This is a genomic window from Tautonia sp. JC769, assembly GCF_040717455.1.
Classification (GTDB): domain Bacteria; phylum Planctomycetota; class Planctomycetia; order Isosphaerales; family Isosphaeraceae; genus Tautonia.
Genome location: NZ_JBFEFH010000006.1, coordinates 230687 through 288357, shown reverse-complemented (window position 1 = coordinate 288357; position 57671 = coordinate 230687). Strand labels below are relative to the sequence as shown.

Below are 57671 nucleotides of genomic sequence, written 5' to 3'. Positions count from 1 at the left end.
AGATTACGACCCCTCGCTGAAAAAATGGTCGCTGGAAACCCTGCCGATCGTCCCAGACCGCTTCGAGCTGAAGGCGATCGCCGATCGGGGCGCGAGCAGCCAATTGGCCACGGTTCGCAAGCTGCTGAGAGGCGCCGACGAGATCATCGCCGCGACCGACGCCGGCCGGGAAGGAGAATTGATTGTCCGGTACATCCTCGAACTGACCGGCTGCACCCGGAAGCCGGCCCGTCGCCTCTGGCTCAGCTCGCTCACCCGGGAGGCGATTCGGGACGCGTTCGACCGGCTCCGTCCGCTCGCCGAGTACGACCAGTTGTACGCGGCCGCCCGATGCCGGAGTGAGGCCGACTGGCTCGTCGGGCTGAATGCCACGCGATCGCAGACGGTGCGCCAGCGACCGACCGGCGTCCTCTGGAGCGTCGGTCGCGTCCAGACCCCCGTGTTGGCGCTCATCGTTCGCAGAGATGAGGAGATTCGGACCTTTCGGCCCGAGCCGTTCTGGGAGCTCCTGACCCGCTATCGGGGCGTGGTGTTTTCCTGCACGCGCGGCCGCTTCAAGGCCGAGGAGGACGCTCAGGAAGTGCTCGATCGCGTCCGGGATCATCCGCTTCGCATCCTGGGGGTGGACCGGAAGCGAGAGCGCGTCCTGCCGCCGCAACTCTACGACTTGACCGACCTGCAACGCGACATGAACCGCCGCTTCGGGCTCTCCGCCGACGAAACCCTGAAGGCGGCCCAATCCCTCTATGAAGCGAAACTCATCAGCTATCCCCGGACCGACTCGCGACACCTCGGCAACGACATGAAAGGGAAGCTGCCCGGCATCCTGGAGAAGCTCCGGGCGATCAAGCCGGAGGCGGTCGGGGCGCTCGACCTGTCTTCCCTCTCCTTCAGCAATCGGATGATCGACGACTCGAAGGTCAGCGATCACCACGCGATCCTCCCGACGGGCAAAACCCCCGGATCCCTGCACCCCGGGGCCGCGAAGGTGTTCGACGCGGTCGTCACCCGGCTGATCGCGGCCTTCTTCCCGCCGTGCATCAAGGAGGTGACGACCGTCAACGCGACAGCAGCCGAGGTGCCCTTCCGGGCGCGGGGCATCCGGGTGGTCGATCCCGGATGGACCGTCCTCTATCCCCGCAAGGCCGACGACGCGAAGGAGGAGGAACAGGAACTTCCGGAATTTCTCCCGGGGGAGTCGGGTCCCCACGAACCCTCCGTGCGACGCGGTGAGACCAGCCCGCCGAAGCCCTATACCGAGGCGACCTTGCTCGCCGCCATGGAAACCGCCGGCCGCTTCGTCGAGGACGAACAGCTCCGCGACGCATTGAAGGAGCGTGGGCTCGGGACACCCGCCACCCGAGCCTCGATCATCGAAACCCTGCTGACGCGCGGCTATATCGTCCGAGAGAAGAAGAGCCTGGCCGCGACCGACCTGGGACGCTTCCTGATCGCGTCCATCCGATCGCGGCCGCTGACCTCCCCCGAGCTGACCGGCGACTGGGAGGCCAAGCTTCGCGAGATCGAGCGTGGTCGGCTCGATCCGAGAAGCTTCATGGGAGAAATCGCCCGGTTCACCCGATCGATCGTGGGGGAGGGTCCGGAGGAGCCGATCGACCCGACGCGGCTGGGAGATTGCCCCCGGTGCGGCCGTCCGGTCATCGCGGGCAAGCGCGGGTTCGGGTGTTCAGGCTGGAAAGACGGCTGCTCCTTCGTCCTCTGGAGGGAGTTCCAGGGGGTGCCTCTGGGCGAGGAACAGATCCGCGAACTCCTCCAGAGGCGGGTGCTCACGCGAGCCATCACCGTTCCTGAGGCCGGTCCCGTGATCCTGAGGCTGGCGGACTCGGGGGACCTCCTCCCCATTCCGGTCCCCCAAAAGCTCCCGAGGCGATTCGGGGCTGCTGCCACCGCCTCTCAGACCCGATCGGCGGGGTCGCCCCGCTCGAAGACGTCGAGGCGAAGGAGCGCGTCGAAGCCAGCCCCGACGGAGGAGTCGAACGCCGCGTTTGCGGCGATCGCATTGGGGAATTGCCCTCGCTGCGGGGCCGATGTGGTCGAGCAACCCAGGTCGTTCAGCTGCAAGGCGTGGCAATCCGGATGTTCGTTTGCGATCTGGAAGTCGATCTCAGGGAAACGGATCTCCGCCCGCACGGCTCGGACGCTGCTGACCCAGGGGAAGACGGCCCTCCTCAAGGGGTTCACGTCGAAAGCCGGGAAGCCGTTCTCCGCGCGATTGAAAGTCGAGGATGGGGAGGTCCGCCTCGACTTCGAGTCGTAATCACTCCAGCCCGGGGAGGTCAATCGCGTCGGGTCGTGCCCCTTCGGCCGGTTCGATTCCGAGCATCCGGGCCACGGTGGCATGGAGCTGGAGGGAGTGAACGGGGCCGAGGTCGAGGCCGCCGATCGGCTCGGGGAAGCGCCAAATGATGGCAGATCCGAGCATTTCGGGATTGGTGACAGGGTCGTAACCGTGCATTCCCAACGGTCCTCCCACGACTTCCACCGGGGCGGTGACGTGGGCGTCGGCGGACTCGAACCCCCTCCCGGAGAAGGCGAAGCCCTTGTCCAGGACCACGACCACGTCGCCCACCCGGGTCGGGTGCCGATACTGCCAGGCTTGCGGCAGTCGGCCGCGACGGAAGGCACGGGCGAAGTCATACCCATTCACCCGCTCGATCACGTCATCGATTTTCGACTCGCGTTCCGGATCGTTGCGCTCGGTGAAGAAGATATGCCCGAGGTTGCCGCTCGACATCCGAACGACCCCCGGAGCCCGCTCGACCCCGGCCAAGCGATCGAGATCGACCATGGTTGAGACCGCCGACATGCCGTGATCGGTGGTGATGAGCAGGATCAGCCGGTCGTCCGGCGACATCCTCGCTCGCCAGAATTCGAGGAGATTCGCGTGAAACCGGCTGAGAAGCGCATCGGTTTCCCGGATCGCCTCGTCCACCTCGGGGGCATCGGGGCCGAAGGAATGGCCGGCCTTGTCGAGGCCGCTCCCGTAGCCCATCAGCAGTTGGAGGGGTTGGTCGCTCTCATCGGCCCGCAAGAGCGCAATCAGGCGATTGAGGCGCTCGGCGTCGGACAGCTTGCCATCGAAGGCCGGGTCGAAATACGCCGTCCGAATCGGTCCGAGCTGGTTGTGCGAGAGGGTCCAGTCGAGTGAGGCCACCCGCAAGCCTTGCCGGGCGGCCGTCAGCCAGATCGGCTCGGCCTCGAGCAAGGCCGCATCCCCCGGATAGCGGTGGAACAGCCCGGTTTCGTCATCATAGAAGCTGTTGCTGGGAATTCCGTGGCGTTCGACCCCCACCCCGGTCGCCTGGGAGACGTGGCTCGGGAACGTCAGGGAGGGGAAGGCTGGGATCAAGGCTCGGCTGCTCGCCCCCTGCTCCGCAAGCTCGTTGAGGAAGGGTGACGCCCCGCGGTCGAGGTAATCCGACCGCCAGCCGTCGAGGCTGATCCAGACGACCACCGTCTTCGAGTCGGCCGAGCCGTCCCTGGCCTCCGCCTCGACCTCGGATGGTCCCCCGGCAGGGCCCATCATGAGGGCGATTGCCAGCAATTGGAAAGACAGGTGCATGAACGCTCCCCTTCTCAAACGTCGATCGGAGCCGGGCACGGCCCGGGCGGGCTTGCCATCCACACAAGTGTATCGGGACGGAATGAGGATTTGATGAAGGGTGCGACCGATTCCGTTCTGCATGAACCGCGATGAGGGGGCAGGACGGGACAGCGGTTGCAACGCTGTCCCGCTGGCCCGGGCCGGTTGGGTGGCGGGAAGGAGGGAGACGGACGGGCTCAGGCGTTGTAGGAGGTCGAGGCGGTCGTTCCGCCGCGTCCGGTCCAGTTGGTGTGGAAGAACTCGCCCCGGGAGCGGTCGATGCGCTCGTAGGTGTGAGCGCCGAAGTAGTCGCGCTGAGCCTGGAGCAGGTTCGTCGGAAGCCGATCCGAGCGGTAGCCGTCGTAATAGGCGAGGGCCGAGCTCATGGCCGGGATCGGGATCCCGTGGCTCACCGCGACCGAGACGACCCGCCGCCACCCGTTCTGGGCACGCTCGATCTCGCGGTGGAAGTAGGGATCGAGCATGAGGTTATCGAGGTCGGGGCTGCGGTCGAACGCCTCCTTGATCTTGCCCAGGAAGGCGCTCCGGATGATGCAGCCGCCCCGCCACATCAGGGCGACCTTGCCGTTGTCGATCGTCCAGCCCGACTCCTTCGCCATGGCGTTCATCAGGGCGAAGCCCTGGGCATAGGACATGATCTTGCTGGCGTAGAGGGCCATCTCGACGTCATCGACGAACTGCTGGATGTTCCCCGAGAAGCCCTCGTCGGCCGGCCCCTTGAGGACCTTCGAGGCCCGGACGCGCTCGTCCTTCAGGGCCGAGAGGCATCGGGCGTAGACGGCCTCGGCGATCAGGGTCAGGGGCACGCCGAGGTCGGCCGACGAGACGACGGTCCACTTCCCGGTCCCCTTCTGGCCGGCGGTGTCGAGGATCAGGTCGACCATCGGCGTTCCGGTCTCGGGGTCGCGGAAGCCGAAGATGTCGCGGGTGATCTCGATCAGGTAGCTGTCGAGCGGCCCCGAGTTCCAGCGGTCGAAGACCTCGTGCAGCGCATCGGCGTTGAAGCCGAGGAGCGAATGCAGCAGGTGATAGGCCTCGCAAATGAGTTGCATATCGCCGTATTCGATCCCGTTGTGGACCATCTTCACGTAATGGCCCGCCCCTTCGGGGCCGACCCAGTCGCAGCACGGGGTGCCGTCGTCCACCTTCGCGGCGATCGCCTGGAAGATCGGCTTCACGTGCGGCCAGGCTTCGGGGTCGCCCCCGGGCATGATCGAGGGGCCCTTGAGGGCCCCCTCCTCGCCGCCCGAGACCCCCGTGCCGATGAACTGGAGCCCTTTTTCCTTCAGGGCTCGGGTCCTCCGGGTCGTGTCCGGGTAATGGGTGTTGCCGCCGTCGATGAGGATGTCCCCTTTGTCCAGGTGGGGGACGAGCTGGTCGATCACGGCGTCGACCGCCGCGCCCGCCTTGACCATGATCATGATCTTGCGCGGGGACTTGAGCGAGGCGACCAGCTCCTCGATGCTGTGGCAACCGACGATCTTCTTCCCTTTCGCCCGATCCGCGAGGAACTCGTCCACCCGGCTGGTCGTCCGGTTGTAGACGGCCACGGTGAACCCGTGGTTTTCCATGTTCAGAACGAGGTTCTCGCCCATGACGGCGAGACCAATCAGGCCGATGTCGGCGGTGGGAGTGGCCATCGGAAGAGTCTCTGTCTGTCGGGTCGATCGGGGTCTTTTGAGCGCACGCGTGCGACGATCGGTCTCAGCCGCGGTAGGTCTGGGGGACGTAGGTCGCGAGTTTCTTCGGGGCGAGCACCTGGGAAATCCTGGCGAACCGGGCGAGCCCGTCGACCTGGGGCACGCTCACCCAGTCGCTGCCGATCAAGGGGCGGGCGTACTCCACGAACTCGTCGGTCACGTCGATCCGGTTCGGGGCGATCCAGTGGTCGGGGAACGACCGGTCCTTGGCGGCGACCTGCTCGAGCGGGACCTTGTCGTAGGTGACGCTGTAGCCGCCCCGCGTCCGGTCGCGGAGGATCGTCGCCATGTAGCCGTTGCCGTCGTCCCGGGCGACGGCCACCGCGTGGCAGCCGACGCGGTAGGCCTCGTCGAGGTCGACCACGCTGGCATAGGCGATGGCGTTGCGCTGGTCGGTCCCCGGGATCTGGAAGCGGGCCTTGCCGGGGACGGGCAGGTCGAGCGAATTGATGTAATTGGTCACGACCTGGGCCACGGTCGTCTGGCTGGCGCTGAATTGGACGTGGCCGAAGGTGTCGCGCGAGGCGCCCAGCTCCCCCACGTCGAACCCCTCGGAGACGACCACGATGCAGCGGCCGAATTCGCGGAGGGTCTCAATCACGTTCTGGCCGAGTTGTTCGAGGCTGACCTTCGATTCGGCCATGTAAATCTGGAGCGGCATCTCGCGATTCGGGTCGGCCAGCCGGGCGGCGGCGGGGATGTAGCCGATCTTCCGGCCCATCGCCTGAATGACCATGACCGGGTCGGCCGGGCAGCTCCCGGCGTTCTCCTCGTTCACCTGCCGGACGTACTGCGCCATGTACCGGGCGACCGAGCCGTAGCCGGGCGAGTGGTCGAGCAGGGTGAACTCGCTGTCTCCCAGGTCGTTGTCGATCGTCTTCGGCACGCCGGTCGCGATCAGGTCGAGCCCCTTCTCGTGGGCGAGCTGCGCGACCTTGTGGGCCGTGTCCTGCGAGTCGTTCCCGCCGATGTAGAAGAAGTAGCCGACGTTGTGGGCCTTGAGCACCTCCACGACGCGGGCGAAGTCCTCGTCTTGCCCCGGCTTGAGCTTGTACCGGCAGGTGCCGATGCCTCCGGCGGCCGGCGAGGTGCGCAGGAGGGCGATCTCCTCGGCCGGGGAGGCCGAGAGGTCGATCAATTCTTCCTTGAGGACCCCTTCGATCCCGAACCGCCCCGCGAAGACCTTTCCGAAGTGATCGGGGAGGCGGAAGCAGGTCTCGACGATCCCGCGGAGGCTGTTATTGATGACACAGGTCGGGCCGCCGGACTGGGCCACGACGACGTTGGACGCGGGCATTGGGGCACCTCAGGGTGTGGCGATCCCCGGGATTGTTCCGGGAATCTCATCGCGGTCCCGACAAGGGAGCCGCGGATTCAGGCGGGGCGGTTGGCTCGGGACGGTTCGCGGAATCCTGGCGAAGGGCAACGCCGTTTTTCGACCGAGAGCTGCCCTGCGATGACTCGATCACTCGATTCGAGGCGAAGCGAGAGTGCAATAAGGCCTGGCTCGGCTCAGGACGCCGATTCCCAGGGCGGCCGCTCCGGCAACAGGGCCTCGAACTCTGCGATCCGGTCGGCCATGTACTCGCCGGCATACGTGCCGTTGAAGAACCGGGGGAGCGCCTCGTCGTGGAACCGCTGCCACGATTGGTCCTCGAAGCCCGGGTTGATCGGGTAGAAGAGCACGCCGTTCGCCTCGGCGGCCTTGCGGTCGCCGGGGGCATCGCCCACCATCAGGATGTGGTCGGGGGCGTACCGGCCTCCCGCGGCCAGTCCCAGGTGCTCCTTCTTCGACCCGAGCTCCTGCCCGGCGATCAGGCCGACGTACTGGGCCAGGTCGTGCTCTTCCCATTCTCGGGTCAGCGCCTCGACCGGGGTGGCCGAGACGACCATCACGTCGGCCTTGCCCTTGAGGGCCTCCATCGACTCGCGGACCATCGGGAACGGCGGGACGTTGTGGACGATCTCCCCGACGGTCCGATTCACCGCCTCGCTCCACTCCAGGCAGAGCGTCAGGTCGGGGTCGCCGGTCCGTTCGACCTCGGCCTTCAGGACCGGGTTGCCCAGCTTCGATTCCCGGGCGATCCAATCGCGCAGGCCGCGCAACTCGGGGAGCTTGACCCCTCGCCGCGTGACTTCGGGGCGTCGTTCGAGCAAGTCGAGCGCCTCGGTCAGGGCCGGGAACCGGTTGATGCCGCGATGCTTCGAGTAGAGGTTGACGAATTCGGCGGCTTCCCGCGCGTATTTCGAGACGGCGGCCAGCCCGAAGTACTTGATAATATTGGGGATGAAGCACTCCTTGTGTTTGACCTCCATCGTGTCAAACACGCAACCATCCGAGTCGATCCCCACGAAGAAGTCGTTCTGCTGCTTGAAGTTACGTAACGCGGCCTGCGGATCGGTCATCGCGGATTCCCTGACAAACGAGCTGCTTCATCCCCTGGCTAGTTGCCGGGCTAAAATCGGGCGTCTCAATGCCGCACAGGATACCGGAGGTGCAGCACTTCTGGCTAGAGTCGAGCGGGTTTGGAGAGTGCGGGAGCTTCCATGCAATCGGCCAAGCTCTCGGGTGCCGCCCTTCCCCAATATCCCACCGCGCAGGTAGAATACCCCCTGTCACTCACGGGGGAGCCAAGTCCCCAGGAGGACGCCTCACTATTGCCAGCGAGGAGACAAGCATGGCTGATGCGCATGACGATATGATTCAAATGAGCAAGGCGGAGTTCCAAAAGCTAGTAGAGTCCATGGCGACCACAGCGGCGGAAACCGCCACAAAAGTAGCCATGGACAAGGCGGCTTCGATGCTCGAAGCCTATGCCGATCATATGGCCAATGCTCAGATAAACACCGATTCTCCGGCGGCACGCAGCGGGGCCGAGGCGGCGTTGCGCTCGGTGGCCATCGATCTGATGAAGGCGGCCAAGACCCTGCGTGAGTGACGCCACGCGGAAGCGAATCTGGCGGCCGAAAGGGAGGGGCAATCCCTCCCTTTTGTTTGCGCCCATCGCGTTTCGGTGGTCACACCTGCCCCTTGCCCCATGCACGCTTACGCGACAAGATGGGTAATCTCCGGGCCAAGGGCATCCTCTCGCGGCCCGGTGGGTGATTCTGCGCGGTTATCGAGTGGAGTTCTCCATGGCCGACCGCCCCCTGGACATCTACCTGTACAGGATGATAGTGATTGATGATGAGCGTGCGCTCAATTTCATGGGGCGGCCGGTGGAGAGCGACGATGATATCATCGCCATCCTCCGGCAGTCTGTCGAAGCCGAACTGGACGTCACCGTCGATGGGCCGGTCAACCAATATAAATATAGCGTGCGCGAGTTCGCGGAATACGAGGCGCCCGGCTTGACCGACAGCCCGATCATCGGGATAACCCTCGCCCGGTCGGTGCTCCAGCAGCAGGGGCCGATTGTCACCGAAGACAACATTGTCACCGGCACTTCGACGCCCGATCCGCCCATCGCCACGACGACGCAAATCCTGTTCTTCATGGAGCGGCACATCGCGGCGGTTGCCTACAACAGTAGCCTGATGGATTCGCAGATGTGGCGAGCATCCCTGCATGACATCTTCGATGGATCGGCCCATACGCTGGATTTCCGCTCCAACGTGCGAATTGAGCCGATCCCGCAGGATTCGGAGGTGTTGGAAACCTTCCGCTCGTTCACCCTGCTCACGCGACTGCGTGTCTATCTGAAACTACCGAACCCGGAACTGTCCCGCTTCACCCGGAATCTCTACAACGAGATGCAAGAGGGCGGAATTCGCCAGTTCCTGCAAGACATGAAGAACCGAGACGGACTGAGCCAGCAGCAGGGGAAGCTGCCCTATGCCGCGGCGGCGATGGCAGACGCGGGCTACAAGCAGGGCGAAGTGACGATGGAGGGGGTGCGCAACGGGCGGGAGGAAAAGGTCACAACCGGCCAGTCGGCGGCTCGCATCCAAATCGGCATGGAAGGAGTGAGGGATTTCGCTCGCGGGCTGGGGACGCTGGCGAGGACACAGGAAGGCAGGACGATAGTTTCATCAATCCTTACGGAAATTAACCGGGTGATCGAACCGCCCCCGGAGAATGAGGCCGTTGAGCCGCCGCAGGATGGGACATGACCATCAAAATCAGCTGGGCGATCTTCTGGGGCTATGCCGTCGAGGTGATCGGCACCGCGGCCATGTATGGACTTGCGCGGGTCTTCGTCAGCATTGAACAGCTTTCCGCCTTCATCCAAAGCACCTGGGCCGAATGGAACGACCTGACCGGTATCCTCTTCTCCGCCGCGCTTGCGGTCTGGCTGACGTTCATCAATATCCGGGGCAGCCTGTTCGGCGATTACCTTGCCCGCAAGCAGGATGACCGGGTTTACTCGCGTGCCTTCCTCACGGCTATGATTGCGTTTTTCTTCGCCACTGCAGCTTTGAATATGGTGGGTGGCATCAAGAACGACATCATGGCTCATGCGGCCTTCATCCTACTCATCTACAGCACGTTCAATCTGTTTTCGATGATGAAGAACGCCACCGACCTGATCCGCCTATACAGCGCGTTCAAGAAGCAGGTGGAAATCGAACGGATCAAGATGGAGATGCAACAGCCAGAGGGCGTGGCTGAATCGAATTAGCCGTTCTCAGATCGAATTACTGTCGTCAAAATTCAAATTATCGATACAATATGCAATATAATAGTTTTCACTGGAAAACGATTGTGATATAAGTGCAAATTGCCTTGCCAATTTAGCAGTATGGATCTTGTTATGAAAATCATCTCAGACGAAAAATTGAACGAACTTCTCGCTGCATCGCCCGCCGAGCGGGTGACGAAGGAGTACATGGAATCCCGCATTGCCAAGACTGACTTTCACTGTTTGGGCGAGACGGTGACGATTTGCAGCATCACGCTCGACAACGGCTATTCCGTTCGGGGCGAGAGTGCATGCGTGAAACCGGAAAACTACAATCAGCAGATCGGCGAGAAGATTGCCTTTGACAATGCATTCCGGCAGCTCTGGCCGCTCTTCGGATTTCTTTTGGCCGAGAAGAACAAGCTCAGAGCGGCAGCATGAGGCACTGGCTAAACCCGCTGCTTCACCCCGCCCCTGCGATCCAAGCCGCCCGCCGCGACCGTTCTGGCTAAGGTTTCTGGCTAAATCCGGGGGTGTCTGGCTAAGGTTTTGGAGTGAGGAGCAAAGTTCGATGTGACGCAAGTTGAAACAGGGTAGTGGTTTTCAGCGTTCGCTAATGTGAGCAAACGTTCCGTAATCGCTCTCCTTGTGCTTGACCTCCATCGTGTCGAAGACGCAGCCGTCGCTGTCGATTCCGACGAAGAATTCGTGGGCCTTGGCGAAGTCTCTCAGTGCGGCCTGGGGATCGGAAGCGGCCGACATGGGCGTCTCTCTCTCTCAACAACGGCACAACGTGGGGACGGCCGGGCGCTCCGGAGGTCGGGAGCCCGCGAGCCGGGTGGTCCAAGGGGCCGGCGATCGCTCCGCCGGCAGTTCGGGCCGTCCGGACGAACCGGGACGGGCCGGGCAAGAGTGGTTTTACTCGATCGGGACCGTCGGGAACAAGGGGGCACGACCGCATGGCGACTCGCCCGAATCGATTGTCTCGGCCCGAGTCGTATGTTAGTGTCTTGTCAATGCTTTGAGAGATGAGTGGTCAACGCTTCCCTCGACGAAACATCCTTCCCCGGGGACCCCGCGTCATGGCAACGAGCGAGCGGCCTCGATCTGAGCGCGACGTCCCCGTGGAGTTCCTCGAAGCGCTCCAGAGGGCGGCCGTCGTCTCCGACGCTCGTCTGGCCGACATTCGCTCGAAGGTCCTGGCCGGCGACTACCCGATGGACTCGGGCGAGCTGGCGCAGCGGCTCGTCTCCGAGGCGATGCTCACCGAATACCAGGCGAAACGCCTGCTGGCCAACCGGCCCGGGGCGTTGACCATCGGGCGCTATGTGATCCTGGAGAAGCTCGGGGCCGGCTCGATGGGCCGGGTCTACAAGGCGAAGCACCGGATGATGGACCGGATCTCGGCGCTCAAGATCATCGCGCCCGAGATCAGCAACAACGAACGCGTCGTCGCCCGATTCCAGCGGGAAATGCGCCTGGTCGGCAAGCTCGATCATCCGAACGTGGTCCGCGCCTTCGACGCCGACAAGGACCGCGGCATCCTCTACATCGCCATGGAATACGTCGCCGGAGACAGCCTCGGGCAGCGGCTTCGGTCCCAGGGGAGGATTCCCGCGGCCGAACTGGTCGGCTACATCGCCCAGGCTGCGCTCGGTTTGCAGCACGCCCACGACCAGGGGATCGTCCATCGCGACATCAAGCCGTCGAACCTCCTGCTCAGCCCCGAGGGGACGATCAAGGTCCTCGACCTCGGCCTGGCCACCCTGATGGAAGCAGACGATCAGTCGGCCTTCGCCACGGCCGACGGGGTCGCCGTCGGCACGGTCGATTACATGTCCCCCGAGCAGGCGATGGGCAAGGAGCTGTCGCCGGTCAGCGACCTGTTCAGCCTCGGATGCACCATGTACCACCTGCTGACCGGGCGCCTGCCGTATCCGGGGAGCTCCCCGCTCGATCGCATGTTCGCCCGAATTAACCAGGACCCGGTGCCGGTGAAGGAGCTGCGCCCGGATCTGCCCGATCGGGTCGTCGATGTGCTTGCTCGCCTGATGGCGAAACAAGCGTCGGACCGTTATCCCAACGCGGCCGCGGCGGCCGATGCCCTCCAGTCGCTCGTGAGGAAGCGGTCGGCCCAACCAGCGGGCGGGGGCGGGGGATCCCCCCAGGTCAAGTCGCCCCCGGCCTCGCCGTCGCCCCCCTCGCCGCCCGCTGCCCCGCAGGTCAAGTATGTGAAGGTCGCCCCGGCATACCCCTCCTGGTTCCAGCCGATGGCCCAGCTGGCGGAGCGGTCGGCGATCGGTGCGTTGTTGCTGATGATGGGATTGCTCGCGTTCGCCTTCGGCGTGGGGCTGGTGGTGGGGGTCCTGGTGGGTGGGTAGCCTCCCGCCCGCGATCGCTTCAGCTCAGGAGGCCGCCGAAGCCGGTCGTGATCCGAGCAGGTTTTCGAGCGCCGGGGCGAGATCCGGGAACGCGAATCGGTAGCCGAGTTCGGCGGCCTTCGCCGGCACGACGCGCTGGCCCTTGGTGACGGTCTGCGCGACCTCTCCCAGGACGGCCCGGAGCACCAGGTCGGGCGGCCCGATCGGCACGAAGGGGCGGCGAAGCACCCGGGCGAGTTCTCGGGAAAAGTCGACGTTCCGCGCCGGGTTCGGGGCGGTGCCGTTCAAGGGCCCCCGGACCGTGTCCGAGTCGATCGCCAGGAGGAGCAAGCCGACGATGTCCGCGAGGTGGATCCAGCTCATCCACTGCCTCCCGGTCGCCGGGGCGAGCGGATTCGACCCGCTCCCGACCGGGGCCGCTCCGCCCGGGAGCCACTTGAACAGCGGGGTCATCACCCCGAGGGCCCCTTCCCCTCTCGCCAGGACGATCCCCGTGCGTACGATCACGAGTCGAGTCCCTCGCTCGCTGACCGATCGCGACGCATCCTCCCATTCGCGGCAGATGACCGCCATGAAATCCGATCCGGGGGGGCTGGATTCGGTCAGTTCTTCATCCCCGGTCATGCCGTAGTAGCCGATCGCGGAACCCTGCACGAAGACGCCGGGCCGATCGGCCGCACGGTCAACCGCCGAGGCCAGGTGTCCGGTCGGGTGAACCCTGCTGTCGCGGATCAGGCGTTTCACCTCGGGCGACCAGCGTCGGGCGAAGAGATTGTGGCCGGTGAGATTGACCACGGCATCGCAGCCGTCCACCCGCGCTTGCCAGGGGCCGCTCGTCGTCGGGTCTCCCTGCACCACCTCCGCCTGCTTGAACAGGGGACGATCCTGGACGGACGACGCCCGGCGGGTGAGGACCACCGGCCGGTCGCCCCGCGCGACCAGCTCCTGAATCAGGCGGGAACCGATCAATCCGGTCCCCCCCGCAATGAACACTCGCATCAGTTCGAGATCCTTTATCTGGCATCACCCGACGGGCGGAAGTGAGGGCAACCGGCACCGCCGGGCGCCACGGGGGTTGGCCCTCCTGGCGGGACCCGCCCCGGGATTTCCCGGGTCGAGGTCGGGCCGGCGGGAATCTTCACCGAAAAGTCATGGATCTTGGGCCGGGAAAGCGTGTCAAGGCTCGGAGATCGTATGGTAGACTTGCGGCTCCGGTCCTGGGAGTTAGAACACCGGAAGTTTCGGGATTGACGGATCGATCGCCCAGGACCCTCGGCCCTTTCCCGGCCGGATTTCCCCTCGTGCATCCGAGAGTCGACCGATCCGATGAAGACGAACGGGCGCCATTTCTTCAATATGCCACTGGCTCTCCGGAGCTATCGGCGTTCCCATCCCCTCGTCCTGGTCAACGGGCTCGCCGAGCAAGCCGAGAGCTGGTTTGCCAACCGGCATTCCTGGTCGCGGCATTTCGACGTGAAGGTTCCCGAACTCCTCGTCTACGCGGGGGACGACCTGCATCGTCATATTGACGCAGGCGGTGAGGTCACGATCAACTACCTGACCGACCGACTGGCGCGCTACCTGGACGAGTTCGTCCAGAAGCCGCCGTATCACCTGGTCGGCTCGAGCCTCGGCGGCCAGATCCTCCTGACCTACGCCGCACGTCATCCCGAGAAGGTGGCGAAACTCGTCCTCATCTGCCCGTCCGGCCTGCACGGCGAGGAAAACCTGCCGGTCATGGACGGCGTGCGTCGGAGCGATTACGACTCGCTCGTCCGCTCGGTCTTCTTCAAGACGCAATTCGCCGGCGACGAACTCGTCGAGGCGATCGAGCAGAAATTCCAGGACCGTCGCTGGAAGAAAGGGGTCCTGCGGACCCTCCGAGGGACCGTCGGCCACTCGGTCGGCAACCTGCTGGGCGAGGTGCCGCATCCGACGCTCTTCATCTGGGGGCAGGACGACCGGATCATCGCCGACATCCCCGGTTCGGTCCGGGCCGCCGACCGGATGGCCCAGGCCCGACAGATCGTCATCCCTCGATGCGGCCACGCGCCTCAGATCGAGCGGGCGGGCCTGGTCAACAAACTGGTCGTCCGGTTCCTCAAGGGGCGGCTCGGCTCCATCCCGCCGACCCTGAGCGCCAAGCGGGCCTTGAAGAAGGCTCGGGGTGTCGCCACGCACTGAGCCTTGCCCGCCCGCGGTCTCCGATTCGCTCTCCCCTCGTGTCCCGGATCGCGGCGAACGCCGCGGCCGGGACACGCCGCCACCCGCCCTTCTGGTCCGGGATTTCATGAACGATTCGTTTCTCTTCCTCGGCAAGTTCCTCCGCCACGGGACGGCCATCGCCAGCCTCGCCCCGAGCAGTCCCTGGCTCTCCCGGACGACGGTGCGGAATATCGACTGGGATCGGGCCCGGATCCTCATCGAACTGGGTGCCGGGACCGGCCCGATCACCCGCGAGCTGGTCAAGAAGGCCCATCCGGATTGCCGCCTCCTGGTCCTCGAACGCGACCCCGACTTCGTGAAGGTCCTGCGCGATCGCTTCCCACCCCGGCCGAACCTCGACATCATCGAGGGGGATGTCCGCGACCTGCCCGCGATGCTCCGGGACCGGGGGATCGAGCGGGCCGATACGATCGTCTCGGGGTTGCCGGTCCCCTCGTTCCCGAGGGACCTCCAGCGCGACCTGTTCCGCGCGGTCGGTCAGGTCTTGAAACCGTCCGGGACCTTCAATCAGATCACCGAGATGCCCTGGGTCTATCTCCGCTTCTATCGCCGCCACTTCGACGAGGTGCGGTTCGCCTTCGAGCCGCGGAACATCCCCCCCGCCGGTGCCTATTTCTGCCGGGGCGTGAAGCCCATCGCCGATTGATCCGACCCCGGCACGATCCAACGGCCTCGACTCCGCCTCGCGATCCCGGGCGACCCGGCCCCTCAACCCGCTGCCTTGAGATCCCGATGAGTCGAGCCTCGTCCCCCTTGTCCTGGATCGTCGGCCTCCCTCCCATCAAGCGGGCGGTGAACCGGGCGATCCGAACCGCGGCCCGCGTGTCGAGATCGTCGCGATCGAGCCAGGCCCGTGCCGCCCAGGCGGGGCAACTGGCCCGACTCTTGACCCGGGCCCGCGCCACGAAGTTCGGCCGCGACCACCGCTTCGACCGCATCCTCCGCGAGGCAGATGCTTCGCCCGATCGTTTCGTCGACGCCTTTCAGCGATCGGTCCCGCTCCGGTCGTACGAACAGCTCTGGGACGATTACCTCGCCGGGCCGTACCCGACGCTCCGGGACGTGACCTGGCCCGGCCTGATCCCGTATTTCGCCCTGACGAGCGGGACGACCCAGGGCACGACCAAGTACATCCCCGTCTCTCGCGAGATGCTGGCCTCGAACCGGGCGGCGGCCTGGTCGATGGTCCGGTCGTTCATGGCCTCCCGCCCGGATTCCCGAATCTTCGAGGGCAAGATCTTCTTTCTCGGCGGTTCGACCGACCTGGAAACGCCTGCCCCGGGCATCCGGCAGGGAGACCTGAGCGCGATCGCGTCGCTCGAGGTCAGCGAGGTCCTGCGCCCTTACACCTTCCCTCCCGTCGACCTCGCCCACGAGACCGACTGGGACCGGAAGCTCTCGACCCTCGTCGATCGGAGCCGGTCGGAGCCGATCACCCTGATCAGCGGCGTGCCGAGCTGGCTCCTGATGTTCTTCGAACGCCTGCTGGAGCGGAGTGGCGCGCAGCGCGTGGCCGAGGTCTGGCCGACGCTCGAGGTCGTCGTCCACGGCGGCGTCAAGTTCGACCCCTATCGCCCCGCCTTCGACCGGATCCTCGGGAGCGACCGCATCGCGCTCCAGGAAACCTATCCCTGTTCCGAAGGCTTCATCGCCTACGGCGATCAGGCAACCGGCCTGCTCCGATTGCTGGAGCGCAACGGCCTGTTCTTCGAGTTCGTCCCGGTCGATGAGCTGGATCGGCCGAACCCCTCGCGCCACTGGGTCGGCAATGCGCAGGTCGGGGTGAACTACGCGATCGTGCTCTCGACCTGTGCCGGGATGTGGGCGCACCTGGTCGGCGACACCGTGCGGTTCGAGTCGCTCGACCCGCCGCTCCTGAGCTTCACCGGCAGGACCAAGTACACCCTCTCGGCGTTCGGAGAGCACCTGATCAGCGAGGAAATTGAGGCCGCCATGGCCGTCGCCGCCGGGCAATCAGGGGCTTCCGTGCAGGAATGGCACGCGGGGCCGGTCTTCGAAGGCGCCCTCGGCCATCATCACTTCCTGGTCGAATTCTCGACGCCGCCGACCTCGCTCGATGCCTTCCGGTCGGCGCTCGACGCCGACCTCAGCCGACGCAACGCCGACTACGCGGCGCACCGCGTCGAAGGGGTGGGCCTGCCGATCCCCGCGCTCTGCTCGGTGCGGCCGGGAGCCTTCACCGACTGGATGCGATCGCGGGGGAAGCTCGGGGGCCAGCACAAGGTGCCCCGCATGGACGGCTCCGGCCAGCTCACCGCCGAGCTGGCCGGATTCTTCCGGGACGCGGGCGCCGTCCTGGACGATCGTCGGGCCGGTGGGGCGTCGTCTCCTTCCGGGACCGCGTAAGACCCCCTTGGCGCTTCAGGCGGCCTTCTTGCGGGTGATGAGTGAGGCGATCTGCTCGACCGTGTCCAGGTGATCGACCCCGGCTTCATGCGCCTCGAGGCTCACCGCGAACTGTTCCTCCAGGAAGACCACCAGCCGCAAGGTGCTGATCGAGTCGAGCACCCCTCCGGTGATGAGCGGGGTCTGGTCCGTCAGCTCGTTCGGGTCTTCGCCGGGGAGGAATTCCAGCAGGAGGAAGTCTCGGATCGTGCTTCGAATGGCGTCCATGGGCTCGGTCCTGAGGAGTCTTGGTTTGCGGGGGAAAAAGACGTCGGGTCTCGGAGGGCAGGAGGCCGCTCAGTCCATCACCGGCCGATCCGGAACCGAGGCGCGAGCGACTGCCCCGGCCCGGGAATGGTCTCGAACCTCCTCCAGGACACGGCCCTCCATCACGTCGGGGATGGCCAGGCCGAGCATCGCGAGCGAGGTCGGCGCGATGTCGGGCAATTCGGCGTCGAGCCGTGTGCCGGGCACGACTCCGGGGCCCTCGATCGCCAGCACGCCATCGGTCCGGTGCGTGGCCGGCAGGTTCGGATCGGGCCGGAGCAAGGACCGGCAGAACGGATCCCACTTGGCCATGGCCTGGTAGCCGTCGGTCGAGGGGGCGAGCACGTCGGGCAAGCCCTCGGCCGCCGGGTCGAGGTTGTAGCGTTCGGCCACGTCGAAGGCGTCGGCGAACAGGGGCTGGCCCGTCTCCGGATCTTCGGCGGCCCGGCAGGTGTCGATGATTTCCGCGATCACCCGAGACGCGGCCGAGGAGCCCGACACGAGCCTCGGGTTCAGGAAGATCGAGCCGCAGAGTTGGCCGAACGGCGCGAAGGCGACCGTCTTCGACCAGTCGCAACCGACCTCCCCTTCGATGGATCTGGGACCTCGGCGGGCGGTGCCGTCCGGGGTCCGTCGTCGTCGCCAGCGATCGAAGCGGTCGCGGAGCCGACGCAAGCGATACGAGATGCGGGTCCCATACGGGAGCCGCCGCTGCAATCCTGCCCGGCAGAGCAAGCCGTTCACGTCGACCAGGGCACGGCACGGGCCGAAGCCGTGGTCGGACAGGGCGATGACGGCGGCGTCGCGCCGCGAGGCCAGTTCCAGCAATCGCCCGACCGCCCGGTCGAGCTCCCGGAGGCAATCGACGACCTCGGCCGTCCATTCCGGTTGGTGCTCGGCCGTCTCGTCGATGTCGAGATAGGGCCAGAGGCGGTGCTGGATCCCGTCGAGGTTGTGAAAATGAACCATCATGGCGGTCCAGTCGCACCGGGCGTCGGCCCGCTCGGCGGCGTCGGCCTGCGCGCGGAAGACGTCCTGATTGCGCCGGGAGACGGCCCGCAGCTCCTCGATCGATCGGGGTCGGCGCTTCCAGAGGACCTTGTGCGAGTACTCGGGCAGGTCGCGGAGGATTTCCTCTCCGAACTCGGGGCACTGGGCGAAGGCCCATTTCAGGCCCGGGGCGTCGGACCCGGCGACGACCAGGCCCCGGACGTCGGGCGGGGGATAGGTCATCGGCAGGCCGAGGCTGACGACCTCGTGGCCACGTTCCGAGAGGGTGTCCCAGAGCGTCGGCACCCGGATCCGGCCGGCATGGTTCGGCAAGATGGTCCGATCGACCGGGTCGAGATAGTGGAACTCGTGGATGCCGTGGGTCGGCGGATGGCATCCGGTCAGGAACGAGGTCCAGGCGACGGGCGTGACCATCGGTTCGGAGGACCAGAGCGTGCCGGTCGCCGATCGTCGCCAGAGCGCCTGGAGGTTCGGCATCCAGCCCCGATCGAAGGCAGGCCGCAGAACCGCTTCGGTGGCGCCGTCGAGCCCGAGATAGACGACCCGAGAGGCGGGGCCCGGCATACGCACTCCTTCGCGATGATTTGGCCGGGAGGACCACCCCTCCGATGCACTCGTCCTGAGTTTGCGCCCAATCGTTCCGGCCAGGTGTCTTGCCGGAACCGGAGGCGCATCCGGAGGGGACGTCGCACCCTATCCCGGTCGGCCCCGGCGGTCAATCCGAGATTCGATCAAGCCGGACCCATCGCCTCGCCGATCCTCTTGAGCACAGGAGACGTGAGACGTGCCGGCCGGGATGGCGCCTGGCATCCGAGATGACTCGCCGAGGGATTGGCACCGCGACCAGGGAGGCGTCGTCCGATGATCGGACGCGGGGGCGCACCGTTTCGTTCCATCATGCTCGGCGTGGCGACCGGCCTCGCCGTACTAGGGATCCTATCCGGGTGCTCCTTGCAGCAACGCAAGGAGGAACGACGGATCCCCCAGTACGGCGTCGTCGACCTGGGGCAGCCCCGAGAGCTGAATCAGGTCCTCTTGCCGCCCTATGTCATCGAACCGCCCGATGAGCTGGAGGTGATCGTTCGACCCTCGTCGATCGACCTGACCCAGCGGATCGTCACGGTCCAGCCCGACGGGGTCATCGACCTCGGCTTCGGGGGCGTCTTCCCGGTCGTCGGCCTGACGATCGAGCAAGCCGAGGCCGTCATCACCGAACGCCTGAAGGATCGTCTCCGACGCGAGGGCGAGACCCCCGACGACCCGATCGAGGTGTCGGTCCGACTGGCGAATCCGTCCCGCAGCAAGTTCTTCTACGTCATCGGCGCCGTCTCGAACCAGGGGCCCATTCCTTACACGGGCGGGGAGACCGTGCTCCGGGCGATCTTGCAGGCGGGGTTGCGCCCCAATAGCCTCCCCGAGAAAGCCTATCTCTCCCGGCCCCAGACGCTCGGCCAGCCCGATGTCGTCCTGCGGATCGACTGGGAAGCGATCCGAGATCGCGGCGACACGACGACCAATTATCAGGTCTTCCCCGGCGACCGGATCGTCGTGCCCGGGACCAAGGAACGGGGAATTCTTCAAACCCTCCTGGGTGGTTGATCGCCCTGAAGACGCTTCGCAGTGATCAGGTCGGCGTTGTCTGAATCCCCGCTTTTCGATCACCAAGGCTCGCCGCAAGCTCGTCGGGCGTCACGCTCGAACCAATTGTCGAGATAGTAGTGCTGCCCGCGTGCCCAGGCCCACCCGCTTGCCAGGAAATAGGCGGGGATGAACGCCGGGCCCCAGCGCTCGACCTGCCGGACGTGGGCCTGCTCGTGGTCGCGGCAGCAATCGAGACATTCGTGGTCTCGGCCGATGATGACATGGCCGAGCGTCATGGCCGCGGCCCCGGCGCAACGGCGCAGATACCAGTGCGAGAAGCCGCCGTGGAACTCGATCGCGCCGGAGCGGAGCTGCGCCCGGCCTCCGGAGCAGAGGGTGAGCACCCCGGCGGCCAGCCCGACCGCGGTCGTGGGAGAGGCCCAGGCATAGCAGACGCATCGCTTGACCCATCGCGAGCGGCGCCGGGGGGCCTCGTCGGCAGCCGCAACCAGCGTGGAACGACTCATTCGAGACGCCTCCTTCGACATCATTCAGGACGTCATCTTCGCCGCGAATCGCCCGATTCAGGGCCGGTGGTCCTGCCGGAATGATTCAAATAGCCATTCGACGGCATTGAAAGCCGAGTGGTCGATTGATTGTACCGTCCTGCTCGGGTATGACGTTGCCGACTCAGTCCATTTTCCCGAACGTGTTGCCGGGATGGGGCGTGCTGCATCGCGACCGTCGAGCCGAGGATGGCGTGAACCGCCATCGCTCAGGTCGATCCACGCCCTCGAGAGCCTCCAGGGAGCCGACCTCATGAGCCACCACGACGATCCGAACGCCGCGAGCACCGCCAAGGTCGGGTCGCGGGACCTCTTCCTCTTCTGGTCCTGCTTCATCGCCCTGATCGCCACGGCGTTCGCGTTTATCACCCGAGTCTTGATCATGGACGAGTGGCAGGCCGACTTCGGCCTGACCGAGACGGAGAAGGGGGAGATCTTCGGCGTCGGCCTCTGGCCGTTCGCGGTGAGCATCGTGTTGTTCAGCCTGATCATCGACAAGATCGGCTACGGCAAGGCGATGGCCTTCGCCTTCGCCACCCACCTGGGGGCGGCCCTGATCCTTTTCTTCGCCAGGCCGCTGACCGAGAGCCTGGGCATCCGGGGCTACTGGGTCCTCTACATCGGCTCGTTCATCATGGCGCTCGGCAACGGGACGGTGGAGGCCGTGATCAACCCGGTCGTCGCCACCCTCTTCCCGAACGCCAAGACGAAGTGGCTGAACATCCTGCACGCCGGCTGGCCGGGCGGCCTGGTGCTCGGCGGCATCCTGACGATCGCCATGGGTGGCCTGAGCTGGGAGTACAAGGTGGGCCTGGTCTTCCTGCCGGTCATCGCCTACGGGCTCTTGATGCTCCCGCAGAAGTTCCCGGTGTCGGAGCGAGTCGCGGCGGGCGTCTCGTACAAGGCGATGCTGCAGCAGGTGGGCGTCATCGGCGCCCTCATCGTCTCGGTCATGCTCGTCTGGGAGATCACCCGGGTCTTCATGGAATCGGGCGTCTTGTTCCAGGGGATGAGCGACCGGAACGTGCTGATCGCCCGGTTGGTGATCGTGGCCGTGTTGACCGGGGCGTTCGGGGCCTATGTGCATGCCCCCGGCCGGCCGATCTTCATCTTCCTCTTGCTCATCATGATCCCGCTGGCGACGACCGAGCTGGGCACCGATAGCTGGATCACCTCCCTGATGGAGCCGGAGATGACCCGGTTCAACCTCAATCCGGGGTGGGTCCTGGTCTACACGTCGCTGATCATGCTCATCCTGCGATTTTTTGCCGGTCCGATCGTGCACCGCATCTCGCCGCTCGGCCTCCTGGCGGTCAGCGCCCTGCTGGCCGCCTGCGGCCTGGTCTTCCTGTCGAAGTCGAGCGGCTTGATGATCCTCGCCGCCGCCACGCTCTACGGCTTCGGCAAGACCTTCTTCTGGCCGACGATGCTGGGAGTGGTGGCCGAGCAGTACCCGAAGGGAGGGGCCATGACCTTGAACACGATCGCCGGGGTCGGCATGCTCTCGGTCGGGGTGCTGGGCAACCCGCTGCTCGGGAACATCCAGGACAAGGAGGCGGTCGAGCAGCTCCAGGCCACCAACCCGGAGGTGTTCGAGAAGGTGGTCGGCGAGGAGCGGATCAGCGTCTTCGGGACCTACCGGCCACTCATCCAGGAGCAGATCGACCAGCTTCCGGCCGAGCAACAAACCGAGGTCGCCTCGATCCGGGAGGCCGCCAAGAAGAACGCGCTGATGACCGTGGCGATCTTCCCGTGCATCATGTTCGCCAGCTACATGCTCCTCATCCTCTACTACCGGTCGCAGGGCGGATACAAGCCGCAAATGCTCGTGACCGATAAGGAGGAGTCGGAGATGATGACCGGGGGCGTTGAAGGTCCGGCCGAGCTGTAACGAACGACTTGCCCACCTGGTTCGAGACGTCGCAGGGCAGGGTCCGACGCTCCGACCGAGAAGGTTGGACTTGATCGGTCCCCTGCCCTTCGCGTCGTTTCCGACGATCGAGCAGTGCTTGAGATCTTCCCGATGAACTTCAGAGACGCGGATTGGCCCCCTCGACTGCAACGGGCGTTGCAGAACCCATCGACCGTCCGGGATCCCTGGTCGAGCCGGGTCGCGGGGGTCCTGATTTCAGGCTATCTCTGGATCGCATTCACCGACTCGATCGCCACGACCACCCTGGCCGTGGGGGGGCTCGAACCGGCGATCACCGGGGCCGCGCTGGGCGGCCTGCTGGCCTGCGTCCTGCTGTTCCTCGGGCCCGCCCTGCAGGGGCTCCGGACTCGGCAACCGTTGATGGTCGTCGCCACCTCGGCGTTCGGGGTCCGGGGCTCGGCGCTCGTCCCGGGTCTCTTGCTCGGCCTGATCCAGATTTTCTGGTTCGCCGTCGCGGTCCACTACGCCGTCGAGTTCAACCTCCGAGGGCTCCTTGCCGCCGGCCTGATCAATCCGAGAGACCTGCGGGCCGGGCCGATCGGCTCTCCCATCACGCAGAGCACGGTGTACGCGGCGACGGCGATGCTCTGGGCCGTCGCCGCGGCCCTGGTTTCGACGCGGTTTATCCGGTGGATCGCCGCCCTGATGGTCGTCTATCCCGTCTTCATCGCCCTCAGCTATGCCGGAGCCATGGTCTGGTCGCTTTCCGGCCTTCCCGCCTACCGAGACGCCCTGGCCGACCCGGCCGTGACGGCCCGGCTGGAGACCGGCCCCGCCTTCTGGGGCATGGTCCAGTTCGTCTTCGGCTTCTCGGCGATCGTCGCCGGTCAGGCGGTCAACTGGGGGGCGACCTTGAACCGCTCGGGAGACGTCCGCAAGGCGGGGGTCGTCGGCGTCGCCCTCGCCCCGACGATCATCGCCACCATCGCCCTGCTGATCGTCGCCGGCGCCCTGGGCCGGGATGCGATCGACCAGGCCCCCCTCGAATCCGGGGGATCGAGCCCTCTGGCGGGGGATGACCTGGGGATCGCCGACGACTCGCAGCCGCTCCTCCTCCTGCCGAAGAATCCCGATGCCTACCGCCTGGGGACGATCCTGGAGACGCGTCTCGGCGGGATTCTCGGCGGGATCGCCCTGATCGTGCTCGGCCTCGGGTCGCTCGCCTCGGCCGTCTACGCGGCGTATGCCTACAGCAACCGCCTGGAGACGATTCGGAAGCGTCCCCGTCGATGGGCCTGGGGGGTCGTGGGAGCCGTGGTGGCCTATCCGCTGATGGTCACGGGGCTGGCCGCCAACGTCCCCCTGGTCATCGACCTGACGGCGGGGCTGGTCGCGCCAATGCTCGGCGTCCTGACGGCCGACTGGCTCAAGCATCGACCGGCGTTGCCGGGGCCTGCTCCGGGAATCCGGCTCGATGGCCTCCTGGGTTGGGGGCTCGGGGCGACGATCGGTGTCTTGCCCGTGCTCGCTCGCATGATCCCGATGGCCGACGCGGTCCGATGGCTCCCGATGGCCCTGTTCGCCTATCTGGCTGCCTGGGCCGTGGTGATGGGGGGGCACGCGATTCGCTCCATTCGCGGGCGGTCACTCCCGGCCCCGGCCCCAGGGTTGTCCGAGCGATCCTCGACGACCCAGGCGACCGACTGAGCCTCCCCTCCCACCCCGAGTGTTCGGGAGCGATTGTCGGGCGGGGCCGTTGGGCCGATAATGGAAGCTCAACCCGTCGCCGACACCCCAAGACGTGCCCCTCGGAGTCCTCATGGTCGCCGCCTCCCCTTCGGAATCACTTCGGAAGCGGCGGGGGAGAACCTTCGAAGCTCTGGCCGAGAATCCCCTCTATCGGCGCTTCTACATGGGGCACGGGGTGAGCCTCGTCGGCACCTGGATGCAGGCGGCGGCGGTCAACTGGATCGTCTACGACCTGACCCGATCGGCCTGGTGGCTGGGGGTGGTCGAGGCGGCCAACCTCCTGCCCGGCCTGGCGGTGGGGCTGTTTGCCGGGGCGTTGGCCGATCGCACGAACCCGCGATCGACGGTCCTGACCACTCAGCTCATCCAGCTCGCGTTGGCCATCACGCTGGCAACCCTGTTCACGACCGGGGTGATCCAGCTCTGGCACCTGATCGCCTTGCTCGCCCTGGCTCGGGTCGGCAACACGTTCGAGATGCCGGCCCGCCAGGTCTTCCTCTACGAACTGGTCGGGCGGCAGCATCTCGGCAACGCGATCGCCTTGAACGTCGGCCTGTTCAATGCCTCCCGGGTCATCGGCCCGGCCCTGGCCGGGGTCTGTCTCGCCTGGTTCGGCCAGAATTCCCCGTTCATCCTCAATGCGCTGAGCTTCCTGGCGGCCATCGCGGCGGTCCTCTCGATCCCGAGGCGGCATTCCCCGCATGTCCGGTCGGGCCAGGGGCCGTCCGACGTGCTCGGCGGCTTCGCCTACTTGCGGCGGGATCGGCGGGTCGCACTCCTGTTCGGGCTGATGGCATTCTTCGGGACCGCGGGGATGGGCTACAACGCGATGCTCTCGGCCTATGCCCGCGACTCGATCGGGACCGGAGCGCTGGGATACTCGGTGCTCCTCGCGTGCGTCGGGCTGGGGGCGGTGGCCGGCGCCTTGATCGTCGCCCGGGTCGGGGGCCGGCTCCGGCGCGAGGACCTGATCGTCACCGGTCTGGCCCTGTTCGCCCTGGCCCTGGCCGGGGCGGGCCTCCTGCCGGGACTTCTGGGGGACCACCGGCCGTCGTGGTGGCCGATGACCGTGGCGATGCTCTGCCTGATCGGCACCGGGTTCGGCGCGATCACCTTCACCTCGTCGATCCAGACGATGGTGCAGCTCGACGTCCCGGATCAGCTCCGGGGCCGCGTGGCGGGGGTCTGGATGGTGGTCTTCTCCGGCTCGGTCCCGCTCGGGGCCTTGCTCACGGGGCGGCTCTCGCAATGGTTCGGGGTCGAGCCGGTCCTGGTCGCCTCGGGGGTGCTCTGCGGCACCCTTGCGATGTTGCTCGGCGCGAGCCGGATTCTGGACCGGATCGGTCGTCGGGCGATCGGACTCGAGCCCATCGAACCCGCGATGCCTCCGGAGTGATCGCCCGACGCCAGCGATCCGACCTCCGCCCGAAGTCGAAGGGGGCGAGACACCTGCCCCCCTTAGGGAGTCTCGGTGTTCGCTCCCCCCCAGGGCCTGGACGAGCTACTTGGCGTTCGTCTCGTGCAGCAACTCGTTGACGGAATCGATGATCCGTTCCTCGACGTCCTCGGCCCAGGGGCCGGGCTGGCCGTAGTAGATCATCGCTCCCGCCCCTTCGTAGCCCCCTTCCTTGAGCACGCGGAGCGACGGGATGTAGGCCATCACGTCGTTGCAGTAGGCGGAGACGAAGGTGTCGGGGCCGAGGTTCCGCTTAATTCTCAGGGCGTAATCGACCACCACCTCACCCCCCAGGAAGAACCAGGTCAGGTCGCCGAGCCTCCAGACCTGGACCGGATAGGGGTAGGACTGGGGGAGCGATTCCCCGGCATCGAGCCGGGCCAGGAACATCTTCGCCCGATTGGCCAGGGCGAATTGGTCGGCCTTGGCCTCGGCCTCCCACTGCGATCGCCCCGGGATCGGGGCAAACTGCAGGTCGATTTCCTCGTAGGCCGACCGCAGGGGACCGAGGACCGGCCGGAGCGGCCCCTTGACGGTCCGTCGCACGGCCTCGGCAAGCTGCTTGCCATAATTCTCGGCCAGCTCGACGGTCCGGCGCGGCAAGGGATTCTGATCGGCCCCGCACCCGGCCACGAACAGGGCGACGGCATCCGGGTACGATTTCTCCAGCTCGATCATCGCGTAACCGGCATAGTCGCCGGAGTAGTAATTCTCCGAGAGCGTCGTGCAGTGGCAGGCATAGGAGAAGACCACCCCCCTGACCGTGCCGTCCGCGTCCTTGATGCAGAGCACCGGGACGTCGTGATCGACCGGCCCCTTCAAGGCCGTCGCGGCCCGGAGTTCGTCCGCCTTGTTCTGGTCGTTCTCACGACGGTTGACCGCGAATCCGGCCTCGCCCTGGCCCCACGACAGGCGAGTCTCGGTCAGATTCTCGATCGCCTGCCCGGAGAGTTCCACGATCATCTCGCCGAGCAATTCCGTGTACGAGTCGACCCGATGCTTCTGCTCGTCGTCGAGCGGATACATGGTGATCAGGTTCGTCCCCACGACCGGCCCGGTGTGCGTGTGCGAGCAGGCCAGGACGATGCGATCCATCGGGACCGCGTGGCGCTCGGCGATCCTCTGCCGGACACTCAGGGAGAACTCGCGGTCAATCCCGCAGAGGTCCAGGGTCACCATCAAGGCCCGGGTCCCGTCCGGATCTTCGAGCGCCATGGCCTTGGCCCAGAGGTCGTGCAAGACCCCCTCGGACGGGCGACTCCGCGACCCATATCCGGCCATCCACATGGGACGTTCGGGGGTGATGGCGACCTTGGCCAGACCGGCCTTCCAGGCGTTTTTCTCCGAGGCCGTCGCGGTCGAGAGCAAGACCGACCCGACCAAGGCCCCTCCGAGAAGCCATCGAAACACGAGTGCCATCCTCATTCTCCGAGCTGTCGCGTCAAGAAGTGCGAGAACCATCGAACCTGAGAACCCCGTCACGCCTCCGGAATCGCGCCACGGGGCCCATCGCGGTCGAGACGGCCTTGATGATGGGGTGATCCGGCCGGGCTGTCAACGCGCCGAAGCCGTCGGCCGGGCCACCGCGCGTGGTCCGGGTCGGGCGTACGGTGCCATCGAGAGCCCGGGACCGGCGAGCTTGCCCGAGCAAACCGGGGCCGGTCCGGGGTCCGATCCTCGTCCAGGCACGCTCAGGCGCACCAGTTGCGCCGTTCTTCGTTGCGAATATGGTTGATGCCGATCCGGGTGTCTCGGATGAAGTCGAGCACTTCCTGCACTTCGGGGATCGACCCGAGCCGAGTCTCGACCCGTTCCAGGGCCTCGCCCTGGTTGCGGCCTTCCTGGAACAGGGTCCGGAAGGCTTCGCCCAGCGCATCGATCACCGAGGGCGGGGTCCCGATCCGCTGTAGGCCCTGCAAGTTCAGCGAGGTGATGCAGTTGTACCCCTCCTGGACGACGAACGGCGGCACGTCCTTGGTGCTGCCGCCGAGCCCGGAGAAGCGGACCAGGCGGCCGATCCGGACCCGTTGCTGGATCACGACGTGGCTGGCCAGGTCGCAGCAATCGCCGATCTGGACGTGGCCGGCGAGCAGCACGTCCGATTCGAGCAGGCACGAATCGCCCATGATCACGTCGTGACCGAGGTGGGCGCCCCGCCGCAGGATGTTCCCGTTGCCGATCGCCGTCAGCCCGCCCCCCTCGACGGTGCCCCGGTGGATCGTGACGTAATCGTGGAAGGAGTTGCCGTCGCCGATGATCAGGCGGGTCGGCTCCCCCCGATACGTGCGCGACTGGGGGCCCTTGCCGATGACGGCCTTGTAGCCGACGTAGTTCTCGCGGCCCATCTCGAGCGGGCCGCTCAGGCACGCGTAGCCCTCGATCACGCACCCCGGCCCGATCCGGGCCGGGCCTTCGATAATGACATAAGGGCCGATCCGGACGTCGGGAGCGATCTCCGCGTCGGGACCGATCACGGCCGTCGGGTGGATCAGTCCGGAGACTGCCAAGGTCATCGTGACTCGCCCTCCGCATGGGTCGCCCGGCCTGGCTTTGTTCGACCAGCAAGTTCCAGGATCGACCCCAGGGGATCCGGAACTTGAGGGACTTCGGAAGCTCAGGCCCCGCACCGCCGGGACGACTTCCCCGGCGGGCGGTTCTGGTCGCGGCTGATCGCGCCCGATCCTTCGGCCCACACCGGCACGATTCTCATCGAACCGGGGCGATCCGGCCCTCGACCTCGTCGTGGTCAGAAGGCCAGGGCGGCTGGGGCGGAGAAACCCTCGAATCGGGGGCGCAGGTCACGAAGAAGTGGAATCGAATTCGAGCGGATCGGCGCCACAGGTCCGTTGCCCCGTGTCGACGGTCGTCGTAACTCGGCGGGGTGCGATCTTCGAGACCTTGAAATAGAGCAGAACCGCCCGGGCGTAAAGGCCAATCTTCTCGATCTGCGGCCCCAACGTGCCCCTTCACCCCTCAATCGACCCCCGTTCCGCTGTTGCCCGATCACATGCCCGACGCCAGGTTGGTGATGACCGAGATGTACGCCATCACGAAGGCGACCACGATGAAGAACACGAACCCGCCGATGCCGATGGTGAGAATCGGCTGCACCAGCTGGCCGAGGTTCGACACCATGCGTTCGGCCTGCTCCTCGTAGTCGTCCGCCAGGTGATCGAGGGCCTCGGGCAGCTTCCCGGTCTCCTCACCGGACGAGAGGACCTGAATCACGTCGACTTGGAAGAGACGGGTCCGATCGAGCGCCTCGCTCAGCTCGGTTCCCGCCAGCACCTCGGGACGGGCGCGGGCCACGGCCGCCCGGATCGGGGCCGCGTGCAAGACCTCGCTCGTCAGCCGGAGCGAAGTGTCGTAATCGACCCCGGCTTCCAGCAAGGTCGAGAGGGTCCTCGCGAACCGAGTGGTGTCGAGTGTCCGCATCAAGGTGCCCAGCACCGGCAGCCGGAGGGCCAGGCGGTCCATCAGTCCCTTGCCGGCCGGGGTCCGGTAGGCCCGGATGACGCCGAACCCGCCCGCGACCACCAGGACCGGCACCAGCCACCAGCCCACCCCTTGCATGAAGTTGCTCAGCACGATCAGGGCCTGCGTCGGAGCGGGCAAGTCGACTCGTCCCCGCGTCATGTCCTGGAGAATCTCGACGAATTGCGGCAGGACGAAAACGGTCAGGAGCCAGCCGACCCCCAGCGCGATCAGGACGACCGACACCGGATAAATCATGGCCGAGCGCGCCTTGCGGAACAGCCTGACGCGGTTCTCGTAGTGCTGGGAAAGCTGCTTGAGGACCTCGGGCATCCCCCCCCGGGCCTCGGCCACCTGCATCATGCTCCGCATCATGCGGTCGAACGCGCGAGGCTCTCGATTCATCGCCTCCGAGACGGAGTCGCCCCGGCGGATGGAGGTCTGCAATCGGGCGATCACCGGGCCCAGCGCCGTCCCTCGGAATTGCTTCTCCAACGCTCCGAGCGCCCGAAGCAGATCGACCCCCGCATCCAGGTATCCGGCGAGCTGTCGGCAAAACGTCGCCAGATCCGTCGATCGGACCGATCCGAACATGATCCGCTCCAACCACGACGCCTTGCCCGAGGGGGCGGCGCGACGCGATCGAGGCAATTCGGACGGATCGCCCGGGTTCCGACCTTCACCGGGGGGCCGGCCGCGTCGCGGGGACGAGCCGGACGACGGCCCCGGCGTGGGTCGGAAGGTGCTCTGCGCGTCATCCAGGTCCGACGAAGGGAGCGGCTGTGGTCCTCGGCGGGGCCTCCGGGGTGGCCTCGGATTGCCGTCGTCGGGGGTGGTCATGCGGGCTCCTTCGTGCCGGGCTGGCGCGATTCAAGGGCGGTCAAGATCGAACGATCCTCGATGCTCCCACTATTATCGACCCGGTCGGGGAGGCTCGGCAACTCGGGGGTTCGCCTCAATCCAAATCAAAGCCGCTGAGCCGGGGCCTGCCTCGTCACCTGCGATCTCCAGGCGTGTGGGGTCCCCCCTTGACAGTCGATCGGCCCATCGGTCAACGTCGTCCGGTCCCGGGGAGAACGCCCGAAATCAGTGAGGAGCCGAGTCGCGGATGACCGAGCCGAAGCCCATTTCTCCCGTCGTGCGGCAGGCGGCCCGATTCCGGGCCTTGCCCCTCTATGCCTGGGTCGTCCTCGCGGTGTTGCTGGCCATCCCGACCGGGCTGCTGCTCGGGGTCGATGCCGGTTGGTACGAGCAAATCCCAGGCCCGTTGCGGGTGATGCTTCGGGCCTTCGCCTCGGGCCTGGATCTGGCCCCCCAGATGATCCTCCGGGCGCTCGGCGCGATGGCCGCACCGCTCGTCGTGCTGGCGATCCTCACGGCGATCGTCACCAACGAGATCCGAGGGTTCCAGGGAGCCCGGATGATGGGCTACTACCTCTTCAATACCACCGTGGCCATGACCGTTGGCCTGGCGATCGCCCTGCTCGTGCGGCCCGGCGAGGGGGCCTTGCTCGGCGGGAGCCAGGCCCTGGGACCGGGAGAATCCCGGCTGATCGACCGCTTGATCGACCGCCCTGCCCCTCGGGAACCGGCGCCCGGGAAGACCGTCTCGGAGATCGTCCTGGAACTGGTCCCGCGGAGCATCGGTGAGGCCTTCGCGACGAACAACCTGGCGCAGCTCGTGCTGGTCACGCTCGCCGTCGGGATCGCCCTGGCCATGCTCCGCAACCAGCAGCGGAGCAGCGGCCAGAAGCGCTATCAGGCGATCATCGACCTGATCACCGTCGGGTTCGAGATCCTGATGCGGATCTTGCTCTGGGTCGTGGCCCTGGTGCCGGTGGCGGTCTTCGGAGTCGTGGCCATCAGCATCGCCCGCGAGGGGTTCGACCTCTTCATCCGGCTCGGCTGGTTCGTCGCGGTCGTCCTGGCCGGCCTGTCGGTGCAGATGCTCTGGTACCTCGTGGAACTGGGCGTGCTCGCCCGGTTCGGGCCGATTCGCCTGCTTCGGGGGTCGGCCGACGTGATCGCCATGACCTTCAGCACCGCGAGCACGGCGGCGACGCTGCCCATCACCCTGCGGTCCCTGATCGATCGCCTCGGCATTTCTCGGGCATCGAGCCAGCTCGCCGCCTGCGTCGGCACCAACTTCAATAACGACGGGACGGCCTTGTATCAGGCCGTGGCCGCCCTGTTCTTCGCCCAGGCCGTCGGGGCGGAACTGGCCTCGGCCGACCTGCTCGTGGTGATGATGACGACCCTGCTGGCCAGCATCGGCGCGGGGGGGATCCCGTCGGGAAGCTTCGTGACGATGCCCCTGATCCTGGCCGCCATCCGGGTCCCGGTGGAAGCCTTGCCGATCTTGCTGACGATCGACTGGTTCCTCGATCGATGCCGGACCACGGTCAACGTCCTCGGCGATATGACCGTGGCCATCCTCATCGACCGTCAAAAGCCGGGCGACTCATCCTCGCTGCCGATCGACCCCGAGACCCCCGGAGTCACCGACCGCTGACCTCCGGCCCTCGGCGTCATCGCGCGAGCAGGCTCCGATACAGCGCCTCATAGCGATCGACGACTCTGGGCAAGGCAAATTCCGACTCCACCCGCCCCAGCGCGGCCTCCCCGAATGTCCGGGCCCGGTCCGGATCGTCCAGGAGCGTCAGGATCGCCTCGGCCCATCCCCGGCGATCGTCCGGGGGGACGAGCAATCCGGTCGGCCCTGCTTCGAGGAGATCCACGTTGCCCCCGATTTTCGAGGCGATGCAAGGCAGGCCAGTTGCCATCGCCTCCAGCAACGAGTTGCTCATCCCCTCGGCCACGCTCGGCAAGACGAACACGTCGGCCGCCCGAAGATAGGCGGCCGGGTCGCTCACCGGCCCCGCGAAATGGACCCGGTCGCCCAGGCCCAGCCCCTCGGCCCGGGACGAGAGGCGATCGCGGTCGGGGCCCCCTCCCAGGAAGATCAAGTGGCCTTCGGCCCGCCTCGACGCGACATCGGCCCAGGCGTCGAGCAGCAGATCGAGGTTCTTCTGCGGATGAAGCCTGCCGGTGAACAGGACCCGGGGCCTCGGCGGCAAGTCTGCCTCCACCTCGCTCGGTCCCGGGTGGAACTGGTTCGGATCGACGCCGCTGGCCATCCGGACGATCCGATCCGACGGCACGCCGAGCGCTCGCCATTGCGACTCGATGTCCAGTGAGATCGCCGCGAAGGCCGAGTTCCGGAGGATGAACCGCCGAAGCACCGGAAACCCGCGGGTCCTCGCCAGTTCCTCCGCCTCGCCGAAGTACCCCGAACTGGCCGGTTGCACGAGCGTCGGCCGGTCGATCCTCGACTGGGCCACCCCGCTGGCCACGGCCTCCCAGAGGGCCTGGTGCGTGTGCACCAGGTCGTATTCGTCGCGCAGTCTCCTCAGGGCTCGAACCGCCCCCGAGACGAAACTCAGGCCGAATAGCGGGCCGATCGGCACCGAGTCGATCCACCGGTGAATCGTCACCCCGTGAACCTGATCATCCCGAGGGAGCCCCGACCCGCGGACCGACTGGGTCACGACCCGCACCGAATGCCCCCGGCGTGCGAGCTCGGCCCCCTGGGCCAGCGCCTGGCGCTCCGCGCCGCTGGCAAAGGGATGGAAATACGCGAGCAGGTAGCAGATCCGGAGCGGCATTTCATTCATGGCGGAAACGAAAGACGGCGCGGGTCGAACCCCGCGCCGTCCCTTGGTGTGGTCTCATTCCGCCGACCCGACGCGACCCGACCCGATCGGCCGGCGAGGACGACTCGCTCAATAATCGAGCACGAGCTTGGAATAATCCCGCCCCATGCGGTCGTAGATGCGACCGCTCATCACCGTGATCAGCGGGTAGGTCCGGGTCGGGGCGTCCCCGTTCGTCCCGGAGACGACGATGGACCAGTCGCCATCGGGGAGGAACTCACCGAGCTGGAATTCCCCCCGCTCGTTGGTCACGGCCTGACGCTCAGCGAAGGTCGCGATCGTGTTCGAGAACCGCACAACCGCCCCCGCTACCGGGCGGCCGGTTTCTTCGTCACGCACCCTGCCCTGCACCATTCGCGTCGCCGCGGCGAGGCTCGATCCCGGCACGCCCCCCGAGAAGGCCGGTCGTTGCGACTCCCGGAACTCCTCAAACGGCAAGGACGGCAGCGGGCCGATCCCGTCGATCGAACCGTCATCACTCGGGGCCGGCAGATCCGGAGGGCTAAGCGGCTCCGGCTCGATCGAGCGGTCCGGCTGGCCTTGGCTCGGCGTCGGTTCGGGCTGGGACGGCGTCTGGGGCTGAGGCTCGGGGCGAGGATCGATCGCCTGGTTCTCCAGGGCCGGCGCCCGCCCGACGCCCGGGGGATTCCCCCGCTGCCGATTCTGCTCGATCGAGAGCCCCGGCTCCGACTGCCGCTGGGGCGCCGAGCTCCCGGCCGGGGTGGACGGGCGATCCACGTAAATCGGCGCCGCCGACTCGACGATCGGCGCATCGTAAACCACGCTCGACGGATACACGATGCTCGACGGATACACCACGCTCGACGGGCTGACGAACCGCGTCGTCGACAGCACCGAGGTCGGGAGGTACGACGTCGCCACCAGATCGCTCGAGTAGTACCGCGTGGGTCGCAGGATCGAGCCGCCCACGAGATAGCTGGTCGGCAAGAGCGCGGTCGACGCGGACCGGTAGATCGTCGGTGCCAGCGTGTAACGCGCCGGCCGATAGACGACCGAGGAGGTCGGCACCAGGTACGAGGTCGACACAATCGACGTCGTCGGGACCACATACGACGAGACCGTCGGCACGACCGAGACGGTCTCGATCGGACTGATGTAGGTCGTCTCTCTCGGACCGAACAGCCCGAGTCCGTTGGCCTGGGCCGTCGTCGGCCCGAGGCTCACCACCAGGGCAATCAGCCCCGCGAGCGGGAGTGGGCGGAGGAACCGGGTCATGGGAGTCATCTCCAGGGAAATCAGTCCGGCGACCGGGTTCGACGCACGCAACGCGCCGAGGACGCCTGATCGACCGATCCAATACTTACTACCATACCACTCCGATCGACCACGACAAGCGGTACGATATGACGCAACGCGTTCACTCGGGGTGATCCTGGGAGAATGACCAGGGAACAAATTGCGTGCCGGGTCGTCCTTTGCGAAACTGCGGGAGGCCGTGACCACCGCTCTTGCGAGGAGGAACCCCCATGTCTCAGCCCCGCCCGGCGTCCGACATCCTCGACCGCGATTTCCTCGAAATTCGATCGAAGATCCTCGACCTCGCCGCGTCGCTCGATCGCCTCGACCGCGCATCGGACCGCGATCGCGTTGAGAATGACCCTCGACTCGACCAGTGCCGGACCGCCATCGAAACCCTCCTCCGCTCCGAACCGAACCGGGCCGAGGCGATCCAGATCCTCTTCTCCGACCCTTACCAGGCCGACTGGCGGCAACACTTGCCCGTCGCCCCCCGATTGGGATAAGCACCCTCCCTCCTCCCTGACCCCCCTTCGCTTCCCTCCTCGTCTCAAGGGGCTCGCGAGCGACCGGTTCCCTGAGCGTTTCTTGCCGATGCCGGCCCCCCGCGATCGCCCCGATCGGGTGCGACTCATTCCCTTTTTGAAGAATCGGGATTGTATTTCGGGTTCGAATTGAACAAGAATCAAACAAAGCGGCCGAGTCCGGCCAGGCCCGTTCTGTCTCGATGGGGACGCTGTATGACCCTGCTCCGCCCGACGCTCACCCTGGTGCTCGTCCTTTCGATCAGGCCGGTGATGGTCATGGCGACGGAGGAGCCGGCCGAGCCGCTGACCTTCGAACATGAGATCCGACCGATCCTCAAGGCCTACTGCCTCGATTGTCACGGGGGCGAGGAAGACCTCAAGGGCGGGCTCGACCTTCGCCTCAGGCGATTCGCCGAGGCCGGAGGCCGCAGCGGAACGGCGCTCATCCCCGGCTTCCCCGACGAAAGCCTGATGCTCATTCGGATGCAAGATGCCGAGATGCCCCCGGGAGAGGTGAAGGTCCCCCCCGAGTCCATCGCCCTGATCGAGCGATGGATCGCCGACGGTGCCCCGACCGAGCGCGACGAACCCGAGTCGATCCCCCCCGGGATCGGCATCACGGCCGAGGAGCGATCGTACTGGGCCTTCCAGCCGATCGAGCGCCCGCGGCCCCCGGCCGTCGAGGCGGTCGATCGGGTCCGGACCCCGATCGACGCGTTCATCCTCGACCGGCTCGAATCCCTGGGCCACTCCTTCGCCCCCGACGCCGAACCCCTCACCTTGATCCGACGCGCCAGTGCCGATCTGACCGGCTTGCCGCCCACCCAGGATCAGATCGACGCCTTCCTGAACGATCCCGAGCCGCACGCCTATGAGCGGATGATCGACCGCTTGCTCGACAGCCCCGCCTATGGCGAGCGATGGGCGCGGCACTGGCTCGACGTCGCCGGCTATGCCGACTCCGACGGCAACGGCTCGCAGGACACCCCTCGCCCCTTCGCCTACAAGTATCGCGATTACGTCATCCGAGCCCTGAACGCCGACAAGCCGCTCGACCGGTTCATCATCGAGCAACTGGCCGGCGATGAACTCGTCCCGCGTCCCTGGTCGGACCTGACAGACGATCAGCAAGAAACCCTCGCCGCCACCGGCTTCCTGCGGACCGTCGCCGACCCGACGTCGACCGGAGGGGGCGACCTGGCCCTCGACGCCAATCAGGTCGTGGCCGATACCCTCAAGGTCGTCGGCTCCTCGATGCTCGGCCTGACCGTCGGGTGTGCCCAGTGCCACGACCACCGCTACGACCCGATCCCCCATGCCGATTACTTCCGCCTCCGGGCCGTCTTCGAGCCGGCCCTCAACCCGCAGCAGTGGCGGCGGCCCTCGCAACGGCTCGTTTCCCTCCTGACCGATGAGGAGCGGAGCCGTTCCGAGGCGATCGAGGCCGAGGCCCAGACACTTCAAGCCGCCGTCGATGAGAAGACCCGGACCTTCATCGCGGCCGCGTTCGACGAGGAGCTGAAGAAGTTCCCCGAGGACCGTCGCGACGCCCTCCGCGATGCCTTCGAAACCCCCGCCGACCAGCGCAGTGACGACCAGAAGGCCCTGCTCGCCGCCAATCCGAGCCTCAACATCTCCGCCGGCACGCTCTATCAGTACAACCCGAAGGCGGCCGACGAGCTGAAGGCCGACCGCGAGCAGGTGGCCGCCAAGCGGGCCGAGAAACCGGTCGAGGACTTCATCGCCGTCCTCGACGAGATCCCCGACGTCCGGCCCGAGACCCGCCTGTTCCATCGCGGCGACCACCGCCAGCCGCTCGACCCCGTTGCGCCCGGCGGCCTGACCGTCGTCGCCCCCGAGGGGGAACGCTTCGAGATCCCGGACGACGACCCCGGCGTGCCCACCTCCGGCCGCCGCCTCGCCTATGCCCGTCACCTCGTCAGCGGGGAGCATCCCCTGGTCGGCCGGGTGCTGGCCAACCGGGTCTGGATGCACCACTTCGGCCGAGGCCTGGTCGAGACCCCCGGCGACTTCGGCATCCTCGGGCAGCGACCCTCGCATCCCGAACTGCTGGATTGGCTCGCGACCGAGCTGGTCCGCCGGGGCTGGAGCCTCAAAGCATTCCATCGCCTGATCATGACCTCGACCGTCTATCGCCAGTCGTCACGGATTGACCCGGGGCTTGACGCGATCGACTCTTCCAATACATATCTCGGCCGATTCCCGGTCCGTCGCCTCGACGCGGAAATCGTCCGGGACCGGATCCTGGCCGCCAGCGGCCGGCTCGACCGCTCGCCGTTCGGGCCCGCCATCCCCGCCGTCGAAGGGACCTTCGGCGAGGCGATCCCCGAGGGGAACGTGCCCCGTCGCAGCATCTACGTGCAGGTCCGCAGGTCGCAGCCCATCTCGTTCCTGGCGGCGTTTGACGCCCCGTTGATGGATGTCAACTGCGACCGCCGCACCCTCAGCACCTCCGCCCCCCAGGCGCTGATGCTCATGAACAGCCCCTTCGTGGTCAGCGAGGCCGAGGCCATGGCCGATCGCCTGATCGCCGAGACCCCCGCCGACTTCGCGACCGACCGGCTCGATGCCGCCCCCTGGGACGACGCCGAATCGTTCCGGGGCGATCACGGGGCCACCATGCCTCAGATGATCGCCTATGCCTGGACCCTGGCCTACCAGCGACCCATCTCGCCCGAGGAACTCGACCTCGCTCGTGCCTTCGTGACGACCCAGCGTAGCGTCCTTCCTCCGGAGCAGGCCGAATCCGGCCCCGATCGGGCGGTGCTCGCCAACCTCTGCCATCAACTCCTCAGTTCGAACGAGTTTCTCTATGTCGACTGATCCGTCTCGATGGGGCCGGCGAGCCTTCCTGGCGAACACCGGGTTCGGCGTCGGGGCGTTCGCCCTCGCCTCCTTGCTCAAGCAAGAGGGCGTCCTGGCCGAGTCTCCCCAGAAGCCGAACGAGAACCTGCCGCTCGATTTGGCGGCGCGTCCCCCCATGTTCGCCCCCAAGGCGAACGCGATGATCTCGCTGTTCATGCACGGGGGCCCCTCTCACGTCGACCTGCTCGACCCGAAGCCCGAGCTCTCCCGGCTGCACGGGAAGCAGTACGACGGCGACATCGCTTTCAGCTTCATCAATCGCGCCAGCAAGACCCTGATGGGGACCCCCTGGAAATTCCGGAAGCACGGCGAGTGCGGGACCGAGGTCTCCGAACTCCTGCCCGAGATCGCCGGGGTCGTCGACGACCTCTGCGTGATCCGGTCGATGCACACCGGGCACAACGGGCACGAGGTCTCGATTCGATACTTCCACGGCGGCCTCGCCGGGATCACCGGCCGACCCACCCTCGGCAGTTGGATCGTCTACGGCCTCGGCAGCGAGTCGGAGGAACTCCCCGCGTACATGGTCCTGTCCGACCCCGGCGGCCAGCCGGTCGACGGCTCCCACAACTGGTCGAGCGGGTTCATGCCCCCGCTGTACCAGGGGACTGTTCTGCGCCCGCAGGAGCCTCGGATCCTCAACCTCGATCCCCCGACGCATCTCCGGGGGACCATCCAGGAGAACAACCTCTCCTTCCTCGATCAGCTCAACCGGCGCCACCTGGAGCAACACCCCGGCGAGGACGACCTCGAATCCCGGATCCGGAGCTACGAGCTGGCTGCCTCCATGCAAGTCGCGGCCAAGGAGGCGCTCGACGTCTCCGGAGAGCCCGACTCCATCAAGCGCATGTACGGGCTCGACCACGACGACACCCGAGAGTACGGCACCCGATGCCTCATCGCCCGCCGCCTGGTCGAGCGCGGCGTCCGGTTCGTCCAACTCTTCCTGGGTGGTCAGCCCTGGGACAACCACAACTCGATCAAGTCGACCCTGCCCGGCATCTGCCGCCGGACCGACCGTCCCGCCGCCGCCCTGGTCAAGGACCTCAAGCAGCGCGGCCTGCTCGACACGACCCTGGTCCACTGGGGGGGCGAGATCGGCCGACTCCCCGTCACCGAGGGGGACCTGAACGACTCGGCCGGCCGCGACCACAACGGCCAGGGATTCTCCATCTGGATGGCCGGCGGGGGCATCAAGGGCGGCATGACCTTCGGCGCGACCGACGAGGTCGGCCACCGGGCCGTGCAGGACGTCGTCACCCCGAACGACTTCCAGGCCACGGTGATGAACCTGCTCGGACTCGACCACGAGCACCTGATCTATCGCGCCAATGGTCGCGAGCACCGGATCACCGACGGCCGACCCTCCCAGGTCGTCGAGGGGATCCTGAACTCCCCCCCTCATCGCGACGGTTGACAGATCACTGGAGCATGCCCCGGCCCAGCAAGGGCCAGCATGCCTCCACCCTGCCGTTTCGGTGCGCCAGGATCCGATCGTGCAGCACGAAGGTGAAGTCACTATAACCCGGAATCACTTGAACACGATCACCGATATTCAGTGACTCATCCTGCGCCACCTCCACCGTCGCGTGTTCCGCCGAGAGGCCGAGCACCTGACACCCCGGATGCTTCGCCACGACCGGCGGCGTCTGGAAATCGCTGATCGACTTCCGACCGATGTCGAGGATCGCCCGATCCGGTTCCGGGCGGCTGACCACCGTGGCCAGCACCGCGATCGCCGGCCGATGCCCCGCCACCCGGCAGATCTCCGTGTAGTAGCGGCAGGCGAAGACCCCTCCCCCGGCCTGCAGTTCGGTGATCCCCGGGATGTCGGCGGTGATCTGGTACGAACCCGACCCGCCCGCCGACACGATCCGGCAGGCCAGCCCTGCCCCTTCCACGGCCTCCTTCGCCTCCAGGAGCCGGCCGATTGCCTCGTCGATCGCCCGCCGCTTGGCCTCCGGATCGGGGATGAACAGGGTATGCCCCTCGTATCCCATCAACCCATCGAAGCGCAACCCCGGGGTCCCCGAGACGCGCCGCGCCAGGTCCACGGCCGCCCCTGACGACCGCACCCCGCACCGACGCATTCCCAGATCCACATCCACCAGGATCCCCACCTCGACCCCGGCCTGCACCGCGGCCGATCCCATCGCTCCCATTTGATCCGGATGATCCGCCGTGGCCTTCACGTCTCCCCGGCGCTGCAGGGCCGCCAGGCGAGCGACCTTCGACGGCCCCACCACCATGTGAGCGATCAGGATGTCTTCGACCCCGGCCGAGGCCATCACCTCGGCCTCCGAAACCTTCGCCACCGTCACCCCGATCGCCCCCGCCTTGCGCAGCTGATGGGCGATGGCCGGCGACTTGAACGCCTTCGCATGGGGCCTCCACTGGACTCCCCGCGATGCGAGGTGGCCGGCCATCGTTCGAACATTCGCCTCGAACGCGTCCAGGTCCAGGAGCAGGGCAGGGGTGTCCAGCTGATCGAGCGGCAGGCCGACGGGACTCAGGAGCATGGGCGAAATCCTTGTACGGTTTTCCAGGCAACTGCTGCATCTCAAGGCTTCGGGAAGTCGCCCGGCTCAGTCGATTCGAGTCTGGGAGGGACCTCGGGCCGATTGCCGTCGTCGGCCCGAGATCGTCGTCCGGGTCATCTGGTCGGCCCGACGACGGGGCGGACCCAGGCGAGGAATTGCCTCGCGTCGAGGTACCCCGACTGATTCGCGACGATCTGCCCTTCCGGCGTGATCGCCGCCAGGGTCGGGACCGACGTCAGGCCGAGGGCCCGCACCAAGGCTTCGTGCGCGGGGTCGTTCGCGTCGATCTTGAGCGGGACCGTCTGGCCGTTTATCAGGTCCACGACGCGGGGATCGCGGAACGTGGTCTTCTCCAGTTGGCGGCACCAACCACACCCCTGTGACGAGACCGACACCAGGATCGGCCTGCCTGTCTGGACCGAGTGTTGCCGAGCCGTCGTGTAGCTCTGGTTCCAGGCAATCCCGTTCGCCACCGCCGCCATCGGCAGCAGCGCGAAACTCGCCAGGGCCATCATCGCGAACCGTCGTGATCGTGGCATCATCGTCATGACCGGTTGATCTCCCCATCCTTGTGATCGAAACGCGACCCGGGGGGACGCCGAAGCCCATCGCCTCCGCCGCCCCCAGAACGTTATCGGGTTTCGACCTCGATTGGCGGTGACGACGATTCTCCGCGCTTGCAGGTTGTGCGCACGAATCGGGTCGAGGTTCATGTGCCGGGCACGCCGGATGCTCCGCCGTCATCACCGACCGGACTCCCCCGGCCTGGATGCTCGAGTCCCAGCAGCGCGAGCGAGTCCCGGAAGATGACGCGTTCGATGGCCTCCGAGTCGAGGCGGGGCAGCGAGGTCCCTTCCACCATCCGGTTCAGGTTTCGCAACCCCTCGATGGTCGCATTGACCGTCGTAAACGGGTAATCCGTCCCGAAGAGGACTTTCGACCAGACCCCGTATTCCTGCACGAGCATCAGGCTCTGGTAGAGCTGGAATGGGCGGTAGTGCAAGGCACTCAGATCCGCGTACACATTCGGATGCTTGCGGATGACCGCCACACACTCCCCTTCGTAGGGGTGGCCGAGATGTGCAAGGATGATCTTCAACTCGGGGAATCGGATCGCCACGCGGTCGATCAGCCGGGGCAAGGTGCAATCGAGCGGCGCCTGCGACACGAACGTCGTCCCCGTGTGCAGCAGGACCGGGAGCCGGTGTCGACTGGCGTAAGCCCAGATCGGGTCGAGCCGCTCCTCGTCGGGGGAGAAACCCGCATACATCGGCATCAACTTGATGCCACGCAGCCCCAGATCCCGATGCCCTTCGGCGAGTTCCCGCTCCCAGCCGTCCTGGGTCGGGTCGAGCGAGAGGAAGCCGATCAGCCGGTCCGGATGCTCGGCCACGTAGCGAGCGACGTCGTGATCATCGACCCAGAGGCCGCTCAACCGCGCCTTGCCGCCAAACACGATCGTCCGGACGTCCGGGACCGACGATCGCTCGTAATCCTCGAAGCGGACCGTCAAGTCAAGCTCTTCCCCCGCCTTCGCTCGACGCGCCTGGAGGCGGAAGTCGTCCGTGAAATGGTCCGGGTACGTCCATGTGTGGCTATGAACGTCGATGATCATCGCCAGTCCCTCTCAACCCCGTGACATCTGATCAATCGTTCGAGGGCGACTGTCCCCCCCGGATCAGCCCCCCGGGGGCGATGCCACGCCAATCCCCGGTTCCCTGACCAATTTCCAGACGTCTGGCCGCATGTTGTTCCCCGCCACGACCCAGAGCGCATCCTTGAAGACGAACACGCTCGCCGCGTGACGAGGGGCCCAGGGCGTGTCGGGGATCTCGTACCAGTTCACCCCATCCGTCGAATACCAGACGTCGTTCCGATTGGCGCCCGAGTACCCTTCCAGCACCCAGAGGCGATCATCAAACACGGCGACCTCGTGATACTGCCTCGCGGCCCAGGGCGCGCGTCCGGTGTGCAGGGTCCAGTGCCTTCCGTCGTCCGAACTCCACACGTCGTTGTAATACGTCCGGCTCGGCGTCTGGGGCGTGTCATACGTGCCTCCCCCGAGAATCCACATGCGATCGCGATGGACCGCCGACCCTCCGATCATCCCCCGGGGGCTCCAGGAAGGGCCCTCCGGGATCACCTGGTTCCATTGCCTACCATCGTCCGAAGTCCAGATGTCCTTATAAAAGACCTCGTCCGACGGGGCGAATCCCGGCATCGTCTGGCCTCCCATCACCCAGATCTTGTCTCGAAACGCCAGGGTGTAATGCAAGGCACGCGGGCCCCAGGGCACAGGTTCCCGCTCGTTCACCAACGTCCAGGAGCGGCCGTCCTTGCTCTTCCAGACGTCAGGCTGATAGTGCCCCTGGTTCACGTCACCGCCGATGATCCACATCATGCCGTTGAAGACGGCATAGCCGGCGGTATGCCTCCCCTCCCAGTCCGAGGTCGGGTCGAACGACGGGTCGACGAAGGTGTTGGGCTTTGCGAGGACCCAGTCCGCTCCGTCCTCGCTCCTCCAGACCTCGTTGTTGCAAATCCGGGGGAAATGGGCCTTGTCGCCCGGGTTCCAGCCGCCGATCAGCCACATCGAATCCTGGAACACCAGGGCCCCTGCCCCGTCTCTCGCCGCGAACGGCGCAGAATCGGTGACCTTGATCCAGCGATAGGTGTTCACGCCCTGGGACGGCGAAATCGAGAAGCGACGCGAGTCGACCAATCCCGCTGCCCCCCCTTCCACCGCGAGTCGCAGCCGGCAAGCTCCGGAGACCCGGTCCGGGACCGTCCAGAGCCATTCCCCGCTGGCCCAATCAACCCGGTCCACCATTTCCCAGGTGGTTCCAGCGTCCTCGGAAAACTCCAGGACCGCCTGCGAAGCGCCGGGGAACACGCTGGGCGTCCAGGTGATCCAGTGCAAGCTCCCCACGGACCAGGTCTCCCCCTCATCGGGGGTGGTCAACTCCCGCTCCGCACCGACACCCCGACTCCCTTGCGAGGCACGAGCGTCGCCGAGCAGAACAGCCATGAGAAGCAGCGAGAAAATCCCCATGTCCGAATCCCACCGAGATCGAGTGCTTTTCTGGAGACGACAACCAGGACGGAATCGTACGACGGTGGCGCCGAGACATCCAGAGGGTTGAGCGCGGTAATCGTCGCGAACCCTTGCTATGCTCATTGCCAATCCGCAAGCCGCGCCCATCGCGCTTCGAAGTCCATCCCGCCCGAGGACCCTCGTGAAGCACTTACCCATCGGCCCGCTGCATTACGAATTCAGCCGCCATCACGAGCCCCGGCTCCGGATCGAGTCGGGGGAAACCGTGATCGTGGCCTCGGAAGACGCCCTCTCCGGTCAGATCCGGACCAACGCCGATCGCCGCGACAAGGTCGCGATGCCCTACAGCAACCCCCTGACCGGGCCGATCTGGATCGAAGGCGCCGAGCCTGGCGATTCCCTCGCGGTCACGATCCACGAGATCCGGCCCACCCTCGGTCAATGTGCGACGCGCACGGCCGACCCCAAGCAGCTCTGCGAATGGCTCGGCACCGATTGCCCGCACGGCACCCACGTCTGCCCGATCCGAGAGGACCTGATCCACTGGAGCGATTCGATCACCATCCCGTATCGCCCCATGATCGGCTGCATCGGCACCGCTCCCGACTGGGGAGCACCCACCACCGCGCCTGCCGGCCCTCACGGCGGGAACATGGATCTGATCGAAACGGCCCCGGGCAACACCATCGTCTTCCCGGTGTTCGTCCCCGGCGGTCTCCTCTCGCTGGGCGATGCTCACGCCGCGATGGGGCATGGCGAGCTCTCCGCAACGGGCCTGGAGATGCCGGCCGAAACCACCATCACAGTCGACCTCCGCAAGGGGAGAACGATCCCCGGCCCCCGGATCGAGTCTCCCTCGGAAATCATGGCCATTGCCAGCGGGGCGCCCATGGAGCGATCGACGGCCCAGGCATTCGCCCACTTGATCCTCTGGATGGAATCGGAGTTCGGCTGGGACCGCTGGCGGGCGTACGACCTCCTGACCCACGTCGCCCGGCTCTCCATCGGGTACTACGGCATCGGCACCGTGGCGGCCAAGATCGACCGCCGCTACCTCACCGGGGCCCATCCCTGATCCATTCTCCAGTTGAGTCCCCCTCGGCAACTCAACCGCCCAGCGCCGCCTCCGCCTCCAGGATCGGTTGCAGCAGCGACCGGATCTCCCTGGCCTCGTCCTCGGTCACCTGACGTTGCGGCGGTCGGGGTGGCCCGAAGTCTCGCCCGATCAGCCGCAGCGCGGCCTTCAACAGCGAAATGTTGTAGGAATCCGCGGCCCGGGCGCGACCATCCTCGATCGGGCGGAGCAAGGCCAGCACCCGCATCGCATCCTGGTAGCGGCCCTCGCTGAGTGCCCGGTGCATCGACAGGGTCAATCGAGGGCACACATTCCCCGCCCCCGACGTGTAGCCCGTGGCTCCTGCCAGGTGGAAAAACGGCGCGAATCGCTCGGCGGTGCCGCAGTACAGACCGAACCGGCCATCGACCCGAGACGCGAATCTCGTGAACGCGTCGAGATCATTGACCGCATACTTCACCCCGACGAATTGATCCGAGGCTCCCAGCTCGATCAACATCTCGTCGCTCGGGAACGGACCCTTCTTGTACACGAGGAAGGGCCTCGGGAGCCTTTCCATCAGGACTTCGAAATAGTCTCGCACCCCGGCATCGCTCAAATACGGATGGACCGGAGGCATGACGAGCAACGCATCGGCCCCTGCCTCGATCGCCCCGGTTCCCGTCTCGATCGCATGGCCCAGCCCCAGTCCAATCGGCGCGATCACGACCCCCTCGTCGCCCATCCCCTTCCGTGTCGCCCGGACGCAGGAGATCACCTCGGCGGACGAGAGCGAATGGAATTCTCCCGTGCCTGCCCCCGGCAAGACGACGCGAATCCCCTCCTGATGCACGGCCCGGACGAAGTCCTCAAGGACCTCCGGCAAGACCGTCCGGCCGTCCTGGGAGAACGGGGTCGGCGGGACGAGCTGAACGGTTGACAGCCGCGTTCTGTCGAAATCCATGGAAGAACCTCGATCGGTTTCGTGTCGAGCGTCGCGATCTCGGTCGCGACGCCGGATTCGCAAGGCCCGGACTTCGCCCCGCGTCCCCCTCGTGTTGCGTCATCGGGACACAATGGAGTTGAGCTATGCTCTCTCCTTCGCTCTGTTCACGACCGACCGCGTCGGGTCGAGGACAAGCCAGCAGACCGCCCCGGCGAGATAGACGGCGGAAAAGAGGTAGAGCACCAGTTCCCAGTCGGCTCCTGAATCCCGAATCTCATCGAACAGGTAACCGACCACGACCGGGCACGCCATCGCGCCGAAGTTGCCCGCCATGTTCATCACGGCGAAGACGGTGGCGGTATGGCCTCCCGCGATGTCCATCGTGGTTGCCCAGGTCGTGGGGCCGGTCATCCCGAAGAAGAAGGTCCCGATCGTGATCAGGAAGACCGCCCCCGCGGGATGATGGATCCAGGCCGCGGCCAACATGGTCAGGCTGCAGACGAGAAGCGCCCCCGCGGACAGGCCACTCCTGCTGAGCCAGGGTTTTCCCGTTCGCCTCAAGATCAGGTCAACCCAGTAGCCTCCCAGGAAACTGCCCACCACCACCCCGAACAGGGGCGCCATCGATAACATCCCCGCGTCCTCGATCCGAAGCCCCCGGCTCCGTTCCAGATAGGCAGGAAACCAGGTGATGAAGAACGCATATCCGAACGCCCGAAAGAAGGATTGGCCGCAGAACGCCCACATCCCGGGGCTGACCGCAATCGAACGCAGCGCCCTCCCCGTCGAAATCTCCGGAAGCCCGGTTTCCGCGTCATCCCCCCCCCCGATCGCTCCGGCATCAGGAGACGCGTCGCCCTTCACCTTCCCCCATCGACCCAGAATCACGTCCCGTTCCGCCTGATTCGTCCCCGCGTGTTCGCGAGGGCTATTGCGATACCAGACCGCGAACAGAATCGCCCAGAGGATCCCCATCGCCGCGTACGCATGGAACACCCCTCGCCAGCCGATCAACGGGATCATCAGCACAGTCATCCCATTGGCAAGGACCGATCCCACCGACATGCACGCGGTTGGCACCGCCCCGGCAATCCCCCGCCGATCGACCGGGAACCACGCGGTGATCACCTTGGCCGAGATCGGGAAGAGCCCGCCCTGCGCGAACCCGGCCGCCGCCCTCGTCCACCAGAGGGCCGTCGCCGAATCGGCCAGCGCCGTGCCGATCGTAGCCAACGACCAGAGCAGGCTCAGCAACGCCAGGCCCCAGCGCGCCCCCAGCCGATCGCCGAGCCATCCCCCCGGCACCTGTGCCCAGAGATACCCGAGGAAAAACCCGCCCAGGACGTACCCCATCTCCCGATCATCCAGTCCCATCCGGGCCTGGATCGTCGACGCCGCCGGTGCCAGTGCCACGCGCGACAGATACGAAATCACCGCCGCCAGCGCCAGCGCCAGCAGCACGACATACCGAACCCGAGTCGGCTGTTCGAACTCTCCTGCGTCCGTGTGATCAAGCGTTTGAGTCATTGGCTTCCAGGTGTCCAGGCGTTCCTCGGCCTCGCCGCCTGCCGGCTTCCGGAGGCACGAGGCCAGGTCCCATGGCGACGCCCTCGCCCCCTTCATCGAGGAGGAACCAAGGGAGGCATGAAGGATCGTTCCTCCTCCCGATTCCCCTGTCAAGGTTCTGCCCCATCCGGTTGTCCGACTCGCCGCATGGTGCGAAAGCGGTTTCCAATCAATCGTGGAATCACAATCGGCCGATGGGAAGGGCTTCCACGAGCACTCGTGGACATCAAGCCATCGATCCCCGACGCACCCTGCTCGCGGAGGTCGCTCGAGAGGAGCCGAGGGAGCGTCTTGAAGATCAATTCAAGAGCTTGCACGTCGCATCCGAACCGGTGCAGCGCCCTCCCGCATCGGGGATCAACCGGTCGCGGCATCTCTCGCCCCCCCGGCTTGAAATCTCCGAAGAATCTCGGCGTGGTTCCCCGGGTCCGATGTACCACCGATGCTCACGGCTTGCTACCCTTGTCGGCTCTCCCGAGTGTCGCATCGTTCCCCGTTTGGGACGATCGAGCCCCTGCCATCTTGATCCGGAGCACCCCATGATCCTCTCCCTTGTCGCCCTGGTCCTCGGCCTCTCTCCGATCCCTCTCGACGAGCCTGCCGAGCTGCGGGTGATGAGCTTCAACATCCGCTACGGCACCGCCGGCGACGGCGACGATGCCTGGGAGCACCGCAAGGAGTTCCTGGTCGAGACCATCAAGGCCTTCTCCCCCGACCTCCTCGGGACTCAGGAGACGCTTGGATTCCAGCGCGACCTGCTCGCCGCCGAACTCCCGGGATACTCCGTGTTCGCCGCCGGCCGCGACGACGGCCGCGAACGGGGAGAGATGATGGCCGTGTTCTACCGGACCGACCGGTTCGAGGTCCTCGACCGCGGCCACTTCTGGCTCAGCGAGACCCCCGACCAGCCCGGCAGCACCAGTTGGGACAGCTCCCTGCCCCGCATGGTCACGTGGCTGAAGCTCCGCGACCTCCGCAACCCTGATGCCTATCCGGTCGCCTTCTTCAACACACACTTCGATCATCGCGGCCAGGTCGCTCGGCTCGAATCGTCCCGGCTGCTCCGCCGGATGATCGCCCGGCTGGCCGCCGATTCCCGGGTCATCGTCACCGGCGATTTCAACAGCGGAGAGGGCAGCTCCCCCTACCAGGCGCTCTTCTCCGAGGATGCGGAATCGGGCCCCAGCCTCATCGACACCTATCGCGTCGCGCACCCCGAGCCCGGTCCCGACGAGGGCACCTACTCCAGTTTCCGCGCCGAGGCCACCCAGGGTGCTCGGATTGACTGGATCGCCTGCTCCGCCGACTGGGACATCGTCGAAGCCTCGATCGACCGCACCTCCCGCGACGGCCGAACCCCTTCGGATCACTTTCCCGTCACCGCTGTCCTTCAGATTTCCATCGGTGAAGATAAATGATTTCAATATCAAGTGGCCGGGGTGTCAAAGGCATGTCGACTGGCCGGGGGGCCGCTCGACGCCGATAACCTTCCTGCCCGGACGATTTGCCCCGGGCGATGGGCCTCATCGCGGATGATCGACTCGGGGCCTCTCCCCGCTCGCTAGGGCCCGGCCGGTCCCCCACCAACCCGGCCGGCCGTTCGCTGTGGCCGACAGTCGGTGTGGGGGATCGGGCGATCCGGCCGACGTGCGGTCAGCGGGCACCCTCCTCGAACAGCTCGTCGCGGATGCCGGCCCGGATCTTGATCTCCTTGATCCCGCAATAGACGACCGGAACCACCAGCATGGTCATCACCTCGATGAGCATGCCACCGAAGCTCGGGATGGCCATGGGCACCATGATGTCGGACCCCCGCCCGGTCGACGTCAGGACCGGGATCAAGGCCAGGATGGTGGTCGCCGTGGTCATCAGGCACGGCCGCACCCGTCGCATCCCCGCCTCGACGGTCGCCGCCCTCGCGTCCTCGATCGTCTCGATCCGAGCCGCGCCGAAGCTCTGATCGAGATAGGTCGTAATGACCACGCCGTCATCCGAGGCGATCCCGAACAGCGCCAGGAATCCAACCCAGATCGCCACGCTCAGGTTGATCGTGTGGACCTGGAAGAGCTCCCGCATGTTCACTCCAAACACAACGAAATCCAGGAACCAATCCTGGCCATAAGCCCAGACCATCAGGAATCCGCCCGCCCAGGCGACGATGATCCCCGAGAAGACGAGGAGCGTGGTCGGCACCTGCTTGAACTGGAAGTACAGGATCAGGAAGATCAAGAACAACGCGAGCGGCAGCACGATCGAGAGGGTCTTTTGCGCCCTGATCTGATTCTCGTAGCTACCCGAGAACCGGTAGCTCACCCCGGCCGGCAGCACGAACTCGCCCGATTCGAGCTTCGATCGCAAAAATGCCTGGCAATCCTCGACCACGTCCACCTCGGCCTGTCCGGGTTTCTTGTCGAGCAGCACATAGGCCACGAGGAATGTGTCTTCACTCTTGATCGCCTGGGGGCCCCGGACGTATCGGATCTCGGCCAGTTGCTCCAGCGGAATCTGGGTGCCATCGGGGGCCGGGACCAGAATCCGGCCGAGCGTCTCGATCTGGTCGCGCAGCTCGCGGAGGTAGCGGACGCGCACAGGGTAACGCTCTCGCCCTTCCACGGTCGTCGTGATTCGCTTGCCGCCGATCGCCACCTCGATCACGTCCTGGACCTGGCGGATCATCAGGCCGTGCCGCGCGATGGCGTCCCGGTCGATGTCGATTTCCAGATACGGCTTCCCCACCACCCGGTCGGCGACCACCGCCGACGCCTCGACCGTGGGAACCTGCTTGAGCAATCCTTCAAGCTCCAGCGCGACCCGTTCGATCGTCTCCAGGTCCGGGCCGCGCACCTTCAGGCCCATCGGCGCCCGCATGCCGCTCTGGAGCATCACGATCCGGGCGGCGATCGGCTGGAGCTTCGGGGCCGAGGTGGTGCCGGGGATGGTGGCGGCGTCGACGATCTCCTGCCAGATGTCGTCGGTCGTCCGGATCTCGTCCCGCCACTGGCGATAGGGCCGGCCCTCGGGGTCAGGGATCAGCTCGCCCCGATCATCGCGGACAAACTCGGCCGTCTCCTCATCGAAGCGGAAGTTGAGCCGGTGCCCGGACTCGTCGGTAAGATACTCGGACTTGTACGTGATGATCGTCTCGATCATCGAGATCGGCGCCGGGTCGAGCGGGCTCTCCACCCGGCCGAGCTTGCCGACGATGAGGTCGACCTCCGGGATGGCGTTGATCGCCATGTCCTGGAGCTGGAGCACGTCGAGCGCCTCGCCGATCGAGGCGTGCGGCATGGTCGTGGGCATCCAGAGGTAGGAACCCTCGTCCAGATCGGGCATGAATTCCTTACCCAGCCCGGGGAAGGTGTGCGCCATCGTGACCCACGGCTTCGAGAGGCGAACCCCCTCCGGGTCGCCCCCCAGCGTGCCGACCGCCCCTGGGACGAACCCGAAGACCCGATCGAACCCGAGCCAGGCCGAGGCGCCGAGCAAGACGACCGTCACCGGCACCGAGAGGAACAGCAGCTTGTGGTCGAGGCACCAGCGCAGGAGCGGCCGGTAGATCACCATCTGGAACAGCACGAAGGCCCCAAGCAGCCCCCCGATCAGGGTCGCCACGAAGGCAAGATTCCGGAGGAATCCCTGCTCCACGCCCAGCGGTTCCCAGTGCCTCGTCAGCACGACACCCACCACGGCCACGGCCACGGCATTGGACAGATAGACGGCCGTCCGTCGCGACCACTGCGGCAGCGACGGCTCGATCAGCTGATACACCCCCAATCCGCCGACAATCGCTCCGGCCCACCACGCCAGCCAGACCCCGACGATCCCGCCTGCCACGACCAGCCCGATCGACACGATCGCCCTGAGCTTCCCCGCCCCGCCTCGACCGGTGAACAGCACATGCGCCGCGGGCGGGATGATCGTCAACGCCACGATGACCGAGGCGATCAACGCGAATGTCTTCGTGAACGCCAGCGGCCGGAACAGCTTCCCCTCCGCCCCGATCATGGTGAAGACCGGCAGGAAGCTGATCACCGTGGTCGAGACCGCCGTCAGCACCGCCGAGGCCACCTCGCTGGATGCCCGGTAGATCACCTCCAGCCGGGGCTCGTCCGGGTCCGCCTCGTCCAGGTGCTTGAGGATGTTCTCGCAAATGATAATCCCCATATCCACCATCGTGCCGATGGCGATGGCAATCCCCGAGAGTGCCACCACATTGGCATCGACGCCGAAGGTCTTCATGGCGATAAAACACATCAAGACCGCCAGCGGCAGCAGCACACTGATGAGGAACGAGCTGCGCAGGTGCATCACCATCACAATCACCACGATGATCGTGACCAGGATCTCCTCGACCAGCGCCGTGCTCAGCGTGCCGAGCGTCTCGTAGATCAACCCCGTGCGGTCGTAGAAGGGGACGACCGTGACCTGGCTGGTCGTGACCCAGCTCGGCCAGTCCGATCGTGAAGCCCCCCGAAGCCAGGAGAGCCACCCTTCCTCGTTCAAACCGCTGCCGTCGAACGCCTCGAAGCCGTGCCGAGCGGCGAAGGCTTCAACGGTGGCGCGGTCAACCCTCTTGAAATCAACGTCGGCGGTCGTCGGCAATCCCGGCGCGATCTCGTCGATCTTCGCCTTGATGTTCTTGATCGCCTCCAGGGGGTTGTAGCCGTAGCGGACGACGGCCACCCCGCCGACGGCCTCGGCCCCGGCCTTGTCCAGCGCCCCCCGGCGCAGGGCCGGGCCGAGGGAAACGGTCGCCACGTCCTTCACCCGGATCGGGACGTTCTCGGCCTGGGCAATGACCGATCCCTCGATGTCCTCGACGCTCTCCAGGAAGCCGAGCCCCCGGATCACGTACTCGACCTTGTTCACCTCGATCGTCCGGGCTCCCACGTCGACGTTCGACATCCGCACGGCGTTGAAGATCTGGTCCAGGGTGACGCCGAAGGCCCGCATCGCGTCCGGGTCGACGTCGATCTGGTACTCGCGCACGAAGCCGCCCACCGACGAGACCTCGCTGATCCCCTCGGCCGACTGCAAGGCGTACCGGACGTACCAGTCCTGAACCGTCCGCAGTTCGTCCAGGTCCCAACCGCCGGCGGGGTTGCCGTCGGGATCTCGGCCTTCGAGCGTGTACCAGAAGATCTGGCCCAACGCCGTCGCATCGGGCCCGAGCGCCGGCTGCACCGCCTCGGGCAGCGTCCCGGCCGGCAGGCTGTTCAGCTTCTCCAGCACCCGGGTACGCGACCAGTAAAATTCGACCTCCTCATCGAAGATAATGTAGATCGATGAAAACCCGAAAAACGAGTAGCTGCGGATCGTCTTGACCCCGGGGATCCCGAGCAGCGAGACGGTGAGCGGATAGGTGATCTGGTCCTCGACGTCCTGGGGCGATCGGCCCATCCACTCCGTGAAGACGATCTGCTGATTCTCGCCGATGTCGGGGATCGCGTCGGTCGGCACCGGGTCGCGCGGCAGGCCCCTCAGGTCCCAGTCGAAGGGGGCGACCATCGCCCCCCAGACCGTCACGGCGATGACCACCAGCGCCACGACGAGCTTGTTCTCCAGGCAAAAGCGGATCGCCCGATCGAGCATCGAGATCCTCGGGGCCGACTCCGGCGGGGCCTGCTGCTGCGGCTCAGTCATGATCGTCTCCCTCCCCCGAAGGACGCGACGAGCCGCCCCGGGCAATCCGCTCCACCTCATCGACGCACCGGAGCATCGTCGCCCCGTAGTACGGGTTGCGGGGCTGATCCCCCGACTGGAGCCAGGCGGCTCCTCGGCCGTCGAACGCCATCGAGCAGTGCATCCGGAAGACGTCCCCGCCGACGTCCGGGGCGAACGTCTCCAGGATCACCGGCATCTCCTCGGAGAGCAGCGCGAACCCGGCCCGCATCGGCGCGATCCCTCGGGCACTCGCCATCTGCTCGACCGCCACGCCCAGGTTCGCTCGCTCCCGTTCCCAGGCTTCCCGGGACTCGTCGCTCAGCACGGTCGCGTCGATCTCGAGCAGCACCCGTTTCAGGGTCCGCGCCGCGTCCTCGGCAAGGGCCGGGTCGTCCGAGGCCAGGGCGCCTTGCGCCTTGAGATAGGCATCCCAGAGCGTCTTCAATCCTTCCAGGAATCCGGGGGGCACGTCCGATGGCATCGGCCCGGCGGTCTCGGCCGGCGACCCGTCCCAGATCAATGAGGTGTCGGTCGCGCAGGTCGACATGGTGGAACCGAAGTACGGGTTCCGCACCTCCCCGCCCTCCTGGAGCCAGGCCGCACCCGTGTTGCCGAAGGCCATCGAGCAGAAATGCTGGGAAATCGGCCCGACCGACTCCGGCAGCCCGAAGGACACGATGACCGCCGGCATCACGTCCGACCACGCGTCGAAGCCGACGCGAAGCCCTTCGAGTCCGTCGGCCTCCGCCAGCGATCGGATCGCCGAGCTCAGCTCGCCCCGGGTCTCCATCCAGGCGTCGTGCGCCCCGTCCCCCAGCAGCGTCATGTCGACCGCCGAGAGCGCCTCCTCGGCCTGGTCGACGGCCGATCGGGCACGGTCGGGGTCGTCGCCGGCCAGGGCTCGCTGGGTTGCCTGGTAGGCGTCCCAGAGGCCGGCCAGTTGCTTCCGGAATGGCGTGGGTACCTCGAACGGCCCACCGGCCAGCATCGTCCCGGGTTCGTCCGTCACGCCAAATCGGTCGCGAAGCCGCCCGACATTGGTCGTCAGGTGCCCGACGGCCTCGCGGATCCTCCGATCGCTGGCGGCCCATCGGCCCTCGACCGCATCGTTGCGGAGTCGCATCGACAGCTCCTTCCAGAAGCGGGCGGTCTCTCCCTCAAGCTTCTCCGCATCGACCCCTGCCACCGCCTGTTCCACACGCTGCAAGGCGAGCCGCACGGCCTCGCGATCCCCGGCTTCGATCGCGCTCGCGGCCTCCCGGGCCGTCGAGAGAATCCGGCCGAACTGTCCCGCGACCGAGGGCGGCAGGGCCGGCCGCACCCCGCCCCCATCGCCGGAGGCCGACTCCGAGGCCTGCGCCTGCCCCCCGTGCTGATGCTCCCCGCCGGCCATGCCCCCCTCGGGGTTCATCATGCTCGGCCTGGCGGCGATTTGCAGGGCGCTATCGAGCTTGAAATTCCCCCGGGTGACGACCCGATCCCCCTCCTCCAGGCCGCTTCGGACGATGTATGAGTCGCCGGCCCGGGGGCCGAGCACAATCTCCCGGCCCTCGTAGGTCGGCGTCTCGGCGTCAGATCGTTCCACATAGACGACAGCCCGGGTGCCGGTCTTCAGAACGGCCGAGGCCGGCACGACCAGCGGCTCGGCCGACTCGTCGGCCGCCGCCGCGGCCGAGACGTAGCCGAGTGTTTCGGTCCGCACGAGGGGCATCCCGCAGACGTCGCAGTCGCCGGCGATCTCCTTCAACACCCCCGGGTGCATCCGACAGATCCATTTCCCCACCAGCCCGGTGTCCATCACCCGGCCTCCCGTCGCCACCTGTGCCCGCACGACGGCCCGGATGAACATGTCCGGCTTCAATTTCCCGCTCGGGTTCGGCACGTTCACCCGCACCTTCACGGTCCTCGTCTCGGCGTTCAGGACCGGGTCGATGAAGGCGATCGTCCCTGTAAAGACCTCGCCCGGGTAGGCCTCGGTGCTGAACTCGACCTCCTGCCCGTAACGAAGCCAGGACAAGTCCGATTCATAAGCATCCAGCTTCACCCACAGCCGAGTCAGGTCCGAGATCGTATAAATCCGGGTCCCCGTCTCAACGTAAGCCCCTTCCTGAAGATTCTTCTGAATGACGATCCCGGACATCGGCGCGTAGATCGTCAGGTGGTCCGACGGCTCCTGCCGGCCCTCGATCTCCTGAATCTGAGCCTCGGTCAGGCCCCAGAGTCGGAGCTTCTCGCGGGCCGACTCCAGCAGACGTTCCGCCCCAAGCACTCCCGAGGACGATCGGCGTTCCTGCGCGGCCTGGCGTGCCCGGATCAACTCCGCCTGGGCCGAGTACAGCTCGGGGCTGTAGATGGAGACCATGTGATCCCCTTGCTGCACCTCGACCCCCGTGTAGTCCACGAACAGGCGATCGAGCCGACCCGGGACCCAGGCAGTGATGTAGCCGAGCCTCGTCTCATCATAATCGACCTTGCCGACCATGCGGACGGTCGCCGTGACATAGCGGCGCTCCACCGGCTCCACCTTCAGGTCGAGCAGCTCGCGGGCCTCTCGGCTGATCGAGACCTCGCGCAGGCCCTCGGCCTCCGCGCCGCCGCCGTCGTCGGCCGGGATCAGATCCATGCCGCAGAGCGGGCAGTCGCCGGGCTGTGGTTGCCGGATCTGGGGGTGCATCGAGCAGGTCCAGACCGTCTCCGTGCCCCCCGTCGACGCCGTCGCGGCCCGACCGCCAGCGCTCCCTTCCCCCTCCGGGGCCAGCAGGAACCGACCAATCCCGACCCCGATGCCCAGGGCCGCCAGCACGGCGAGGCTCGACACCATGCCACCCGCCAGCCGAGCCGCCCTGCCCGCGGCCCGGGGAGTGCCCTGCGATCGCGTCTGACCTGAGATGCCGGACGAGGCCGAAGGGTCGCGTCCGGTCGACGGCTCGCGCTGCTGAGAAATCGTGTTCGCCAAGAGGCACCTCCCGCTCGCCCGGCTGGGCGTGCGATCGATCGGGGCGGGTATCGGTTGAGACGTGTTGTATCAGACGCACTGAAGTCGAGGATTCGTGTCGCTCACGAATGACGGATGACGAGCATCCTTCGGCCGATCGCCACCGACCCGCGACCCGATCGAGCCGGACGGCCCCGGGCGCATAGCGAACTCCATTCGGGCATCCCGGGCGCACCGAAGCACCTCGGACCCCTCACGCGGACGGCGATGCGTTCCGGCCGTCTCGGCAACGTGCAAGCCCCGGACGAGCACGATCGGGCCTGCTCCGATGCCCAGACAGCCCGACCAAGACTAGGTCGTGGCCGTCGTCGATCGCCTTCGAGCAATCAATTGCGCATCGCGCCGAGCGGTCGCGAGCCATGCCGACCGACCATCGCTCGACGAGCTAATTCAGGAGGTGTCGCGTGCGCAGATAGATCGGCACGCGAGGAGGGCCGGCGCAATCGGCGGGGGCCGGCCGAGCGGACAGACCAGACTGTTCGCCGGTCAGGAGGGCGTCGCCCGGCGTCGAAGGCAGGGACGGAACCGACGACCGTCCTTCCGGAGGCCGTGATTCCGATCGGGAGGCGGGGGGGGCCGACCCTTCGGACGGGCAGACGCACGATCGGCAGGCCTCCGCAACCGGGATCGCCGCCGGCGGAATGACGGAGAGGCCCGCATCCCTGGAGTCGCGATCGTGCGCCGAAGTCAAGCCCGAGCAGCAGCAGCACGCCTGCTCCCGCTCCATCCGGCAGGAGGCCGGCGGCGAGACCGCCTTGCCTCCCGTCGAGCAGGCCGAGGCCGTCTCCGCCACGCAGAGCACCCCAACGATCGCAAGGGTCGCGATCCAGGGGACGTGCCGGTGGTCACCTCGGGGAGGCATCAGCATCAACGTCTCGACGGTCTGGAGCGGTCGGAATCCCACCTTTTTGACTCTACGGCCCCCCCAGGAATGGGTCAAGGCCGGCCGCCTCGGCGATCGCCCGGATCCGGGCCGATCCCCCCTCCGCTCGAAGGCATGAGGGCACCCGGCGGGGGAATCGGACCGACCGCCAATGGCCCTCTGCGGGGCTTCGGTCGCGAGGCTCACCCGTGCACAGTCGTTCCTACGGTCTCGGCCGCATCGAGGTTCGCCCAACCGGGATCGGTCGGCGGGTGGGAGGGGCCACCAGGTCGAAGAATCGGCAAAGGCCGAACCCCCAATCGTCCGATGGAGACATTCGGGCTCATCCTGATGATCCCGTCGGCGAGCGTCCCGGGCACGCCGGCTCCCGTCGCACCGGAGCAAGGGGAACGATGAAACGACGCTGGTCCGCCGCCATCGAGGTGGCCCTGCTGGCCCCCGGGCTCCTCTGCGGATGCGCCCTGCCCGGCCCCATCCCGGAATATGCCGAGGTCGCCGAGAACCTGCAAAGAGCCTCGGTCTTCCCCCCGCACCTGATCGGCCCGGACGACCCGATGGCCGTGGCACTCGACCCCGCTCCGGCCCCTCCGGAGCTGGCCGGACCCCGGCCGGTCGACGACCTGATCCGCTTCGCCCTGGCCGAGAACCGGGCGGTCCAGGCCGCCTATTTCAACGTCAAGGCCCTGGAGCACCGGATCCCCCAGGTCACGGCGCTCGACGACCCGGTCGTCTCGAACACGATCTATCCGAGCGGGAGCAACGGCCTGCAAACCGCCTCGGGATACATCCCCTGGAACCTGTTGATCGCCCAGCAATTCCCCTGGTTCGGCACGCTCGCCCTGCGCGGCCTGGCGGCGGAGAACGACGTGCGGGTCGCCGTCGCCGAGCTGGTCACGGCCCAGCTCGACGTGGTCGAGGCCGTCAAGCGAGCCTACGCCGACCTGCATGCCAACGAGCAATCGGCCCGGATTCTGGAGCAGAACCGCGACCTCGTCGAGGACTTCATCGAGATCGCCCGCATCCAGTACGAAAGCGGCCAGACGAGCCAGCAAGACGTCCTCAGCGCCGAGGTCGCCCTGGCCGACCTCGACCGCGAGTTCGTCGGCATCCGCCAGGGGATCGAGTCGGCCCGCGCCGACCTGGCCGAGCTGATGCACGTCACCCCCGAGGCTCCCTTGCAGACGACGCTCGAGCTGCCGATCGGCGACGTTCCCGAGCAGATCGACCGGCTCTACCGCCTGGCCGTCGCCTCCCGGCCCGAACTCAAGGGCCGGCTCGCCGCCGTCGCCCGCGATGCCGCGGCCGTCGAGCTGGCCAGGAAACGCTCGGCCCCCAACGTGACGCTCGGCTTCAATTACGGCATGGTCTCGGAGGAAAACGCCCTCTCGGCCATGGCCAACGGCAACGACAACCTCGGCCTCTTCGTCGGCTTCAACCTCCCGATCTACCGATCGAAGATCGACGGCGCCATCCGGGAGGCCCAGGCCCGTGCCGTGGCCGATGCCCGGCTCTACGACGCCGAACGCGACGGCATCTACCGAGAGCTGAAGGACCTGCTCTCCCGGGCCCGCGCCCAGCGCGAGACGCTCGACCTGTTCCAGCAGAGCATCCTCCCCCGGGCCCGGGACGCCCTGGACATCGCCGTGGC

General features: G+C 66.6%; 42 protein-coding genes and 1 pseudogene (2 of these 43 running past the window's edge). 21 read left to right on the top strand and 22 right to left on the bottom strand.

The features are described from left to right. Positions 1-2278, top strand: the 3' portion of a protein-coding gene (locus tag AB1L88_RS09185) for a DNA topoisomerase 3 (RefSeq protein ID WP_367096348.1). It extends 149 nt beyond the left edge of the window; only the last 2278 of its 2427 coding nucleotides appear in the window; its start codon lies off the left edge, out of view; the stop codon is at positions 2276-2278. Here the strand turns inward: AB1L88_RS09185 and AB1L88_RS09180 are convergent, their stop codons facing one another. The 4 genes from AB1L88_RS09180 to AB1L88_RS09165 all read right to left on the bottom strand — a co-directional run bounded on the left by AB1L88_RS09180 (position 2279) and on the right by AB1L88_RS09165 (position 7731). After that, positions 2279-3583: a nucleotide pyrophosphatase/phosphodiesterase family protein gene (locus tag AB1L88_RS09180; RefSeq protein WP_367096347.1), complete on the bottom strand. Its 1305-nt coding sequence runs from the start codon at positions 3581-3583 to the stop codon at positions 2279-2281. Positions 3584-3801: 218 nt separating this feature from the next. Then, positions 3802-5265: a decarboxylating NADP(+)-dependent phosphogluconate dehydrogenase gene (gene gnd / locus AB1L88_RS09175; RefSeq protein WP_367096346.1), complete on the bottom strand. Its 1464-nt coding sequence runs from the start codon at positions 5263-5265 to the stop codon at positions 3802-3804. A 64-nt stretch (positions 5266-5329) separates the two neighbouring features. Further along, positions 5330-6622: a diphosphate--fructose-6-phosphate 1-phosphotransferase gene (locus AB1L88_RS09170; RefSeq protein ID WP_367096345.1), complete on the bottom strand. Its 1293-nt coding sequence runs from the start codon at positions 6620-6622 to the stop codon at positions 5330-5332. A gap of 215 nt (positions 6623-6837) precedes the next feature. Continuing rightward, positions 6838-7731, bottom strand: coding sequence for an HAD family hydrolase (locus AB1L88_RS09165; protein ID WP_367096344.1), 894 nt, complete (start codon positions 7729-7731; stop codon positions 6838-6840). Between the two features lie 272 nt (positions 7732-8003). Here AB1L88_RS09165 and AB1L88_RS09160 point away from each other — a divergent pair, with 272 nt between their 5' ends. The 4 genes from AB1L88_RS09160 (at position 8004) to AB1L88_RS09145 (ending at position 10388) form a co-directional block, all read left to right on the top strand. Next, positions 8004-8264, top strand: a complete 261-nt coding sequence (locus AB1L88_RS09160; protein WP_367096343.1) for a hypothetical protein — start codon at positions 8004-8006, stop codon at positions 8262-8264. A 196-nt stretch (positions 8265-8460) separates the two neighbouring features. Continuing rightward, the gene (locus AB1L88_RS09155) at positions 8461-9438 is read left to right on the top strand and encodes a hypothetical protein (RefSeq protein ID WP_367096342.1); all 978 of its coding nucleotides are present in this window, start codon (positions 8461-8463) and stop codon (positions 9436-9438) included. Beyond that, positions 9435-9947 (top strand): hypothetical protein, encoded by a 513-nt coding sequence (locus tag AB1L88_RS09150; protein WP_367096341.1) that lies wholly within the window; start codon positions 9435-9437, stop codon positions 9945-9947. The genes AB1L88_RS09155 and AB1L88_RS09150 overlap by 4 nt, the downstream gene beginning before the upstream one ends. A 132-nt stretch (positions 9948-10079) precedes the next feature. Next, positions 10080-10388 (top strand): Gp49 family protein, encoded by a 309-nt coding sequence (locus AB1L88_RS09145; RefSeq protein WP_367096340.1) that lies wholly within the window; start codon positions 10080-10082, stop codon positions 10386-10388. 201 nt (positions 10389-10589) lie between these two features. Here the strand turns inward: AB1L88_RS09145 and AB1L88_RS09140 are convergent. Next, a pseudogene (locus tag AB1L88_RS09140) lies at positions 10590-10709 on the bottom strand (HAD family hydrolase); the annotation flags it as partial. A gap of 320 nt (positions 10710-11029) precedes the next feature. Here AB1L88_RS09140 and AB1L88_RS09135 point away from each other — a divergent pair. Beyond that, on the top strand, positions 11030-12328 hold the full coding sequence (locus tag AB1L88_RS09135; RefSeq protein ID WP_367096339.1) for a serine/threonine-protein kinase: 1299 nt from the start codon (positions 11030-11032) through the stop codon (positions 12326-12328). Positions 12329-12352: 24 nt separating this feature from the next. On the opposite strand, the gene AB1L88_RS09130 is transcribed toward AB1L88_RS09135, so the two are convergent. Further along, positions 12353-13327, bottom strand: coding sequence for a TIGR01777 family oxidoreductase (locus AB1L88_RS09130; protein WP_367096338.1), 975 nt, complete (start codon positions 13325-13327; stop codon positions 12353-12355). 327 nt (positions 13328-13654) lie between these two features. Here AB1L88_RS09130 and AB1L88_RS09125 point away from each other — a divergent pair, with 327 nt between their 5' ends. From AB1L88_RS09125 to AB1L88_RS09115, 3 genes are all read left to right on the top strand, one after another. Further along, positions 13655-14512 carry an alpha/beta fold hydrolase gene (locus tag AB1L88_RS09125; RefSeq protein ID WP_367096337.1) on the top strand — a complete coding sequence of 286 codons (858 nt, stop codon included), beginning with the start codon at positions 13655-13657 and terminating at the stop codon, positions 14510-14512. A gap of 106 nt (positions 14513-14618) precedes the next feature. Then, positions 14619-15200 (top strand): ornithine lipid N-methyltransferase, encoded by a 582-nt coding sequence (gene olsG, locus AB1L88_RS09120; RefSeq protein ID WP_367096336.1) that lies wholly within the window; start codon positions 14619-14621, stop codon positions 15198-15200. A gap of 86 nt (positions 15201-15286) precedes the next feature. After that, on the top strand, positions 15287-16921 hold the full coding sequence (locus AB1L88_RS09115) for a GH3 auxin-responsive promoter family protein (RefSeq protein WP_367096335.1): 1635 nt from the start codon (positions 15287-15289) through the stop codon (positions 16919-16921). 15 nt (positions 16922-16936) lie between these two features. Here the strand turns inward: AB1L88_RS09115 and AB1L88_RS09110 are convergent, their stop codons facing one another. Beyond that, positions 16937-17188, bottom strand: coding sequence for an acyl carrier protein (locus AB1L88_RS09110; protein WP_367096334.1), 252 nt, complete (start codon positions 17186-17188; stop codon positions 16937-16939). Between the two features lie 69 nt (positions 17189-17257). Continuing rightward, a complete protein-coding gene (locus AB1L88_RS09105) occupies positions 17258-18802 on the bottom strand; it encodes an alkaline phosphatase family protein (RefSeq protein WP_367096333.1) in 1545 nt (514 codons plus the stop codon). Positions 18803-19099: 297 nt separating this feature from the next. Here AB1L88_RS09105 and AB1L88_RS09100 point away from each other — a divergent pair, with 297 nt between their 5' ends. Continuing rightward, positions 19100-19837: a polysaccharide biosynthesis/export family protein gene (locus AB1L88_RS09100; protein ID WP_367096332.1), complete on the top strand. Its 738-nt coding sequence runs from the start codon at positions 19100-19102 to the stop codon at positions 19835-19837. A 59-nt stretch (positions 19838-19896) separates the two neighbouring features. Here AB1L88_RS09100 and AB1L88_RS09095 read toward each other — a convergent pair whose 3' ends face one another. After that, entirely contained in the window at positions 19897-20346 is a 450-nt protein-coding gene (locus AB1L88_RS09095; protein ID WP_367096331.1) for a hypothetical protein, read from the bottom strand. 292 nt (positions 20347-20638) lie between these two features. Here AB1L88_RS09095 and AB1L88_RS09090 point away from each other — a divergent pair, with 292 nt between their 5' ends. From AB1L88_RS09090 to AB1L88_RS09080, 3 genes are all read left to right on the top strand, one after another. Further along, on the top strand, positions 20639-22276 hold the full coding sequence (locus AB1L88_RS09090) for an MFS transporter (protein WP_367096330.1): 1638 nt from the start codon (positions 20639-20641) through the stop codon (positions 22274-22276). 132 nt (positions 22277-22408) lie between these two features. Beyond that, positions 22409-23965 (top strand): hypothetical protein, encoded by a 1557-nt coding sequence (locus tag AB1L88_RS09085; protein WP_367096329.1) that lies wholly within the window; start codon positions 22409-22411, stop codon positions 23963-23965. Between the two features lie 112 nt (positions 23966-24077). Next, positions 24078-25403: an MFS transporter gene (locus AB1L88_RS09080; protein WP_367096328.1), complete on the top strand. Its 1326-nt coding sequence runs from the start codon at positions 24078-24080 to the stop codon at positions 25401-25403. Between the two features lie 105 nt (positions 25404-25508). Here the strand turns inward: AB1L88_RS09080 and AB1L88_RS09075 are convergent, their stop codons facing one another. The 3 genes from AB1L88_RS09075 to AB1L88_RS09065 all read right to left on the bottom strand — a co-directional run bounded on the left by AB1L88_RS09075 (position 25509) and on the right by AB1L88_RS09065 (position 29531). Then, positions 25509-26882, bottom strand: a complete 1374-nt coding sequence (locus tag AB1L88_RS09075; protein ID WP_367096327.1) for a neutral/alkaline non-lysosomal ceramidase N-terminal domain-containing protein — start codon at positions 26880-26882, stop codon at positions 25509-25511. Between the two features lie 272 nt (positions 26883-27154). Next, positions 27155-27976 carry an acyl-ACP--UDP-N-acetylglucosamine O-acyltransferase gene (gene lpxA / locus AB1L88_RS09070; RefSeq protein ID WP_367096326.1) on the bottom strand — a complete coding sequence of 274 codons (822 nt, stop codon included), beginning with the start codon at positions 27974-27976 and terminating at the stop codon, positions 27155-27157. A 490-nt stretch (positions 27977-28466) separates the two neighbouring features. After that, positions 28467-29531: a type II secretion system F family protein gene (locus AB1L88_RS09065; RefSeq protein ID WP_367096325.1), complete on the bottom strand. Its 1065-nt coding sequence runs from the start codon at positions 29529-29531 to the stop codon at positions 28467-28469. A gap of 514 nt (positions 29532-30045) precedes the next feature. On the opposite strand from AB1L88_RS09065, the gene AB1L88_RS09060 reads away from it, so the two are divergent. Beyond that, positions 30046-31449 (top strand): dicarboxylate/amino acid:cation symporter, encoded by a 1404-nt coding sequence (locus tag AB1L88_RS09060; RefSeq protein WP_367096324.1) that lies wholly within the window; start codon positions 30046-30048, stop codon positions 31447-31449. A 16-nt stretch (positions 31450-31465) separates the two neighbouring features. Here AB1L88_RS09060 and AB1L88_RS09055 read toward each other — a convergent pair whose 3' ends face one another. Together AB1L88_RS09055 and AB1L88_RS09050 are read right to left on the bottom strand one after the other, a co-directional pair. Beyond that, positions 31466-32611 carry a glycosyltransferase family 4 protein gene (locus tag AB1L88_RS09055; RefSeq protein ID WP_367096323.1) on the bottom strand — a complete coding sequence of 382 codons (1146 nt, stop codon included), beginning with the start codon at positions 32609-32611 and terminating at the stop codon, positions 31466-31468. A 108-nt stretch (positions 32612-32719) separates the two neighbouring features. Further along, positions 32720-33886 carry a carboxypeptidase regulatory-like domain-containing protein gene (locus AB1L88_RS09050; protein WP_367096322.1) on the bottom strand — a complete coding sequence of 389 codons (1167 nt, stop codon included), beginning with the start codon at positions 33884-33886 and terminating at the stop codon, positions 32720-32722. Positions 33887-34137: 251 nt separating this feature from the next. Between AB1L88_RS09050 and AB1L88_RS09045 the strand changes: the two genes are divergently transcribed. From AB1L88_RS09045 to AB1L88_RS09035, 3 genes are all read left to right on the top strand, one after another. Continuing rightward, positions 34138-34413 carry a hypothetical protein gene (locus tag AB1L88_RS09045; protein ID WP_367096321.1) on the top strand — a complete coding sequence of 92 codons (276 nt, stop codon included), beginning with the start codon at positions 34138-34140 and terminating at the stop codon, positions 34411-34413. Positions 34414-34647: 234 nt separating this feature from the next. Further along, positions 34648-37278 (top strand): PSD1 and planctomycete cytochrome C domain-containing protein, encoded by a 2631-nt coding sequence (locus AB1L88_RS09040; protein ID WP_367096320.1) that lies wholly within the window; start codon positions 34648-34650, stop codon positions 37276-37278. Continuing rightward, a complete protein-coding gene (locus AB1L88_RS09035; protein WP_367096319.1) occupies positions 37268-38737 on the top strand; it encodes a DUF1501 domain-containing protein in 1470 nt (489 codons plus the stop codon). Before AB1L88_RS09040 ends, AB1L88_RS09035 begins: the two co-directional genes overlap by 11 nt. Before the next feature lie 4 nt (positions 38738-38741). On the opposite strand, the gene AB1L88_RS09030 is transcribed toward AB1L88_RS09035, so the two are convergent. From AB1L88_RS09030 to AB1L88_RS09015, 4 genes are all read right to left on the bottom strand, one after another. After that, positions 38742-39839: a DSD1 family PLP-dependent enzyme gene (locus AB1L88_RS09030; RefSeq protein WP_367096318.1), complete on the bottom strand. Its 1098-nt coding sequence runs from the start codon at positions 39837-39839 to the stop codon at positions 38742-38744. A gap of 134 nt (positions 39840-39973) precedes the next feature. After that, positions 39974-40408, bottom strand: a complete 435-nt coding sequence (locus AB1L88_RS09025) for a thioredoxin fold domain-containing protein (RefSeq protein WP_367096317.1) — start codon at positions 40406-40408, stop codon at positions 39974-39976. A 161-nt stretch (positions 40409-40569) separates the two neighbouring features. Next, positions 40570-41475 carry an amidohydrolase family protein gene (locus tag AB1L88_RS09020; protein WP_367096316.1) on the bottom strand — a complete coding sequence of 302 codons (906 nt, stop codon included), beginning with the start codon at positions 41473-41475 and terminating at the stop codon, positions 40570-40572. 63 nt (positions 41476-41538) lie between these two features. After that, entirely contained in the window at positions 41539-42822 is a 1284-nt protein-coding gene (locus tag AB1L88_RS09015) for a hypothetical protein (protein ID WP_367096315.1), read from the bottom strand. 274 nt (positions 42823-43096) lie between these two features. Here AB1L88_RS09015 and AB1L88_RS09010 point away from each other — a divergent pair, with 274 nt between their 5' ends. After that, positions 43097-43990, top strand: a complete 894-nt coding sequence (locus AB1L88_RS09010; protein ID WP_367096314.1) for an acetamidase/formamidase family protein — start codon at positions 43097-43099, stop codon at positions 43988-43990. 31 nt (positions 43991-44021) lie between these two features. On the opposite strand, the gene AB1L88_RS09005 is transcribed toward AB1L88_RS09010, so the two are convergent. Both AB1L88_RS09005 and AB1L88_RS09000 read right to left on the bottom strand, forming a co-directional pair. Continuing rightward, positions 44022-44933 carry a dihydrodipicolinate synthase family protein gene (locus tag AB1L88_RS09005; RefSeq protein WP_367096313.1) on the bottom strand — a complete coding sequence of 304 codons (912 nt, stop codon included), beginning with the start codon at positions 44931-44933 and terminating at the stop codon, positions 44022-44024. Between the two features lie 123 nt (positions 44934-45056). Further along, complete coding sequence (locus AB1L88_RS09000) at positions 45057-46442, bottom strand: MFS transporter (protein WP_367096312.1); 1386 nt, start codon at positions 46440-46442, stop codon at positions 45057-45059. A gap of 578 nt (positions 46443-47020) precedes the next feature. Here AB1L88_RS09000 and AB1L88_RS08995 point away from each other — a divergent pair. Further along, positions 47021-47899 carry an endonuclease/exonuclease/phosphatase family protein gene (locus AB1L88_RS08995; protein ID WP_367096311.1) on the top strand — a complete coding sequence of 293 codons (879 nt, stop codon included), beginning with the start codon at positions 47021-47023 and terminating at the stop codon, positions 47897-47899. Between the two features lie 235 nt (positions 47900-48134). On the opposite strand, the gene AB1L88_RS08990 is transcribed toward AB1L88_RS08995, so the two are convergent. Continuing rightward, positions 48135-52124 (bottom strand): efflux RND transporter permease subunit, encoded by a 3990-nt coding sequence (locus AB1L88_RS08990; protein WP_367096310.1) that lies wholly within the window; start codon positions 52122-52124, stop codon positions 48135-48137. Continuing rightward, on the bottom strand, positions 52117-55101 hold the full coding sequence (locus tag AB1L88_RS08985) for an efflux RND transporter periplasmic adaptor subunit (protein ID WP_367096309.1): 2985 nt from the start codon (positions 55099-55101) through the stop codon (positions 52117-52119). The genes AB1L88_RS08990 and AB1L88_RS08985 overlap by 8 nt, the downstream gene beginning before the upstream one ends. Positions 55102-55781: 680 nt before the next feature. Between AB1L88_RS08985 and AB1L88_RS08980 the strand changes: the two genes are divergently transcribed. Beyond that, entirely contained in the window at positions 55782-56141 is a 360-nt protein-coding gene (locus tag AB1L88_RS08980) for a hypothetical protein (protein WP_367096308.1), read from the top strand. A gap of 274 nt (positions 56142-56415) precedes the next feature. Then, on the top strand, positions 56416-57671 hold the 5' portion of the coding sequence (locus AB1L88_RS08975) for a TolC family protein (RefSeq protein WP_367096307.1). 289 nt of this gene lie beyond the right edge of the window; the window shows 1256 of its 1545 coding nt (coding positions 1-1256); it begins with the start codon at positions 56416-56418; the stop codon falls past the right edge of the window.

Bases quoted from the DNA above. Each gene is read 5' to 3' on its own strand.
- AB1L88_RS09040 (WP_367096320.1), top strand. From the start codon at position 34,648: ATGACCCTGCTCCGCCCGACGCTCACCCTGGTGCTCGTCCTTTCGATC.
- AB1L88_RS08995 (WP_367096311.1), top strand. From the start codon at position 47,021: ATGATCCTCTCCCTTGTCGCCCTGGTCCTCGGCCTCTCTCCGATCCCT.
- gnd (WP_367096346.1), bottom strand. From the start codon at position 5,265: ATGGCCACTCCCACCGCCGACATCGGCCTGATTGGTCTCGCCGTCATG.
- AB1L88_RS09135 (WP_367096339.1), top strand. From the start codon at position 11,030: ATGGCAACGAGCGAGCGGCCTCGATCTGAGCGCGACGTCCCCGTGGAG.
- AB1L88_RS09090 (WP_367096330.1), top strand. From the start codon at position 20,639: ATGAGCCACCACGACGATCCGAACGCCGCGAGCACCGCCAAGGTCGGG.
- AB1L88_RS09005 (WP_367096313.1), bottom strand. From the start codon at position 44,933: ATGGATTTCGACAGAACGCGGCTGTCAACCGTTCAGCTCGTCCCGCCG.
- AB1L88_RS08990 (WP_367096310.1), bottom strand. From the start codon at position 52,124: ATGACTGAGCCGCAGCAGCAGGCCCCGCCGGAGTCGGCCCCGAGGATC.
- AB1L88_RS09000 (WP_367096312.1), bottom strand. From the start codon at position 46,442: ATGACTCAAACGCTTGATCACACGGACGCAGGAGAGTTCGAACAGCCG.
- AB1L88_RS09025 (WP_367096317.1), bottom strand. From the start codon at position 40,408: ATGACGATGATGCCACGATCACGACGGTTCGCGATGATGGCCCTGGCG.
- AB1L88_RS09160 (WP_367096343.1), top strand. From the start codon at position 8,004: ATGGCTGATGCGCATGACGATATGATTCAAATGAGCAAGGCGGAGTTC.
- AB1L88_RS09145 (WP_367096340.1), top strand. From the start codon at position 10,080: ATGAAAATCATCTCAGACGAAAAATTGAACGAACTTCTCGCTGCATCG.
- AB1L88_RS09035 (WP_367096319.1), top strand. From the start codon at position 37,268: ATGTCGACTGATCCGTCTCGATGGGGCCGGCGAGCCTTCCTGGCGAAC.
- AB1L88_RS09095 (WP_367096331.1), bottom strand. From the start codon at position 20,346: ATGAGTCGTTCCACGCTGGTTGCGGCTGCCGACGAGGCCCCCCGGCGC.
- AB1L88_RS09045 (WP_367096321.1), top strand. From the start codon at position 34,138: ATGTCTCAGCCCCGCCCGGCGTCCGACATCCTCGACCGCGATTTCCTC.
- AB1L88_RS09115 (WP_367096335.1), top strand. From the start codon at position 15,287: ATGAGTCGAGCCTCGTCCCCCTTGTCCTGGATCGTCGGCCTCCCTCCC.
- AB1L88_RS09100 (WP_367096332.1), top strand. From the start codon at position 19,100: ATGATCGGACGCGGGGGCGCACCGTTTCGTTCCATCATGCTCGGCGTG.
- AB1L88_RS09110 (WP_367096334.1), bottom strand. From the start codon at position 17,188: ATGGACGCCATTCGAAGCACGATCCGAGACTTCCTCCTGCTGGAATTC.
- lpxA (WP_367096326.1), bottom strand. From the start codon at position 27,976: ATGACCTTGGCAGTCTCCGGACTGATCCACCCGACGGCCGTGATCGGT.
- AB1L88_RS09080 (WP_367096328.1), top strand. From the start codon at position 24,078: ATGGTCGCCGCCTCCCCTTCGGAATCACTTCGGAAGCGGCGGGGGAGA.
- AB1L88_RS09150 (WP_367096341.1), top strand. From the start codon at position 9,435: ATGACCATCAAAATCAGCTGGGCGATCTTCTGGGGCTATGCCGTCGAG.
- AB1L88_RS08980 (WP_367096308.1), top strand. From the start codon at position 55,782: ATGACGGAGAGGCCCGCATCCCTGGAGTCGCGATCGTGCGCCGAAGTC.
- AB1L88_RS09075 (WP_367096327.1), bottom strand. From the start codon at position 26,882: ATGGCACTCGTGTTTCGATGGCTTCTCGGAGGGGCCTTGGTCGGGTCG.
- AB1L88_RS09130 (WP_367096338.1), bottom strand. From the start codon at position 13,327: ATGCGAGTGTTCATTGCGGGGGGGACCGGATTGATCGGTTCCCGCCTG.
- AB1L88_RS09030 (WP_367096318.1), bottom strand. From the start codon at position 39,839: ATGCTCCTGAGTCCCGTCGGCCTGCCGCTCGATCAGCTGGACACCCCT.
- AB1L88_RS09060 (WP_367096324.1), top strand. From the start codon at position 30,046: ATGACCGAGCCGAAGCCCATTTCTCCCGTCGTGCGGCAGGCGGCCCGA.
- AB1L88_RS09020 (WP_367096316.1), bottom strand. From the start codon at position 41,475: ATGATCATCGACGTTCATAGCCACACATGGACGTACCCGGACCATTTC.
- AB1L88_RS09180 (WP_367096347.1), bottom strand. From the start codon at position 3,583: ATGCACCTGTCTTTCCAATTGCTGGCAATCGCCCTCATGATGGGCCCT.
- AB1L88_RS09165 (WP_367096344.1), bottom strand. From the start codon at position 7,731: ATGACCGATCCGCAGGCCGCGTTACGTAACTTCAAGCAGCAGAACGAC.
- AB1L88_RS09085 (WP_367096329.1), top strand. From the start codon at position 22,409: ATGAACTTCAGAGACGCGGATTGGCCCCCTCGACTGCAACGGGCGTTG.
- AB1L88_RS09105 (WP_367096333.1), bottom strand. From the start codon at position 18,802: ATGCCGGGCCCCGCCTCTCGGGTCGTCTATCTCGGGCTCGACGGCGCC.
- AB1L88_RS09065 (WP_367096325.1), bottom strand. From the start codon at position 29,531: ATGTTCGGATCGGTCCGATCGACGGATCTGGCGACGTTTTGCCGACAG.
- AB1L88_RS09170 (WP_367096345.1), bottom strand. From the start codon at position 6,622: ATGCCCGCGTCCAACGTCGTCGTGGCCCAGTCCGGCGGCCCGACCTGT.
- AB1L88_RS09125 (WP_367096337.1), top strand. From the start codon at position 13,655: ATGAAGACGAACGGGCGCCATTTCTTCAATATGCCACTGGCTCTCCGG.
- AB1L88_RS09155 (WP_367096342.1), top strand. From the start codon at position 8,461: ATGGCCGACCGCCCCCTGGACATCTACCTGTACAGGATGATAGTGATT.
- AB1L88_RS09050 (WP_367096322.1), bottom strand. From the start codon at position 33,886: ATGACCCGGTTCCTCCGCCCACTCCCGCTCGCGGGGCTGATTGCCCTG.
- AB1L88_RS09055 (WP_367096323.1), bottom strand. From the start codon at position 32,611: ATGAATGAAATGCCGCTCCGGATCTGCTACCTGCTCGCGTATTTCCAT.
- olsG (WP_367096336.1), top strand. From the start codon at position 14,619: ATGAACGATTCGTTTCTCTTCCTCGGCAAGTTCCTCCGCCACGGGACG.